The sequence below is a fragment of the Pseudomonas sp. E315 genome (assembly GCF_055406205.1).
In genome coordinates this window covers 341,600-396,451 of the sequence record NZ_JBUZPJ010000003.1, presented here as the reverse complement: position 1 = coordinate 396,451, position 54,852 = coordinate 341,600, and the positions used below count along the sequence as shown (strand labels likewise).

Below are 54,852 nucleotides of genomic sequence, written 5' to 3'. Positions count from 1 at the left end.
CTGGAATGCGAAGGGAGAAGATATCTTAAACAAGATACAGCGAGCCCGTGAGGCAATGGCCTCACGGGCTGGCGGGTAAGTTATTTTCAAAACAGCACACTAGATAATACTTAATGGAGATCAGCCTTTCGGGACACGTGGAAGCGCTCATTTCAGCGTGTTATGCTCCATCACTAATTTTTTGTTGGGCCATCAGATGAGTGACGCCAGAAACCTGGAAGGGGGCTTCAGGTATACCCCTCGGACTTACTCGCTCCGTTCAGTGATCGACGGCGTGAGGGAGAGCGAAATTATTATCGATCCCCATTTTAGGTATCACCGTGCGTGGCCAAAATCGTTACAAGTTAAGTTGGTAGAGAGTGTCCTGTTGGGCATACCGATACCCGAAGTTTGGTGCGAAGAGAATCACTATGGTGATATTTTCGTCTTGGAAGGTGCGCATTTACTTGAATGTTTGATTGATTTTTTAGACAACCAATTTCGCTTAACTGGTGCTAGGACTATTCCTGATTTAGAAGGCTGTTATTATAGGGATCTGCCATTTAAGTATTCAAGTGCATTTATAAACCGAACGGTTGTTGATATGCGTATTATTAGTTATGATACTACGCCGTTATTGAAGTACGAGTTTTTCAAGCTGCTGAATCTAGAAAAGCGCGATTTCATTCCTCAGGTCGCTAGAAACTATGCCTTTCCTGAGCTCGGAGTTTTCCTGCGTGACCTCATAGAAAGTTGCGCTTCACTGGTTACCTTCCAGACCCGCGATAACCCTTATACCCAAGCCTCATTCAAACGTCCCTTTGAAGTGGATCGCGTTTTTCTCCTAATTATTGCAATGGTGATGCTTAAGCGGGGGCTGTTGGAGCCTATCAGGGGCGATGTTGAGGCCTTACTCGACGAGACTATGTTCTTCCTTAGCGACAACCCTAATTCACGCCGCAGTCTGGGTTTTGCGGTTAAGCGCTGCCTTAATCGCATCGCCGAAGAGGGAGACTCCCCACTGTGGGTTTATTTCGGGGTCAGTAAACTACAACCCAGGCGCGTAGGGTCGTCGGATGGGCATATCAATGTCGATATGTTGTTATATGCCTGTGTAGAAGTGCTCAATGACAGACCAGTTAACGATATCCGTTACATGCCATATTCAATTGGATATTTGAAACAACCCTCCACCCGCAGGCTCTACGACGATTTGCTCTGAGGTTAGGATGCTGAAAACACTGTGCATTAAGAATGTCAAATGCTTCGCTGACACCCGCTTCCACTTCTCTCCTATGACGGTATTTGCCGGGGCCAATTCGGCGGGTAAATCGACTGCGTTGCAGTGCCTACTTTTACTAAGACAAAGTTTCAAGACCGATCAAACGATGGGTGAATCCTTGGCAATGATGGGGGAGTTCTTTTCGGTAGGGCATGCCAAGGATCTGATCAACCATAGCCCACAGGGGGAAGCGCTGGTTATCGACGTAGACGGCTCAGCATTTTCAGCTGATCTTAAGGGTGTCGACATGGAGGCTTACCATATTGCACTCGATGCGCCCGTGTCGTTGGATCATTCGCTGTTTAACGCCGATTTCAACTACTTGAGCGCATTGCGGCTCGCGCCGCAGATTAGCTACGACGTCAATTACGATGGAAACCGCTTCGATGTGGGCATCTACGGGCAATTCGCCGTGGCAGAGTTAATGCGTCGTGGCAACCGTGCTGCTCCTAACCAGCGCTTGGCCAGGAAAGTGTGTGCCGGATTGAAGCTGGACGAGCATCGCGACGTCAATCTTGAGATTGCTTTCAAAGAAGCCATGAAGATGATTAGTCCCGATTTCAACATCGTTCTCGCTTCACACGCTGGATTGGATAAAGTCTCCAACACTTTTGCATCACAGGGCACGGCACAGGGAGTAAGGCCGGTGAATACCGGTTTTGGTATCAGTTACGTCATGCCTATTATCGTGGCGGCGTTATGTACCAATGAGTCAGGTTACCTGCTGGTTGAGAATCCTGAAGTACACCTTCATCCTGCTGCCCAATCGGTGTTGGCCGGATTTCTAGCCCAAGCGGCCGCCTGTGGTGTTCAGGTAATAATAGAGACGCACAGTGACCACATCATTAGCGGTATGCGCGTATTTGTAAGAGAAAACGCGGTCCCAGAGGGCCTCGTGACAATCAACTCGGTGCGGGCAACCGCCGATGGCCGCGAGGTGACTGAAATCCATGTCGAATACGATGGCGCGCTGTCCGATATGGATGAAGGATTTCTTGATCAGGCTCCTAAGGATTTGCTGAGGCTGTTTTGATGAAGGTGTATATCAATGATGGTTCGATCGAAGGGCAGGCTGAAACAGAAGTTGAGGCGCTCAGTTTGCTCCGAACACTTGCCACTGCTGTAGCCGCATCAAGTAGCCAAGCCCAGGCCGGGAAGGCCTACCGCACCAGAGATTTTTCTCAAAGGGTAATCATGCCCAACGTTACGGTTCACAATTTGGTATCGCGCCACCTCACAAGCAAACAACACGCCGATGCAACCCAATTTATTCTGTCGACAGTATTAACTTTGCCTGTTGATAAGCTCTACCATGACGAACCTGAGCATACTGTCACTGGGGAGGACGGTCAGTGCTTAAAGAGAACCTGCTTCGACTCCGCCGTACAGGCAGCCTGTGGGGCGCTGGTTATTTCAGCCATTAAATCTCAAGCATCTGAGTGTCAGCATTTTATCGTCAGCAGTTCTTTATACGGACAGAAATGCATCGCCAACGCTTGCGAAGCGGAGATGATTAAGGCGCAAGCGTGGGTGTTCGAGCACAATCCTAAGCATAAAAAAGCACCTGGCAATGCCAAGGGTGGTGTCGCTAGCGTCATGGATCTGTCTGTAACGCAGGCGCAAGAGGTACTGAGCAATGGCGTCATGGTTGGCAACCGGGTGTTTGGAAACCTGAATGACGTGTGGTATCAGTTTCACTGCCATGAACAAGGGCGTTACCACGGTTTTCGAATCGAACTTCAAACTAGCAATGCTGACCACATGAAGGCGCTAAAGGCAATTGTGGCATTGGATTATGAGCGCTGTGGACAGGTTTACGCTGAGTAATGAGGTGAGGGGGACTCCGCGTCATGCGATAGTTTCTACTGATGAGTTATCAATTCGAGATCATGCTACATATGTGATAAACAGCCCGCGTGCGCGGGCTGTTTCGGGATTATGCTGCGAGTAAATCCGCCAGGGAAATATCGCGGGCGGCGGCTGCCATGTCGGAACGATCAAGTCTCGTATGGAAGGGGCCGAAGCGAGGCACTTCGAGTCCGGACAGGGCATCTCCCATCCCGCCCTTCTGATAGCTGACGGCAAGTATTCGTGCTCCTACAGCGACCAATTGCTTGGTAGCTGCATTCCACTCTTCATCTAACGCAAATCCTATCGCATTCAGGGCCGCTTTTTTGGCCTCATCCCCACGTTGCTGAGCATTTGAGATTTGAGTTTCAATGGTGTCGAGTTCGGCCTGTAAAGCGACGAGGATGAGTTCTTGCCTTCTCACTTGCTCATCCGTTATCGCAAGTTGCTTGGCGGCTTTCTGGATTTCGCTATTCGCAGTTTTTTCACCTTCGCTGTCGCCGCTGGCAAGGCTCCGGGCGTAGAGGCTGGCTGCGTCTCGCTCGGCTTGCTGTGCTTTTTCCAGAGCTTGTTCTGCCTCCGATTGAATCGCCCGAAGGCGCTCATTCAAGTGCGCTTGTGTCCGTTCCAATGCTTCGACCTCGGCGGCTGATTCGGACATCGATTGGATGGATTCTGTTTTGATCTGGCCGACCCGCTCTAGGCGGTCTAGGTGAGTGAGCTTTTGTTCAATTCGTTCCAGCTCGCTGGAGATGGCGCGTACACGGCTTTGGGCACTCGATAGTCTGTCCTCGGCGGCGCTGCCCTCTGGGCTTCCTATCATATTGCCGTTAGGGCTGTAGTTGCTGGGCGCATTGCGCCAAGCTGCCTCCAAGTGGGGGAGACTGTTTTCCAGCGTTTCGCGTTCGGAGATTAAAGCCGCTTGTTGCTGTTTCAATTCGTTCATGGTCATTCCTAAAGTCAGATTTTTGGTTGTGTGTGCCTGGCTGGCGAGGCCGGAATAAGCCGGCGCTACCTCGTGAATCAGATAGCGACCTAGGCGGCCTGCGCTTCGCGCTCACCTTGTTCAGGTATTGCCACAACCACGTAGCAACGCTGCAAACCAAGTCCAGGCAGGCGTACAGCGGTCGAAGCTTTGCCGTCTTTACCTGGCTCTAAAACACCTAGTTGTAAGAGCTCCTTGTTAACTGCACTCAGGTTCATTCCTCGGAAAATCTCGGAACGCCATGCCTCGGGTAAGACGTAGTAAGTGGTCGTGGTGTGCAACGAATCGCCTAGGCCGTGCTCCAGCAATTTGCGAAAGCCCAACCGATCAATCGTCCGCGGGCCATGCTCATCGATCTTCGCGGCCGCCGACTCCCAGCGGGTGAAGCGGCTTTCACCGAAGCGCTCGATGACTTGGCGCAGCCGCGCCAGAATCGCGTCCCCTTCGAAGTTACCGGCGCCGCCGCGCTCATTCATCCAGGCACTGAGACACACCCGGGCTGCGGTGGTGGCGGTTCCATCCGGCCAGCCGGTAATCCCCATCGCGGTGGCCAGTTCGCCCGCTGCGGCAGCCAGACCGAAGCGGGCGGCAGCGCGATGCGCCTGACCGCTGGCCGAAGCGGGTAGTGCCTTGGCAATAAAGCTCTCCAAGGTGTGGCGCAGGATCGCCGACCAGCCATGCCGCTTGCCGGGCTCACAAAGGGCCGACAGGAAGGCGGTAAGCGGTGTGCCGTAGTACTTGGCCACCCGCGTCTTAAGTGCATCGGAGAGGGCCGCTGCGTCATCAAAGCCGTTCAGCACATCGAACATGCCGAGACCTTTACCGGCGTCCGCTGGCACAGCGAGCATGCGTACTTCCATGCCTGCTTTGAGCTCTTTGTTGGCCTCGGCCATGTGTTGCGCCAAGGTTTTTTCGCCTGTGGATAGAAATAGCAGGCGCCACTCTTGTACCTGTCGGCCAGCTTGGCCGCGATCGTTAGCGCGGGCTTTCCCGGTGCCGTTGCCGAGCATGTAAACGGTTTCGCCAATGATGCGCGGGTCGCACATGCCGATTTCGTCGAGTACCAGGAGGCCGTCCGAGTGCGCGGCAGCGATGGACTCCAGTGCGTTATCGGTCGAGCGCCATGACCGCACCAAGCGCGGCCCGCCGTAGATAGAGGCAGCGACTTGCAGGTGGGTGGTTTTACCGCCCGAGCTATCGCCGTACAGGTGAAAGCCACCTGATTCATGACCAAGCATGTGCAGCAGTGGTCCAGCAAACGCCACGCTGGCCACAAATGCCAAGCGATGATTACCAACGCACAAGGCGCCGATTTGCTCTTGCCACTGCTCCAGGGTGCCAGCCTCGCTGATAGGCGGCAGTTGGGCGCCTGCTTCGTAGAAGTGCAGGTGCTCGGTGTGGGAGCCGACTTGCTGCTCGGGCAGTAGAAAGGCGCTGTCATGCCAGCCCAGTCGAGTGACCAGACGTGCGCGTTGGGCGCTGTCGAAACCTTGGAAGTAGCTCTGCAGATCGTTACGCGCATTTCGGCTGGAGCGCGTGCCAGCAAGTCGCAACCCCATATCTACCAGCGGACCTAGAACGTCTTTTCCGAAGTCGCCGGTCATGGTGCGCGCCGGAATGTTCCAGCGTTTTTTTGCGCCGTCAGGATCGTCAAACTCGACCAGCAAACCCCAGTTATGACCTTTGGCGTCACGGGTGCGAGCGAGGATTTCCAGTGGTGAGCACACAGGGCGCGACTCGCCATCTTCGCCTGAGTAAAACACCCCTTCGTGAGTCAGGCGAAAGCCGCTGGGTAGAGTGTCTGTCTTGGGCTTAGCTGCGCGCTTAGCCGGTGTTTTTGCCTTGGGCTCTGCAGCCAGGGCAGGCGCAGCCCTAAAGAGTTCGCCAGTGCGCTCCAGCTCGGCAATGTGGCTCGACGTCCAGCCTTTGGCGAGTGCATCCGCCGCATCGTCGCCTTGCTCCCACACGCCGCCCTTGGCGAAACCGGGCAGGTCATTTTTGAGGGACGGTTTGCGTTTGAAGTTTTCCAGCGCAATTACGCGAACTGAATCGGCTCCGATTTCTTCCAGTTTTTTAGCAACGGCCTCCATGCAGGTTGTGCCGCTCGGGTCGTTATCGGGCCACAACACGACCGTGCGATTTTTGAGCGGGGACAGGTCAACTTTGTGCCAGGCATTCGAGCCATTTGGCCAGCAGGTAGCCACACAGTCTGGAAAGAGTTCGGCGGCAGCATCTGCAGCCTTTTCACCTTCGCACAGGACTACTGTGGCTTCTGCTTGCAAGCTCAGTTCGTGCAATCGCAGCAATGGGCGTGGCTCGGGCAAGCCTTGCCACCGCCACTGGGTCGATTGGTTATCCGAGTTCTGGCACCACGTCAGGGGTGCGAAGACTTTTTTGGTTTTGCCGTCTTCGTCATGGCCGAGGTCAAAGCGATATAGCGCCATGAGTGGCTGGCCTTGAGTATCGCGATAGATCCACACTTTGGACGGGGCGCCATGTTGCCGATGTTTGGCTGGGCACTTATTCATGGCCTCGACCGGTATCGGCAGAATCGCTATCCATTCAGGTGCTGAGCTTTTAGTCGGGGCTGGTTTTGGTGGCGAATCCTCAGCGTTCAGCCGAAGCAGATCCGCAAGTTTGTTGCAGGCCTCTACGTCCGTGCCGCCATCCAGGTAGCGCACCAAATCAATCAGATCGCCGCCCTTATCGCCGGTTGCAAAATCAGCCCACGTGCCTTTGCTTAGGTTGATTTTGAGTGAGCCTGCGTGCTTGTCGGTGCGGGTTGGATTAGGTGCTGTGTACTCCTTGCCGCCGTCTACGCGCTTGCCGTTGGGCAGCCACTGATTCAGTACGGTATCAATGTTGCGCAGAGCTGCAGCTTTGACTTGGGCAAAAGTAGGGCGGCGTGATTTACCTTTTTGGGGGGTATTCATTTGTCACCCCCGGATGTATCACTTTGGATTGATACCGCATCAGCGTGCATGGCCAGCGTTCTGATCAAGCCCAGCGTGCCGCGGACATCCCAGAGTACGGACGCAATGATGTGGTTGGAGAGGCGAGGGGTGTCACCTTCAAAGTGATCCTCCAGGAGGGTCAGTACAGACGAGGCGCGATCAATGGCGCAGGTGATGGCGTCAATCGGGATACCGGCTTCGGCCTCTTTGCTGACACAAAGGAGATCTTCAGGCAGCGCGAAACTCAGAAGGCTTTTCATTGAACACCCCCTGCGGATTCGAGGGTGCGAGCTTTGGACATGTGAGCGTTGTAGCGGGCAAGACGTGTAGCGAGGCTGGAGTTTGCGTGTAAAGCGGCGAGAGCCATTGCTCGATGAGCAGCGGCGCGATTTTTGAACGGATTGAAGGCGTGCATTGGTGAAGCTCCTTTTGCTGGGGAGCTACCACCGTTCGCGACCAAACGAATTAAGGTGGCAGCTGTACGCGGGTTGGTCGACCGGGGCAAAAGGAACCCGGCAGGCCCGAGGGCCTCCCACGCACAGCCGCCATAAAACGGAAATGCGGACGCAAAAAAAGCGCCTGCAATCGTAATGGGGGCGCCTATGCGCCTTTTGCTTGTCGGGCGACCAAACCCGTTCGCTGAATTTGCAGCGACGGCGAGAGAGTACCGCCCCATTTTGGAAAGTGCAACAGTGTGTGGATCTTGCGCATTTTTTCGAAGCGGCATAAATTGAGCTGGCATGTAGATATACCTCAACGCCTCCGGATCGCTCCCGGGGGCGTTTTCGTTTCAGGCATGGATTTCGTGACGCAGATGCAGAATTGGAGCGATGCTTTCACTGACCATTTGGCGAGCTTCGTGATAGGCGTAAAGCTTCTCTGGCTCATCAAGGGCGACTGCGCCCAAGCGTTCTGTGTGCAGGATCAGCACGCACCAAACACCGTCGGTCCAGCTCACTACTATCAATGCACGGCCCAGTGCTTCATGGCGTCGACGCAACCGTTCAAAACGAGTGATACGGGATGCCGAAAAGCCGATTTTTCGCAGCACTCGGAATGGCCAGATGGTTACTTTTAGAGGATGGCCCATATCTATGCGGCCTCACCGTCACGAGCAGCGATACGGGCGCGAGTCCAGCTCTGAACTTCCCCTAGTACCCAAGCAACAGGTGCGCCGCGGGCATTGCTATTACTTAGTTTTACTGGAGTAGGGAAGCCGCTTTCGGGTTGCTGCATAAGCTTGTAGATGGTGGGGCGAGCAAGGCCTACGATGGCCATTACTTCGGTGATTCGGATCAAGGTTGTCCCTGGATCGCGGAGAGAAAGAGCTTTTGATTTTGGAGTGAGATAGTCAGTCATAGCTGTGCCTAGCAAGTGAGAGTCAGCACAGGGTACGAACGCAACGGAAAGCAAACATGGTTTGCTTTCCTGGCTATTCATTTTAATTTAGGAAAGAAATTACTCTCGTCGACGTACTTTCGAATAGTCGGTTTAGATGCAATGCCATCCGCATGAAGGGCTTTCACGAGTTCTGTTTTTGTGCTCTGGGCATTGGCTTGAAGGTGCCGCTTGGCTGACTTTATGATCCTGTCCTTTAAATCCTGAGATTCTTGCTGTTTCACAGAGTCAGGAGATTTATTGCCTTTGCCAGCTGCACTTGACCGTAACGAGGCTTTGGAAGAGAACGCAGTGCTTACGATGTCGTGCAGTACGCTTGAAACATTGAATCCCTTAACCGAAACATCGATGTTTTCAATTTGCTGATAAAGGCCAGCCAATTGAAGGGCGTTTTCAGCATCCCCTTTTCTGATGGCGAATTGTTCCCGGGCATAGATTTCCAGGCCGCTGTTGAGATCTCTTTGTCTCTCAACTAGGTCCAGGTATTCCCGCGAAGGCATCATTTTCAATTGTTCAATTAGCTCTGCGTCGATCCCCTCGACGATGATTTCGAGGTTGAAAAGCCAGTTGGCCAAGATCTCCACTGCTTCCACGCTGTAGACCAGTGCCACGGTTGCAGTGAGCTGTGAGTCAGTCGCAGGGTGATCAACGCCTATGACATTGCGAACAGCCCTTGGAAGGGAGGCTGCCTGCATAAAGCTGGCTTCTTGCACGATCACGTCGCGAAGATGAAATACTGATTGGATCGTGGACTCGGCATATTCTGTATAGCTTCCTTCGTCGAGCCAGAACGAGGTGGCCATGTTGATTACATCAAATGCCTCATAGAAGTGATCGTAGAATTGGGGGTAAAGCGCTAGCTTGTGCACAGCTGCTTCAGCTTCGTCCATACCCCAAAGTAAGTACTTCACGCTGTAGCCTGCAATCTCTAGATCATCAGTATCCACGCCAAACTCGAAATTCATTCAGATTGCCCCGAGCCCCATTTTTGAGCATGAAACCAGCGATAGAAGTGTCGGGGTGTGAGCACCTGCAGGTAGGTTTGTGAGTTGCTGCTGTTACACAGATTGGGCGCGTTACACGTTGCTGAGTTTGTGTGTGTAGAGAGTGTTACGAATAAAAAATCCTTTATTTTCATGTGCTTGGTTGTTTTCGTTACACGAGTTACACACGTAACACCGGATTTTATGGAAGGTAGGGATTGTATATTCATATCGCTTTCCCGAAGTCTGCGTGCACCACATTCCCAGCGCTCAGCTCTTCAAGGTGGTCGGCGTACCACTGCATCATTTTGATTCGGTTATCGAGATACTGGGCTTTGTTGTAAACCCCGGATATGCCTTGTTCTTTATGTGCCAGTTGAGCCTCCACATGCTCTTTTGGCCAGCCATGCTCCCTCAGGAGTGTGCTCGCGGTGTGTCGAGTGCCATGACCTACAAGACGACCTTTGTAACCAATAGTGGAGAACACTTTGTTAATAGTGTTTTCGCTGATGGTCGGGTTCTTCGCGCCGACTCCGGGGAATAGCCACCTACTAAGACCTGTTAATGCCTGTAGCTCCTTCAGTGCCTCTATAGCTTGCTTGGGTAGAGGGCTGACAAAATCCCTGCGCATCTTCATTTTCTCTGCCGGTGTGGTCCACAGGGCTTTCTCAAGGTCGATTTCTTTCCACTCAGCAAAGCGGACCATGCCCGGTCTTGAGGCTGTCCACAGGCAAAGCCATGCCGCTGTGCGAGCGGTGAGTCTGCTGGGGGTGTTTTTGAGTGCCTGAACAAACTCACCCAGCTCGTGCTCGAGGAGGTGAGGGTGTTGCTGAGTCTTGGGAGCTTGCGCGGCAATATCCCGCAAGCGGCTCCCCGGATCGTTCTCTGTCAGTCCCAAGCCGATGGCCCGGCCAAAGATCTGATTGACCCAGGTGCGGCATTTCTCGGCAACGTTGTGGGCGTCACGAGCCTCAATGCTGGCCTGCAGCTCGGCGCAATCGGTGCGGGTGATGTCGTCGAGAGGTTTGTCGCCAAGTGCCGGGAGTATGTCTTTGTCGAGGTAGGTGCGGATCTTGTTGAGGGTGGAGGGTGCCAGGCCTTTTTCTTCTTTGGCCTTGAGCCATGCGTCAGCGGCTGCGCGAAAAGTGCGGGCTTTGGCAATGTCGATGGCAGCCTTGGCAGAACGTTTCTGTTCCAGAGGGTCGGCACCGCTACTCACTACTTTGCGTAGTTCAGCAGCTTTCTCTCGTGCCACGGCACCACTGACCTCTGGATAACCCCCGAGCCCCATCCAGGCCCAATTGCCCGCCGGACGTTTGTAGCGCAGTTGCCAGGATTTGCCGCCGTCAGGCTTTGCCCGGAAGTAGAGACCGCTCCCATCAAGCTCTCGATATTCTTTTGACTCTGCCTCCAGCCCTGCCAGCGTGGTATCGGCCAGAGGGCGGCGCTTGATGTCTGCGCGCTTCATCCTTGTATCCCAAAGTTCGGTATTTTTCTAAGGATACAAGTGGGGATACAGGGATACAACGGATAGGGGGAGACAGGGGTAGATCGTCAGGCACAAAAAAACCGGCTCGGGGGCCGGTTTCTCTGTGCTGCAAGTCCTGGTAGAGACTTGCAGGTACTGCTATATGGTGCCCCGAGGGAGACTCGAACTCCCTCAAAAACATCGTAAGACCCTGCAATGCCGCTATTTTAAAGGGGTGCAGTGGTTTTGGGTAGAAAATTTGGATAGAATTTTGGGTAGAAATTATTAGCTAAGGCTGCTGCTATGAGCGATTTTTTAGTCCTGAAATCTGGCACCTACCACGTCCGTCTGGACGTTCCAGAAGACGCACGGGAAGCTTTTTCCGGGCGTAAGGTACTGACTAAAAGCCTCAAGACGAGAAACCGGTCAGAAGCTCACATATTAAAGCTTCGATGGTTGCAGCAATGGAAGACCGAAATTGAAAAAGCCCGCAGAGGTGAAATCGACAATTTTCGTGACGATGTTCTTCAGATAGTCGAAAAGCACCAGCGAGCAATAAACCAAGACAAAATCAAGGGGAAACCCACAAATAATGAAACTCAAATGAATTTTGAGGTGATTCAGTATGTAAGTGATAAAAAGTTGAGTGTCGATCTTGCTAAGGAGGCAGTTGATATTGCAACTGGACGTTCGGATTACTCCCCAAAAACGCCATTTTTCAAAAGTCGCCTTGATGCATTTTATAATTACGAGCTGAATCAGCGAAAAGTTGATTTGAATACAGTCGATAGACATATAAAGCGGATTAAAACGCTTGATGCCTTTTTGAAAGGTGAAGAGTTGCTGCTAGATTATGAGGCAGTTGGTGCATTTTTAATCTCGAAAAATCTTGAGCCGAAAACGAAGAAGCAATACCTATTCTCGTTTAATGCCTTTTACAACTTTTTGATAAAAAAAGAACCGTCTTTTAAAGAACGTTACCCCGTTAATCCGTTCAAGAATCATGAGTTGAATCAAGTCAGGCGTGGAACACTAAAGGAAGACGAGCGGCGTGCATTTACTGTTGATGAGGTTAGTGTTCTTCATAGTAAGGCAATTGAAAAGGGGAAGCGGCAGTTAGCCGATTTGATTGAAATAGCGGCTTACACAGGGGCACGTATTGAAGAGGTTTGTAGATTAAAAACATCCTCAGTTGTTAAAGAAGATGGTGTTGATTGCTTTCACATCACGGAAGGTAAAACGCAAGCATCTGTCCGATTTGTTCCTATTAATCCCGCTCTCATGAAAACAGTGAAGCGGCTTGTTAAGTCGTCAGATGATGGGTACTTACTGAAGACAAGCAAGGGCGGTAAGTACGAAACGAAGTCGAAAGGGCTTGGTAATCAGTTTTCAATCTTCAAGACAGAGTTGGGGTTTGATAAGAAGTGCGTTTTTCATAGCATACGGAAAACTGTAATCACAACGTTAGAGCGTGCTGACATTAAGAATCTCGTCATCATATCTTTAGTTGGTCACAAAGCTGATGGATTACTACGAATGACTTTTGATCGATATTCAGAAGGCCCGACCCCAGCTTCAAAGTTAAACGCAGTAAAATACTTGAAGTATAAGTTTGCTTCTTGATATCGGTTGTAAAAGGTTCGGCTAGTCGATGTCAAGACATTTTCTATGCAGGCTTTTTTATTTTGGCTTGAAATCGCCTTAATGTATGGTAGGTTGTAATTAAGTAAAACTGTGAAGTTTTATCAACCCGTGGATGAAATCCTCACACTTTTGCTTCGCAAAAGACGCTTCGCTTGAGAGTATTTCACGGGTTCCTGCCAGAAGGGCAGAAGCAACAAATCAAAATCAAAAAACCTATGAGGGCTAAATGAATGGACTAAAAAGCACTACAATGCTGTGGAAAAGAATGAACTACTCCGCCCAGCAAGGCAGAGTAAAAAATACACCGGGTATATCTCAATTGAAGAGTTCACTTGAACACAGTCTACGCACTGTGATGAAAAAGGAACTTGAATTCAACCAAGATCTGGCTCATCGTAATTTTATTATTCGCAATAACAAGATGATTAGGCTGGACAGTCTAACACTTGAGGACAGGCAGAGCCTTGTCAATGAAATATTATCATCTGTGCAGAGTGACGTAGGTACGCATGAGGGGCTATCAAAGCTCAAAGATGACCGCTCAAAATACGCTTATAAGCTCAAGAAACTTCTATCCAAGGCTGATGAGCCAGAATCTCTTAAAGCGCTCATACACGGCCTTCTAGAAGCTCAGGGCAGCGCTCTTTCCACTTCCCTTGTCGATCAAGTCGATTCGATGAACGTTAAGCGTGTAAATGACAAAAAGAAGGCCATAGGCACATATATAAAATTGCACAACGAGATTGTTGCGGCGGGCAATAACTCATTACACAAAAGTAAAACCGTACTTCAGGAGTGTTTTTTTAAATTTCCAGCAAGAAACAAAGTTAACGAAGTTAAGCCAGTAGATTATCTCCGTATTATTTATGATTTTCACAAGAAATATCTACCGGACTACGAAATCAAAACCTGTGTATTTCACGGGGATGAGGTGTTAAGTCAAGAGCAAATAAACAATGCTGTGCATCCTCACATATTTATCTCCGGGAAAAACACAAAGTCTGGTCAATATGATTTGGTGCAAGCCCAACTTGATTTGGTTAATAGGTATCTCAAAAGTAAGGGTGAACCAGTTATACAGAATAACTCATTCACTGCATCGCAAAAAATAGGCGAAACTTACCAGTGTCTTGTTTATGAGTATGTAAATAAACGATTGAAGGAGTTTGGATATAGTATAGAGGCGTCCATACATGAAAAAACAAAAGAGCACAAAGAAAAGCTTAAGGCAATAGCAAAAGACGCCCATAAAGCTAAAATCATGAGGGACTTTAATCTTTTGAGTATGTCGGAGAACGAGCTGAAAAAAGCAGAGCAAGAAAAAAATCATCTAGCAGATCAACAGCGTTCAATTAAATACAAGATACTCTCTATTGATAAGCTCAGGCTGAGGCTTGTGAAGAAGAACAATCAGCTTGCACGGCAAGTCGACCAGATTAAGGCGGTGTTTAGCGATACTAAAGCAGCCGTGGATATCTTAAAAGATCAGAAGCGCCTGCTAGAAGAGCAGAACAACTCTTTGCTAGATAATATTAAATCAAACGAAAAAGTTCTAGGAGCGCGTGTATATTCTGTAGAAAAAGCTATTGCACTGTTGGCTCATACAGTTCGGGAACAACAAGATATGAAGCGTGTTTTTGCAGAATTTAAAGAGTCTAACTTTAATATGCTTAAGTCTCTATCACCAAGCGACCGATTTTATTATATGTATAACATGCGTGAGCGCTTAGCTCGTGAGGGTGTTGATGTTTCTGGCGGGAAAATACTCAACCGAACTGATAGTTTTAAACTTAGTGTTTTTGATTCTTACAATAGCTTGAAGAAGTTTGTCTCAAAAAGAAAGCCAGCAGTCAAAGAGCCAAAGCCAAGAAATTGATATTCGTTATGCAGACGGTATTTGATAGATGCCAATTATATGAAAAGACCGCCTTGTAGGCGGTTAATTTGAATTCGAGGCTTATCCGAAAATAATAGCGAATGCTTTTGATTTTTCTGTTTCGTTAGAACTTTTTTCGGTGGTTGGTTTGTTTTCCTTTGTTAGCTCGTATTCTATATACTTCGGTATGTTGCTTGTTTTATGTATCGCCCAGCCTTTTTTTATCAATCCGCTTTCTTCTAATTTTGTGAACGCTCTGTATATCTGTTCATTTTGGTGTGTTTTTTTCGTATATGATTCTAAGCCTAGGCGTTCGACCATTGCATTGAAATACATGCGCGTGTAGCCGCTGTTCGCAAGCATTTGTATGTAAGCATTTGCTGCTACTGGGCCAAGTAAATTGAGTTTAGCCATAGCAACCATACCGACAAAGTTAAGCTCCTTACTTTCTTTTCTGACCGAGTAGACGAACTCAAAGCTTATCTTGAAATTGAAGGTTTTGAATTCAAAGTCAAAGCTTTCTTCTTCTTGCTGGTTATGTATAGTTAGTTCGTAAAATGGCTTCGTTCTCGTTATCGAGCCATTTTTTGTTTTCACGAACGTCATTTCTGATATTGTTTTGAGCGTGGATATTATTTCTTTTCTTTTCTCTGACTTTCTACAAAGGCCGGGTTTTAGTCCTATCAATTTATAAATTTCATCTACTGAAAACGTCTGTATGTAATCACCAAAGCTATCTATATTTACTTCTTCGTTGTTATCTATTAGCTTTAGTATTGCCAAGAAGACTTTGTAGTCAAAGTACGAAAATCTGAACATTTCTATGTGAAAATCTTTTAAGTCACCGAGGTGGATTTTCCTAGTTTTGGTTTTTTCTTCACCCCTTTTTTTCGCAAACAATGCAAGATTCATGAAGGTTTTGACGATAGGTATTACGTTGGTGGCGGTATAAATATGCGTTAGACCGTATTCTTTTTCTTTTGAAAATTCGTATCTGTCGATTGTGTCCATTGCTTACCTTTTTAGTGTTTGTACAAAAATTCTCCCATGGATTTAGAAAATGTCAAATTTACCGGCCTTTTATTTTTATGGCGTTATATACAAGACTAAAACGCGGCCTTTGATAAGACTAAAGCGCGGCCTTTCTAGGACTAAAACGCGGCCTTTCTATATATATAAATAAGTATTTTAAATAAATAAAATCTTAAGAAAGGTGAAATTGAAATTTCACATTATTCATAAGGGATTTTAAGTCTTGAGGCAAAGAGCAAAAGCACACACCATTCTGGTGCGCTTCGCGCTTGAAGGGCAGGAGGGTAGGGCAGAACGTCAGGTTTGACGTTCTAAAGGCCTTTTACGGCGCTTAAATCAGTTCTGACGTTAAATTGCATGAACGACAAAAATAACAGCCTAAAAAACCTATTTTTGTGTCAAGGCACAAACTACCCAAACGGCATTTATGCCGCCCAGAGCGAGTTGTTATGTTTTGGACTGGACGTTGAAAGTTAGCGTCTCTGGTAGCCGATATAGAAGAGATCTTTTGATTTCTCCCTCATACGCTGTTTCTTGACGTATTTTCTTTTCGATGATTTTGAACTCATCATATGGGATTCGGGGGTCGATCATAATCTGAGTAATAAGTTTGTGAGGTTCAATGTCATACTTAAATAGGTTGTCTTTGCCTGCGTTTTTCGCCCAGTCGCAAAATATTAGACGAACTTCGTTCTCGTGTCTGAATGCTCGACGTTTCAGCAAAAGAGAGCTAAACATTTTTCCAAATGTCATTTGTCCTTGTGGGGTGAAAGTTTCTTTTGCTTTTTTAATAAGCTTCGATTGAATGAGGTATTCAACTTTTCCAATACAGTGTTCACAGCCGCTTCTATCGTTGGTCGCTGTGCAAAGGCTATCGACTAGTTGCTCAATGGTTGTACGAATTCTGATACTATTTTTATCTGAAGAGTAAATTCTCCACATGGCATCCGATGACTTTTCTAAAGTCCAGCATTGCCCATACATTCGATTATGTATGTCGTATTCTATTTCTTGTCCGGTTTCATCTATCAACTTTGACTTTAAAATAAAATTTTCGAATGTGTCTTCCCATAGACTAGGCTTAACTAATGTGTTTTTTTTGGTTTTGAACAGCTCTACTAATCGATCATATGAAACTGTTCGGTATACGTATTTTTTTAATTCTGCCTCATCTAAATTAAGGTACATTTCAAGTCCTTTTGACAAATGTTAAACATTAAACGCTTGATGGCTGCCGCCAATCTACTTTTTTGATGGCTAGCTGTCCAGATTCAAAGTTTGGTTGTTATCTGCCATCACAGTCACAAAACGGACCTATCAAATCTCATGCGATGAGTCGTTAGGGCAGGTGTAGGCAGGCCGTCGAGGTGTGGGATCTATGAGGGTGCAAAGCACCACCAGAATGGCGAGCCAAGGGACGCCTGAGCGAAGCGTAAATGAGGGTAAAAAGGGGGAAAAAGGATAGATTTTTTGGATAGAAAAAGGGGTAGAAATTTCTTTCTACCCCTTCTCTAAGTCCTTGACTTACAAGGATTTGTATGGTGCCCCGAGGGAGACTCGAACTCCCACTTCTTTCGAAAACGGATTTTGAATCCGCCGCGTCTACCAATTCCGCCATCAGGGCTCAATGGCGGCGAAGTATAGAGATGAGTTTTAAGTCGGTCAACAACTTATTGGTCTATTTTTACTAAGTCCGTTAAACTCCCCGGCCCTGCTAGACGAAACCTATCATGCGCGTTGCTGACTTTACCTTCGAACTCCCAGATTCACTCATCGCACGCCATCCTTTGGCGGAGCGCCGTCACAGTCGCCTGCTGACCCTTGATGGGGAGAGCGGGGCGCTGGCACATCGTCAATTCACTGATTTGCTTGAGCATTTGCGCCCGGGCGATTTGATGGTGTTTAACAATACTCGGGTGATCCCGGCTCGTTTGTTCGGCCAAAAGGCGTCGGGCGGCAAGCTGGAAATCCTGGTTGAACGCGTGCTCGACAGCCATCGGGTGCTGGCGCATGTGCGTTCCAGTAAGTCGCCAAAGCCGGGGTCCACGATCCTGATTGATGGCGGTGGCGAAGCCCAGATGTTGGCGCGTCATGATGCGTTGTTCGAACTGGGCTTTACCGAAGAGGTATTGCCACTGCTAGACCGCGTCGGGCACATGCCTTTGCCGCCGTACATTGATCGCCCGGATGAAGGCTCGGATCGTGAGCGTTACCAGACGGTCTACGCTCAGCGGCTGGGTGCTGTGGCTGCGCCGACGGCAGGGCTGCATTTCGATGAGCCACTGATGCAGGCCATCGCGGCTAAAGGTATCGAGACTGCATTTGTGACCTTACACGTGGGGGCGGGTACGTTCCAGCCTGTGCGGGTTGAGCGGCTTGAGGATCACCACATGCACACTGAATGGCTGGAAGTTGGCCAGGATGTGGTTGACGCCGTGGCTGCATGCCGTGCGCGGGGTGGTCGAGTGATCGCTGTGGGCACGACCAGTGTGCGTTCGCTGGAGAGCGCCGCGCGCGATGGTGTGCTCAAACCGTTCAGTGGCGACACCGATATCTTTATCTTTCCGGGCCGACCGTTTCATGTGGTCGATGCTTTGGTCACCAATTTCCATCTGCCTGAATCCACGCTGTTGATGCTGGTTTCGGCATTCGCCGGTTATCCCGAGACTATGGCGGCCTACAAGGCTGCGGTTGAGCATGGATACCGCTTCTTTAGTTACGGTGATGCGATGTTCATCACCCGCAATCCTGCGCCGACGGCTCCTGCCCCGGCCCCAGAGGATCAAGCATGAGCAACTGTCGTATGTCCTTCGAGCTGCTGGCCACTGATGGCAAGGCTCGTCGCGGTCGCCTGACCTTCCCCCGTGGCGTGGTTGAGACCCCGGCGTTTATGCCGGTGGGCACGTATGGCACGGTCAAGGGCATGTTGCCGCGTGATATCGAAGCCATCGGCGCGCAGATGATTTTGGGTAACACCTTTCACCTGTGGTTGCGTCCGGGGACTGAGGTCATCAAGAAGCATGGCGACTTGCATGACTTCATGAAGTGGCAAGGCCCTATCCTGACCGACTCCGGTGGTTTTCAGGTGTTCAGCCTGGGTGCCATGCGCAAAATCAAAGAAGAGGGCGTGACCTTCGCGTCACCTGTCGACGGTGCCAAGGTGTTTATGGGGCCGGAAGAGTCGATGCAGGTTCAGCGTGACCTGGGCTCTGATGTGGTAATGATTTTTGACGAGTGCACGCCGTACCCAGCGGACGAAGACGTTGCGCGCGTGTCGATGGAGCTGTCGTTGCGCTGGGCTCAGCGTTCCAAAAATGCTCATGGTGACAACACGGCGGCCTTGTTCGGCATCGTTCAGGGCGGCATGCACCAGAACCTGCGTGAACGTTCGCTCGAAGGTTTGAATAAAATCGGCTTTGACGGCCTGGCTATCGGCGGTTTGTCGGTCGGCGAGCCCAAGCACGAAATGATCAAGGTGCTGGACTACCTGCCGGCCATGATGCCCGCTGACAAACCTCGTTACCTTATGGGGGTTGGCAAGCCAGAAGATCTGGTTGAGGGTGTGCGCCGCGGTGTGGACATGTTCGATTGCGTGATGCCAACCCGCAATGCCCGCAATGGGCATCTGTTTATCGATACCGGCGTAATCAAGATCCGCAACGCGTTCCATCGCCATGATGATTCGCCGCTGGATCCGACCTGCGATTGCTATACCTGCCAGAACTTCTCGCGTGCTTATCTGCATCATCTGGACAAGTGCGGCGAAATGCTGGGGAGCATGCTCAATACCATCCACAATTTGCGGCACTATCAGGTGCTCATGGCTGGTTTGCGCGAGGCTATTCAACAGGGTACATTGGCCGCCTTTGTCGATGCCTTCTATGCCAAGCGCGGGTTACCTGTACCGCCTTTGGACTGAGTTTCGGACCTTTAAGAAACAACTTTGCAACTGGAGTGCTTAATGAGCTTTTTCATCTCTTCCGCTTTCGCGGACGCTGCTGCACCTGCCGCTGCTGGCCCTATGGGCGGTGGTTTTGAATGGATTTTCCTGGTTGGCTTCCTGGTCATTTTCTACCTGATGATCTGGCGTCCACAGGCTAAGCGCGCCAAAGAACAGAAAGCCCTGCTGGGCAATCTGCAAAAAGGTGACGAAGTTGTAACGACTGGCGGTATCGCCGGCAAGATCACCAAAGTATCCGATGCTTTTGTTGTGATCGAAGTGTCTGACACTGTTGAGCTGAAAATTCAGAAGGGCTCGGTTGCAGCCACTTTGCCTAAGGGCACGCTGAAAGCGATCTAAAGTTTCAACTTTTAACAATCGACGGGGCGCGCAAGGCGCCCCGCGTTCTAAGCGGGCGGCGTGATTGATGCTGAACAAATACCCTCTGTGGAAATACGTACTGATCCTGGCTGTGCTGGCGATCGGTTTTATTTATTCCGCTCCCAATCTCTACCCTGACGACCCTGCTATTCAGGTGTCGGGTGCGAGCACGGCTCTACAGGTCACTCAGGCTGATCTGGATCGTGCAAGCAAGGCGCTGACTGATGCGGGCATCGCTGTTAAAGGTGCTTCTGTCGCTGCCAATGGCAAAGGTGGTTTGCTGCGTCTGGTCAACAAGGACGATCAACTGCCAGCCAAGGATGTTGTGCGCAAGGCGCTGGGTGACGACTATGTCGTAGCGCTCAACCTGGCTCAGACCACGCCGCAATGGTTGCGCAGTCTGGGTGCTCACCCGATGAAGTTGGGTCTGGACTTGTCCGGTGGTGTGCACTTCTTGCTGGAAGTGGACATGGACAAAGCCGTCGATGCCCGTATGAAGGTGTATGAAGGTGATGTCAAAAGTCTGCTGCGCAAAGAAAAAGTGCGTTATCGCAGCCTGCCCCAGCTTAACGGTGCCATCCAGTTGGGTTTCACTGATGAAGCTGTCCGCGAGCAAGCGCGTAGCCTGATCCGTAAAAACTTCAATGATTTTGACGTGACGGCAGCCGACCTTAATGGTCAGCCGGTTCTGCGTCTGGCGATGACCCCGGCCAAGCTGGCGGAAATCCGTGAATATTCCATCAAGCAAAACCTGACAACCGTCCGTAACCGGGTTAACGAGTTGGGTGTTGCTGAGCCTTTGGTTCAGCGTCAGGGTGCCAACCGCATCGTGGTTGAGCTGCCGGGCGTACAAGACACTGCCGAAGCCAAGCGTATTTTGGGTAAGACGGCCAACCTTGAGTTCCGACTGGCGGCAGAGCCGGGAGCGTCCAAGGCTACTTCCGAAACATTCGAGTTCCGTGAAGGTAATCGTCCTACTGCTCAAATTGAGCGTGGCCTGATTATTACGGGTGATCAGGTCACTGACGCTCAGGCAGGTTTTGACGAGCATGGTCGTCCGCAGGTGAACATCAAGCTTGATGGTCATGGCGGCGAACTGATGAGCCGTTCGACTCGCAGCAACGTTGGTCGCAGCATGGCGGTAATCTTCATCGAGCAGAAGCCGGTGACGACTTACACCAAGCAAGTGGTTGATGGCGTCGAGAAGGAAGTACCGTTTCAGGCGTTCAAAGAAGAGAAAAAAATCATCAGTCTGGCGACCATTCAGTCGCCACTGGGCAGCCAGTTCCGTATCACGGGTCTGAATGGTCAGGGTGAGGCTTCTGAGCTTGCATTGCTGTTGCGTGCGGGTGGCTTGGCTGCACCGATGTACTTCGCTGAAGAGCGCACCATTGGCCCAAGCCTGGGTGCTGACAACATCACCAAGGGTATTGATGCTTCGCTGTGGGGCATGCTGTTTGTGTCGCTGTTCATCATTGCCATTTATCGCTTCTTCGGCGTGATCGCCACCGTTGCACTGGCGGTCAACATGGTGCTGCTGCTGGCGCTGATGTCGTTGCTGGGCGCTACGCTGACCTTGCCGGGTATTGCCGGTATCGTTTTGACGATGGGTATGGCAGTCGATGCCAACGTTCTGATCTTCTCGCGGATTCGCGAAGAGCTTGCTGCAGGCATGACGGTGCAGCGGGCAATCAATGAAGGTTTCAGTCGTGCGTTTACGGCAATTGTCGACTCCAACCTGACAACACTGTTGGTCGGCGGGATTCTCTTCGCTATGGGGACCGGGCCGGTTAAAGGCTTTGCGGTCACCATGTCTCTGGGGATCTTTACCTCGATGTTCACGGCCATTATGGTGACCCGCGCAATGGTCAACCTGATCTATGGCGGTCGGGACTTCAAGAAGTTGTGGATTTAAGGGGCTGCCATGTTACGTACAATCAACTTCATGGGCGTTCGCAACGTTGCGTTCGGCGTCACTGTACTGCTTACCGTGCTGGCCTTGTTCAGCATGTTCCACAAGGGCATGAACTACGGCCTGGACTTCACGGGCGGCACGCTTATCGAGCTGACTTATGAAAAGCCGGCTGATCTGACCAAGGTTCGTAATGAGCTGGCGTCGGCGGGTTTTCATGATGCGGTCGTACAGAGCTTTGGTGCTACCACCGACCTGCTCGTGCGTATGCCGGGTGATGACCCGTTGCTGGGTAATAAAGTGGCTGCTGCCCTGGGGCAAGCAGACACCGTAAACCCTGCAGTGATCAAGCGCGTTGAGTTCGTTGGTCCGCAAGTGGGTGAAGAGCTGCGCGATCAGGGCGGCCTCGGCATGCTGATGGCGCTGGGCGGCATCATGATCTATCTGGCCTTCCGCTTTCAGTGGAAGTTCGCGGTGGGTGCGATCGCTTCGCTGGTCCATGACGTGATCGTGACTATGGGCGTGCTCTCGTGGTTTCAGATCACCTTCGACCTGACGGTGTTGGCGGCGGTATTGGCGATTATCGGTTACTCGCTTAACGACACCATCGTGGTATTTGACCGGGTCCGGGAAAACTTCCGGGTGCTACGCAAGGCCAGCTTGATCGAGAACATCAATATCTCGACCACGCAAACCCTGTTGCGGACCATGGCGACGTCTATCTCTACCTTGTTGGCGATTGTTGCGCTGCTGGTCTTTGGTGGCGATAACCTGTGGGGCTTCTCGATTGCCCTGTTTATCGGTGTATTGGCGGGTACTTACTCGTCCATCTACATCGCTAACGTGGTGTTGATCTGGCTGAACCTGAACAGTGAAGACCTGATCCCGCCTGCTGCAAGCGAGAAAGAGATCGACGACCGTCCATAACGGTTAGTTGTCCCTCGGGTGTTGCCTAAAAGGCGCGAGTATTGAACTCGCGCCTTTTTTTGTGCTCCAAGGCTGGGAGTAGCGTGGGACTGTTCCCACTTGTGATGGTCTGGAGGTTCAAGTGAATAAGTCTTTGCTGGTAGGCGCTGTATTGGGTGCTGTCGGTGTAACTGCCGGGGGTGCTTTTGCCACCTACAGCTTGGTCAAAGCGCCTGAGGCTGCACAGGTACTGGCGGTTGTGCCGGTCAAGCAACAGATCAAAACGCCGCGCGAGGTCTGTAAGGACGTCACTGTCACCCAGCGTGCCCCCGTAAAAGATCAGCATCAAATTGTGGGCAGTGTGATTGGTGCGGTTGCTGGCGGTTTGCTGGGCAATCAGGTGGGCGGTGGTAACGGCAAAAAAATTGCCACAGTCGCCGGTGCGGTGGGTGGTGGTTATGCCGGTAACAAGGTTCAAGAAGGTATGCAAAACCGTGATACCTACACTACGACGCAAACGCGCTGTAATACGGTTAATGACATCAGCGACAAAGTAGTCGGCTATGACGTGCGCTACGTGCTCGATGGCAAGGAAGGTAAGGTGCGGATGGATCGCGAGCCGGGCAATGAGATTGCGGTCGATAAACAGGGTAAGTTGATTTTGAATTGATTTAGAGAGAGTGGGTGCGGGTTGCGGTTTTTTGAGTTTTTAAAAGTCGCAGCCTTTCCCGCTTTTTAAAAAAGCGTTTTGGCCCAAATGTTGGTCATAAAAAAAGCATCCCTAGGGATGCTTTTTTCGTCTGCGGGTATCGCTTAGCGTTTCAGCGAAGTCGGCAGGTGTGGCTGGATTGCGGTCAGTACGGCTTTGAAGCACTTGGTGTTGCCAGCAACGATGTGGCCTTTTTCAAGGAAATCGTGACTGCCGGTGAAGTCGCTGACGAGGCCGCCCGCTTCTTGGATCAGCAGTGCGCCTGCAGCCATGTCCCACTCGGACAGGCCCGACTCCCAGAATGCATCGAAACGGCCGGCGGCAACGTAGGCCAGATCCAGGCTGGCGGCACCTGCGCGGCGGATGCCTGCAGTTTGGCCAACCAGGCTGCGGAACATGCCCAGGTAGTTGTCGAGGTTGTCCATTTGGTTGTCGCGGAACGGGAAGCCCGTGCCCAGTAGTGCGCCCTCAAGGCTGGTGCGACCGCTGACACGCAGACGGCGACCATTCAATTGAGCGCCACGGCCACGGCTGGCGGTGAACTCTTCTTGGCGAACTGGATCAAGTACCACAGCGTGCTCAAGGCGGCCGCGGTATTTGCAGGCGATGCTGACGGCGAAGTGTGGAACGCCGCGCAGGAAGTTAGTGGTGCCATCCAGTGGGTCGATGATCCACAGGTAGTCTTCACCTTCACCGCTGCCTGGGTGCATGCCGGTTTCTTCACCGAGAATGCCGTGTGTCGGGTAAGCCTTGCGCAAGGCGTCGATGATTTTCTGTTCAGCAGCACGATCGACTTCAGAGACGTAATCCTTGGCGTCTTTTTCGTCGACCTTGATGGTATCCAGGCGCTCGATGGAGCGGAAAATCAATTCACTGGCGCTGCGGGCGGCGCGCAGCGCGATATTCAGCATGGGCTGCATGGACGTTTCACCTAGGTCGTTAAAGAAAGCCGAACATTCTAGCAGAAAAGTTTGGCAGGTGAACGTTTGCGTTAGCTTTCGTAGCTTAAGCCGAATGGCTTAGGTAAGATTTGCTCCCTTTTTCCAGTCTGTGAGCGCTTCCTTTGTTGCCTAATATTCGTGTCGTTCTGGTCAACACCAGTCATCCCGGGAACATCGGTGGTGCTGCACGTGCCATGAAAAACATGGGATTGTCGCGGCTGGTGCTGGTCGAGCCCCGACTGTTCCCGCATCACGAGGCTGATGCTCGTGCGTCAGGTGCAGGGGATATTCTTGAAAATGCTCAGGTCGTTGCCACGCTGGAAGATGCTTTGGTGGGTTGTAATTTAGTGCTTGGCACCAGTGCGCGTGATCGGCGCATCCCTTGGCCGTTGCTAGATCCGCGTGAGTGCGGGCAAAAGGTCGTCGAAGAAGCATCGCAAGGCGCTGAAATTGCGCTGGTGTTTGGTCGTGAAGACTCCGGCCTGACGAATGATGAATTGCAGCGTTGTCACTTTCATGTGCATATCCCGTCTGACCCGCAATTCAGCTCGCTCAATCTAGGTGCGGCGGTTCAAGTGCTCAGCTACGAGATCCGCATGGCTTGGCTTGCAGCTCAGGGGCAGCCGAGCAAGATTGAAAAGGACGAAGTGGCGTCCATCAAAAGTGGTGAGTTGGCCACGATGGATGAGTTGGAGCGATTCTATGAGCATCTGGAGCAGACGCTGGTAGCGATTGAGTTCCTTGATCCAGAAAAGCCGCGGCATTTGATGGCACGCTTGCGCAGGCTTTATGGGCGTAGCGCGGTCAGTCGTGCAGAAATGAATATTTTGCGTGGCATTCTTACTGAAACCCAAAAAGCAGCCCGTGGCGAGCTGCTCAAGCGCAAGGATTAATGATGTTTGAGCGTCTGCGTGAAGATATCCAGAGTGTGTTTCATCGTGATCCTGCGGCGCGCAACGCTTTTGAGGTGCTGACCTGTTATCCGGGGATGCACGCTATCTGGATTCATCGCCTGTCAGCATTGCTGTGGCGTGGCGGGTGGAAATGGCTGGCGCGACTGGTGTCTAACTTCGGACGCTGGTTGACTGGCATCGAGATTCACCCGGGTGCCAAAGTGGGTCGTCGCTTTTTTATCGATCATGGTATGGGTATCGTGATCGGTGAGACGGCGCAGATCGGTGACGACGTGACGCTCTATCAGGGTGTGACGCTGGGTGGTACCAGTTGGAATAAGGGTAAGCGCCACCCGACGCTGGAAGATGGTGTTGTGGTGGGGGCGGGCGCCAAAGTGCTTGGGCCGTTCACTGTAGGTGCGGGTGCGAAGGTGGGGTCCAATGCAGTTGTCACCAAGCCAGTGCCTGCTGGTGCGACCGTGGTAGGTATTCCGGGTCGGATTATCGTCAAAGCTGACGATGAGGTTGAAGCCAAGCGCAAGGCGATGGCCGAGAAAATCGGGTTTGATGCCTATGGCGTTGGCGAGGATATGCCGGACCCGGTAGCGCGCGCGATTGCTCAGTTGCTTGATCACCTGCAGGCCGTCGATGGCAAGCTTGATGGTATGTGTGGCGCGCTCAAGGAGCTGGGCAGCACCTACTGCGCCCAAGACTTGCCGCAACTGCGCGAAGAAGACTTTGCCAGTGTTAAGGACGAGGACGAAAGCAAGGCGCTTTGATGTTCGGTGTGGTCGCTGCCGTAGGCTGCGAGCTTTATGGCGCTTCGGTCTTCGGCCTTTATCGCAGTCGGTGGTAGCGACTACAGGAGTAGCATTTGAGGATTGCCCGTGTGCCATTACGCCGCAGACCCTGCTACAATGCGCGCGCTCTTTTGCGGGTAATCCCGACTAAAGTACTAGGTCTAATAGTTGACTTAAATACTCGGGAATAGCATACTCGCCTCCATTCCGAATTCCGTGGTACCTGTCCATGAGACTGACTACAAAAGGCCGTTACGCCGTAACTGCAATGCTCGATTTGGCGTTGCACGCACAGCACGGGCCGGTGTCCCTGGCCGATATTTCCGAGCGCCAAGGCATTTCTCTTTCCTATCTTGAGCAATTGTTTGCCAAATTGCGCCGCAGCAGCCTGGTTTCCAGTGTGCGTGGCCCGGGTGGCGGCTATCAGCTGTCACGTGATATGCAAGGTATTCAAGTCGCTCAGGTCATTGATGCAGTAAACGAGTCTGTCGATGCGACCCGTTGCCAAGGCCTTGGCGATTGTCATGCAGGTGATACATGTCTGACCCACCATTTGTGGTGTGACCTCAGCCTGCAGATCCACGATTTTCTCAGCGGTATCAGCTTGGCTGATCTTGTCACTCGCCGTGAGGTACAAGAGGTAGCCCAGCGTCAGGATCAGCGCCGCTGTAATGGCAAGGCGCCGCACCTGGATAAGATCGAAGCGTCCGCCGTCGAGTGATTGCATAAATACGACGGTGCGCCAGCCAGCCTGATTTAGGAGATAGTCCATGAAATTGCCGATTTACCTTGATTACTCAGCCACCACCCCGGTTGATCCGCGTGTTGCTCAAAAAATGAGCGACTGCTTGCTGGTTGACGGGAACTTCGGTAACCCGGCTTCGCGCTCCCACGTATTTGGCTGGAAAGCCGAAGAGGCGGTTGAGAACGGTCGTCGTCAGGTTGCCGACCTGGTCAACGCTGATCCGCGTGAAATTGTTTGGACTTCCGGTGCGACCGAAGCTAACAACTTGGCCATCAAAGGTGCTGCGCATTTCTATGCGACCAAGGGTAAGCACCTGATCACTGACAAGATTGAGCACAAGGCCGTGCTCGACACCATGCGTCAGCTTGAGCGTGAAGGCTTTGAGGTCACCTACATCGAGCCAGGTGAAGACGGTCTAGTCACGCCAGCTATGGTTGAAGCAGCTATGCGTGACGACACCATTCTGGTTTCGATCATGCACGTGAACAACGAAATCGGCACCATCAACGACATCGCAGCCATTGGCGAGCTGACCCGCTCGCGCGGCGTGTTGTTCCATGTTGACGCCGCTCAGTCCACTGGCAAGGTTGAAATTGACCTGGCCAAGCTGAAAGTTGACCTGATGTCCTTCTCGGCTCACAAAACCTACGGCCCTAAAGGCATTGGTGCTCTGTACGTAAGCCGTAAGCCACGTGTGCGTATCGAAGCAACCATGCACGGCGGCGGTCATGAGCGTGGCATGCGTTCGGGCACCCTCGCTACTCACCAGATCGTGGGCATGGGCGAAGCATTCCAGATCGCCAAAGAAGAAATGGCCGCTGAAAATGTACGTATCAAAGCGTTGAGCGACCGTTTCTTCAAGCAGGTTGAGCATTTAGAAGAGCTGTACGTCAACGGCAGCATGACCGCACGTGTGCCGCACAACCTGAACCTGAGCTTCAACTACGTTGAAGGCGAGTCGCTGATCATGGCGCTCAAGGATTTGGCTGTGTCGTCCGGCTCGGCTTGCACCTCTGCTTCCCTTGAGCCGTCCTACGTATTGCGCGCCTTGGGTCGTAATGACGAGCTGGCACACAGCTCGATTCGCTTCACCTTCGGTCGTTTTACCACTGAAGAAGAAATTGATTACGCCGCGCAGAAGGTTTGCGAGGCCGTCACCAAGCTGCGTGCTCTTTCGCCGCTGTGGGACATGTACAAAGACGGTGTCGACATCTCGAAAATCGAGTGGGCGGCGCACTGATATTTTAAGTCGCCGTAGATAGCCGCTGTAGAACGCAGCCAATAGCAGCTTTCACAGCGGTTCAAGAGCGACTCTCTGATGAGTGAGGATTAGTACCATGGCTTACAGCGAAAAGGTCATTGACCACTACGAAAACCCGCGCAACGTCGGCAAGATGGACGCGGAAGATCCAGATGTCGGCACCGGCATGGTTGGCGCTCCAGCGTGCGGCGATGTAATGCGTCTGCAAATCAAGGTTAACGAGCAGGGCATCATTGAAGATGCCAAGTTCAAAACCTATGGTTGCGGTTCGGCAATCGCTTCCAGCTCTCTGGCTACCGAGTGGATGAAAGGCAAAACTCTGGACGAAGCAGAGACCATCAAAAATACTCAGTTGGCTGAAGAACTGGCTTTGCCGCCAGTGAAAATTCACTGCTCGGTACTCGCTGAAGACGCCATCAAGGCGGCTGTTCGCGATTACAAGCAGAAGAAAGGTTTGATCTGATCCAATGCGCCCCTATATGGCGCATATGTGGTGAAGAAACTGGCAATAGGTAAGGAGTCACGATGGCTATCAGCATGACAGAAGCGGCTGCCAAGCATATTCGCCGCTCCCTTGATGGGCGCGGCAAAGGTGAGGGGATTCGTCTGGGTGTTCGCACTACGGGCTGTTCCGGTCTTGCCTATGTGCTGGAGTTTGTCGACGAGGTCGGTGAAGACGATCAAGTTTTCGAAACCTACGGCGAGAAAGTGATCATTGATCCTAAGAGCCTGACCTACCTTGACGGCACCGAGCTGGATTTCGTCAAAGAAGGTTTGAACGAAGGCTTCAAGTTCAATAACCCTAACGTGCGCGGCGAATGTGGCTGCGGCGAGAGCTTCAACATCTGAGGCTAGTCGTGGGTACTCCTTGTCATTTTGCTTTGTTTGAGCTGCAACCGAGTTTCAATCTGGATCTCGATCAGTTAGCTGTGCGCTACCGAGAGTTGGCGCGCGGTGTTCACCCAGATCGCTTTGCTGATGCTTCCGAGCGTGAGCAGCGTCTAGCGCTGGAGCAGTCCGCCAGCCTCAATGAGGCCTACCAGACACTCAAAAGCCCGCCCAAGCGTGCGCGTTACTTGCTTGCGATGAATGGGCGTGAGATGCCGCTGGAAGTCACGGTGCATGATCCTGAGTTTCTGATGCAGCAGATGCAGTGGCGCGAAGAACTTGAAGATCTGCAAGACAGCGCCGACATGGCCGGTATTGCAGCATTCAAGCGCCGACTGAAAGTCGCTCAGGATCAATTGAACGACAGCTTCGCTGCTTGTTGGAACGATGATGCGCAGCGCGAACAGGCCGAACGTCTGATGCGCCGCATGCAGTTCCTCGACAAGCTCACTTACGAAGTGCGCCAGCTAGAAGAGCGCCTCGACGATTAACTCCGTGCTTTCCTGATTGCACGCCTGATTACAGATAAGTCCTGATAACGATGGCCCTACTGCAGATCGCCGAACCCGGCCAAAGTCCTCAACCGCACCAGCGTCGTCTGGCTGTGGGGATCGACTTGGGCACCACCAATTCGCTGGTCGCTGCATTGCGCAGCGGTCTTTCCGAGCCTTTGGCAGACGCGACTGGCAATGTCATTTTGCCGTCTGCTGTGCGCTATCACGCTGATCGCGTTGAAGTGGGTGAGTCAGCACGTCTGGCGGCCTCCGGCGACCCGTTTAACACGATCTTGTCGGTCAAGCGTTTGATGGGGCGTGGTCTGTCCGACGTCAAGCAATTGGGCGAGCAACTGCCTTACCGCTTTGTGGGGGGTGAGTCTCACATGCCGTTCATTGACACTGTGCAAGGCCCTAAAAGCCCTGTTGAAGTGTCTGCTGACATTTTGAAAGTGTTGCGTGAGCGTGCCGAGAAAACCTTGGGGGGTGAGTTAGTAGGGGCGGTGATTACTGTGCCGGCTTACTTTGATGACGCTCAACGCCAAGCGACTAAAGACGCTGCCAAACTGGCCGGCCTAAATGTGCTGCGTTTGCTCAATGAGCCTACCGCGGCCGCTGTGGCTTATGGTCTGGATCAGCATGCTGAAGGCGTTGTGGCTATCTATGACCTTGGTGGCGGCACGTTCGACATTTCCATCTTGCGTTTGACAGGTGGTGTGTTTGAAGTGCTGGCGACGGGGGGGGACAGCGCGCTGGGTGGTGATGACTTCGATCATGCTATTGCCAACTGGATAGTCGAGCAGGCTGGTATGTCTGCGGATCTCGATCCGGGCACTCAGCGTCAGTTGTTGCAAACCGCTTGTGCAGCCAAAGAAGCGCTGACCGATGCGTCCTCTGTGCGGGTCACCTTTGGTGGCTGGCAGTCAGAGCTGACCCGCGAAGCCTTTGATGCGCTGATTGAGCCAATGGTTGCGCGCAGCCTTAAAGTTTGTCGTCGTGCAGTGCGTGATTCCAATGTTGAGTTGGATGAAGTGCAAGCCGTAGTAATGGTGGGTGGTTCGACCCGTGTGCCGCGTGTTCGTGAAGCGGTTGCTGAAATGTTTGGGCGTCAGCCGTTGACTGATATCGACCCGGATCAAGTGGTAGCCATTGGTGCTGCGATTCAGGCTGATACATTGGCTGGCAACAAGCGTGAAGGTGGCGAACTGTTGCTGCTTGATGTTATTCCGCTGTCGTTGGGTCTTGAGACCATGGGCGGCTTGATGGAAAAAGTCATTGCGCGCAACACCACCATTCCAGTGGCGCGCGCCCAGGATTTCACTACGTACAAAGATGGCCAGACGGCCATGATGATTCATGTGCTGCAAGGTGAACGCGAACTGATCAGTGATTGCCGCTCCCTGGCGCGCTTTGAATTGCGCGGTATTCCTGCGATGGTTGCCGGTGCCGCTAAAATCCGCGTGACCTTCCAGGTGGATGCTGATGGTCTGCTGAGCGTGTCTGCCCGTGAATTAGGGTCCGGTGTTGAGGCGAGCATTCAGGTCAAGCCGTCCTACGGCCTGACGGATGGCGAGATTGCCAAAATGCTCAAAGATTCGTTCCAGTACGCCAGTGACGACAAAGTCGCTCGTGTATTACGCGAGCAGCAAGTCGATGCCCAGCGCCTGATTGAAGCTGTGCAAGCCGCCTTAGATGTTGATGGCGATCGTTTGCTCGATGCCGAAGAGCGCATGGTGATTGAACTGCAAATGCAGGAGCTGTCCGAATTGATGAAAGGCACCGATGGCTATGCCATCGAGCAACAGACCAAGCGCTTGTCGCAAGTGACCGATGCCTTTGCTGCCCGCCGTATGGACTTGACCGTCAAGGCCGCACTGGCAGGGCGCAATCTGAATGAAATCGAGGAATAACTGATGCCGCAGATCATTTTTCTGCCACACGCCGAGCATTGCCCGGACGGTATGGTTGTAGAGGCTGAGACCGGCAAGTCCATTCTCGAAGTCGCACACGAAAACCACATCGAAATCGAAAGCGCCTGCGGCGGCGTCTGCGCCTGTACGACTTGCCACTGCATCATCCGCGAAGGGTTTGATTCGCTGGAAGAAGCAGATGAGCTGGAAGAAGACTACCTTGATCGCGCCTGGGGGCTGGAAGCTCAGTCGCGACTGAGCTGTCAGGCCAAGGTCGGCACAGAAGACCTGACCGTCGAGATTCCAAAATACTCACTCAACCATGCTGCCGAAGCGCCGCACTGATTCAAGGAAGCGTCATGAGTCTGAAATGGGTTGATGTACAAGAAATCGCTATTCAGCTGGCTGAAACTCACCCGGATATCGATCCGCTTTCGGTGAATTTCGTTAAGCTGCGCAATCTGGTTATGGAGCTGCCTGAGTTCGATGACGTCCCTGACCGTGGTGGCGAGAAGGTTCTCGAAGCCATTCAGGGGTTGTGGATCGAAGAAGCAGACTAAACCTGCAACGCACGCAATTATGCAATACCCAAGAACCCGCGTATAATTCGCGGGTTTAATTGTTCGCTCAAATCACTGTTTCTGGAGTTACACCATGGCTGTTCAACGCACTTTCTCCATCATCAAGCCTGACGCTGTTGCAAAAAACGTTATCGGCGAGATCACCACTCGTTTTGAAAAAGCCGGCCTGAAGGTTGTAGCTTCCAAATTGAAGCAACTGTCCAAAGCTGAAGCTGAAGGCTTCTACGCTGAGCACAGCGAGCGCGGCTTCTTCGGCGACCTGGTTGCTTTCATGATCTCCGGCCCTGTTGTTGTTCAGGTTCTGGAAGGCGAAAACGCTATCGCTCTGAACCGTGAGCTGATGGGCGCTACCAACCCTAAAGAAGCAGCTCCTGGCACTATCCGTGCTGATTTCGCTGAGTCCATCGACGCTAACGCTGTTCACGGCTCTGACTCCGAAGCAGCTGCTGCTCGCGAAATCTCCTACTTTTTCGCAGCTACTGAAGTAACCACTCGCTAAGCATTGGCTTGTGAGTGAGGGTGAAGACATGATTGCAACGACTGGCAAAACTAACCTGTTGGGTCTGACTCAGCCGGAAATGGAGAAATTCTTCGACTCAATCGGGGAGAAGCGTTTCCGTGCCGGTCAGGTCATGAAGTGGATTCACCACTTTGGCGTCGATGATTTCGACGCCATGACTAACGTCAGCAAGGCCTTGCGCGACAAGCTCAAGGCCATTGCTGAGGTTCGTGGGCCTGAAGTCGTCAGCGAGGACATTTCCACCGATGGCACCCGTAAATGGGTTGTCCGTGTGGCGTCCGGCAGCTGCGTCGAGACCGTATACATTCCCCAGGGCAAACGTGGCACGTTGTGCGTTTCGTCCCAGGCTGGCTGTGCCCTGGATTGCAGTTTCTGCTCCACTGGCAAGCAAGGTTTCAATAGCAACCTCACCGCAGCCGAAGTGATCGGGCAGGTGTGGATTGCCAACAAATCCTTTGGCAGCGTCCCGGCGACCGCCGACCGTGCCATCACCAACGTGGTGATGATGGGCATGGGTGAGCCGCTGCTGAACTTCGACAATGTCATCGCTGCCATGCACCTGATGATGGATGACTTGGGTTACGGCATCTCCAAGCGCCGTGTCACCCTGTCTACTTCGGGTGTGGTGCCGATGATTGATGAGCTGGCCAAGCACATTGACGTCTCCTTGGCATTGTCACTGCACGCACCCAATGACGCGCTACGCAGTCAATTGGTGCCAATCAACAAAAAGTACCCGCTCAAAATGCTGCTTGAGTCCTGCCGTCGCTACATGGCGACTTTGGGCGAAAAGCGTGTGCTGACGGTTGAATACACCCTGCTCAAAGACATCAATGATCAGGTTGAACACGCAATTGAAATGATCGAGTTGCTCAAGGACACCCCTTGCAAAATCAACTTGATCCCGTTCAACCCGTTCCCGCACTCTGGCTATGAGCGTCCAAGCAATAATGCAATCCGTCGTTTTCAAGATCTGCTGCATCAAGCGGGTTACAACGTGACGGTACGCACCACCCGTGGTGAAGACATCGACGCGGCCTGTGGGCAGTTGGTGGGTCAGGTTAATGACCGGACTCGACGCAGCGAGCGTCTTATTGCCGCGCGTGAACTCAATGCAGAGACTGATCTGGCGCAAAACGCTTCGAATCAGTTCTAAGAAAGGAACTCTATGATCTTGCGCGCTGCGTTCTCTGTCGTATTGGTCGGCTTGTTGGCTGGCTGCGTCTCATCGGGTGATTCAAGTCCAATGATGACCGACAAAGGCCGTATAGAAGCGCGTAAGGCCTATGTTCAGTTAGGGCTTGGTTATCTTCAGCAGGGGATGACCGAACAGGCCAAAATCCCTTTAAGCAAAGCGCTTGAACTCGATAAAACAGACCCACAAACCAATGCGGCATTGGCATTGGTTTATCAGTCTGAAATGGAGTTTGAACTGGCCGAGAAGGCTTTTCAGACGGCATTGAGCAAACAGCCGGCTGATGCGCGCATCCTCAATAATTACGGCAGCTTTCTATACGAGCAGCAGCGCTATCAAGAAGCCTACACTCAGTTTCTAAAAGCCTCTGCAGACAGCCTTTACCCTGAACGTTCGCGCGTGTATGAAAACCTGGGTGTCACCTCGCTCAAGCTGGGGCAGCGTGAAACCGGTCTTCAGCAATTGGAGAAGGCACTGCGTTTGAACGCCAGACAGCCGCGAGCGTTGCTCGAAATGGCTGAGTTGTCTTATGAAGACAGTCAATATGTGCCCGCACGAGATTTTTACGATCGTTTTAGCCTGCTTAGTGGGCAAAATGCACGTAGTCTATTGCTCGGTGTGCGACTGGCGAATGTTTTCGATGATCGCGCTAAAACTGCCAATTATGGCCAGCAATTAAAACGACTCTATCCCGGCACGCCGGAATATCAGCAATACCTGTCGGAGCAATGATGAAAGCGGCGCAACCCGAAGTTCTAGCAGCGACTCGTGTCAATCCAGGCGAGACGTTGCGTCAAGCCCGAGAGAGCAACGGATGGTCATTGGCTGACGTTGCCTTGAAGCTCAACCTCACGGCCAGCTCATTGAGTAACCTTGAGACGGGGGCGTTCGACAAACTCCCAGGCCACACCTTTGCCCGTGGCTATATCCGAGCCTATGCCAAATTGCTCGACATGGATCAGGCCAGCTTGGTGCATGAATTCGACCTTTACACCGGCACTGACTCCAGCGGTAGCAGCGTCCACAGCCTTGGCCGCATCGAAGAGCCCGTTCGGGTTTCGCATACCATTTTGCGTATTGTCAGCTTGTTGCTGTTGGTTGCAGTGGTGGGCGGTGGCTTTATCTGGTGGCAGGATCAAACCTCCATGCGGGCAAAAGACCTGATTGGTCTTACACCAGAGCACGTTGAGGTTGAAGGGGCTGACGGCACAACTCAGATTCACCCGCTAGACGAGCCTGAAGATTTGGCGGTGGCTGACGCTCAAATTCAAAGCGAAGCCCCGGCTGTTACCGATACGGCTGCTGAGCAAACTGGATCGACCGCACTTGCGCTGCCAGCTCCCGTGGCCACCGCACCAGCGCCTGTTGAGAGTGCTCCCGTTGTAGCGCCGGTTGTTGTGCCGCCTAATACGACGCCTGCAGCGGCTGTGCCGGCAACGCCAGCGCCAGTTGTTGCACCAGTACCTGTTGCAGCCACTACGGCACCCGTGGCTGGCGCAGGCAAAGTTAACCTGCAATACAGCGCCGATTGCTGGACTCAAGTGACAGACAGCACGGGCAAAGTGCTGTTTGGTGGCTTGAAGCGCAAGGGCGAAAATCTTGAAGTGAGCGGCAAGCCTCCACTGACGCTGCGTCTGGGCTTTGCCCGTGGCGCGCAAGTGACCTATAACGGTCAACCGGTGGATGTGGCTCCTTTCACCACTGGCGAGACTGCTCGTCTGAAGTTAGGTCAATAAGTCATGCACGGCGAATCTCCAATCAAGCGTCGCGAATCGCGAAAAATTTGGGTCGGCTCGGTGCCGGTAGGTGGTGATGCCCCTATCGCGGTGCAGAGCATGACTAACAGCGACACCAATGATGTTGCCGCGACAGTTGCTCAAATCAATCGGCTCGAAGCTGCGGGTGTCGATATCGTGCGCGTTTCCGTGCCAGATATGGACGCCGCTGAAGCCTTTGGCCGAATCAAACAACTGGTCAAAGTGCCACTAGTTGCGGATATCCATTTTGATTACCGCATCGCTCTGCGTGTTGCGGAGTTAGGTGTGGACTGTCTGCGCATCAACCCAGGCAACATTGGGCGCGAAGACCGCGTGCGCGCGGTGGTTGATGCAGCACGTGATCGTGGTATTCCGATTCGCATTGGCGTTAATGCCGGCTCCCTGGAAAAAGACCTGCAAAAAAAGTATGGCGAACCCACGCCTGCGGCTTTGGTTGAGTCTGCCTTGCGTCACGTTGAGCACCTTGAGCGGCTGAACTTCAAAGACTTCAAGGTCAGCGTTAAGGCTTCCGACGTGTTTATGGCCGTCGAAGCTTATCGTTTGCTGGCCAAGGAAATCGTCCAGCCGCTGCACTTGGGCATCACTGAAGCGGGCGGTTTACGCTCGGGCACAGTGAAATCTGCCGTGGGCCTAGGTATGCTGCTCGCCGAAGGGATTGGCGATACTATTCGCATCTCCTTGGCGGCAGACCCGGTTGAGGAAGTGAAAGTCGGTTACGACATCCTCAAGTCCCTGCACTTGCGCTCGCGTGGCATCAACTTTATTGCGTGCCCTAGCTGTTCTCGGCAAAACTTCGACGTGGTGAAAACCATGAACGAACTCGAAGTGCGTCTTGAAGACCTGCTCGTGCCGTTGGATGTTGCTGTAATTGGCTGTGTAGTAAACGGCCCCGGTGAAGCGAAAGAAGCCCACGTTGGTCTTACGGGTGGCACGCCAAACTTGATTTATATCGACGGTAAGCCGTCGCAGAAGCTAACGAATGACAATCTGGTGGATCAGTTAGAAAGGTTGATCCGCCAGAAAGCGGCCGAAAAGGTCGAAGCTGACGCTGCTGTTATTGCGCGCGGCTAATCAAACGAATAAAGGATTTTTTGTGAGCAAGTCTTTGCAAGCCATTCGTGGCATGAACGACATCCTGCCCGAGCAAACCCCACTGTGGCGTTTTTTCGAAAGTAAGGTATCGCGTTTGCTGGATAACTACGGTTACAAGCAAATTCGCATGCCTATCGTTGAGTTCACCGAGCTGTTCAAACGCTCGATTGGCGAAGTCACCGATATTGTCGAAAAAGAGATGTACACCTTCGAAGACCGCAATGGCGACTCGCTGACGTTGCGCCCTGAAGGCACGGCTGCCTGTGTTCGTGCAGTGCTTGAGCACGGCATCACCGGCGGCGGTCAAGTGCAAAAGTTGTGGTACATCGGCCCGATGTTCCGCCACGAGCGTCCTCAAAAAGGCCGTTATCGTCAGTTTCATCAGATCGGTGTTGAGGTGTTCAACCTTGATGGGCCGGACATCGATGCTGAGCTGATCGTATTGACCTGGCGCCTATGGGGTGAACTGGGCATTCGTGATGCCGTCAAACTGGAACTCAACAGCCTTGGCACCAGTGAAGCCCGCGCTCGCTACCGTACAGCACTGGTTGAATACCTGACGTCACGCCTGAGCGAACTGGATGAAGACAGCCAGCGGCGCCTCAAGTCCAACCCTTTGCGCGTACTCGACACCAAAAATGCCGATACCCAAGCTGTTTTGGTTGATGCGCCGAAGTTGGTGGATTACCTGGACGAAGAATCCCGTGTGCACTTTGAGGGCCTAAAAGCTCGTCTGGATGCTGCCGGTATTCCATACACCATCAACCCCAAGCTGGTGCGCGGGCTCGATTACTACAGCAAAACCGTATTTGAGTGGGTCACCGACAAACTCGGCGCTCAAGGCACCGTGTGTGCCGGTGGTCGTTATGACGGCTTGGTTGAGCAAATGGGCGGCAAGCCGACCTCAGGTGTTGGTTTCGCGATGGGCATCGAGCGTCTGATTTTGATGCTTGAAACCCTTGAGAAAATCCCGGAAGAAATCTCGCGTCAGGTGGATGTTTACCTGTGCGCCTTCGGTGAAGCCGCTGAGTTGGCCGCTTTGGCCTTGAGCGAACGTGTTCGTGATCAGTTGCCTAACCTGCGCCTGCAGATCAATGCCGGTGCTGGCAGCTTCAAAAGCCAATTCAAAAAGGCCGACAAGAGCGGTGCGCTGTATGCGCTGATCCTGGGTGATGACGAATTGGCCCAGAAAGTGGTAGGTGTCAAACCCCTGCGTGGCCAGGGCGAACAACAAACTATTGCCTGGGATGCTCTTTCTGAGCACTTGGCCACCTGCGTCGTGCAGGGTTGAAGCTGTAAAAACAGCCGATTTATCGAATAAGGAGTGTTGGGGTGTCGAGTAACGATGATGATCAGCTGGGCGAGTTGAAAGACTGGTGGCAGCGCAACGGCAAACCCCTGGTCACTGGCGGCTTATTGGCGCTGGTGGTGGTGTTCGGCTGGCAGGCTTGGCACAAATATCAGAGTAATCAGTCGCAGGGTGCGTCGATTCTTTACCAACAACTGCTTGAAGCGACACTGACGCCTAATGGCCAGCCCGATATGGCTCAAGTGGCCGATTTGGCGAACAAGTTGAAAAGTGAGTACGGCGGCTCTGCCTACGCGCAATTTGGTGGCTTGTTTGTCGCTAAAGTAGCCGTAGACAGCGGCAAGTTGGATGACGCAGCCAACGAGCTGAAAATCATCGTCGACAAGCCAGCCAACGCCACCTTGGGTGAAGTTGCTCGTCAACGTCTAGCTCAGGTTCTGGCGGCTCAAAACAAGGCTGATGAAGCCTTGAAGTTGCTTGAAGGCGATGCAGACAAAGCATTCCTGGCCAGCCGTGAAGAGCTCAAAGGTGACTTGCTGGTGCAGCAAGGCCGCACTGACGACGCACGTGCAGCCTACGAAAAAGCGATGGCTGCATTGTCTGATGAAGCGGCGGTAGGTGGTTTGCAAATCAAGCTTGACGACTTGGCCAAAGGGGATGCGTGACGTGATTCGTTGGAAACATGCAGCATTGCTGGCTCTGGCCATTTTGGCCGCGGGTTGCAGCAGCAACAGCAAAAAAGAACTGCCTCCGGCCGAATTAACCTCTTTCAACGAAGAAGTGGTTCTGCAAAAGCAGTGGAGCCGCTCGATCGGTGACGGTCAGGGCAAAACCTACAACATGTTGGTGCCAGCGATTGAAGGTAACCACATCTACGCCGCTGATGTGAGCGGTGTGGTAATGGCTTTGGACCGCATGAACGGCGACGTTCAGTGGAAAAAAGACCTTGAGCTGCCAGTCTCCGGCGCCATTGGCGTTGGCTACGGCATGGTCATGCTCGGCACCTTGCAAGGTGAAGTGGTTGCACTCGACGCCAGCACTGGCGAAGAAAAATGGCGCTCTCGCGTCACCAGCGAAGTACTTGCGCCGCCTGCGACCAACGGTGACGTAGTGGTGGTTCAGACTCAGGATGATCGTCTGATTGGTCTGGATGCTTCGACAGGTGATCAGCGTTGGGTGTATGACAGCACTCCAGCGGTACTGAGCTTGCGCGGTACAGGCGCACCTCTGGTCACCAATCATCTGGCCATTGCGGGTCTTTCGACCGGTAAAATCGTTGCCCTTGATACGCAAAACGGTGTGCCAGTGTGGGAGCAACGTGTTGCTATTCCACAAGGCCGCTCGGAGCTTGAGCGTATTGTGGACATCGACGGTGGCTTGCTGTTGTCCGGCGGCAACCTCTATGTGACCAGCTACCAAGGCCGTATGGCTGCACTGGAACTCGAAACAGGTCGCGTACTTTGGCAGCGTGATGCTTCCAGCTACGCAGGTCTCGCTCAAGGTTTTGGCAACGTCTACGTGAGCTTGGCGTCTGGCACTGTTGAAGGCGTTGACGAACGTTCGACCACTGCGCTGTGGAGCAACGACTCTCTGGCTCGCCGTCAATTGTCGGCTCCAGAAGTGTTCTCCAGCTATGTGGCAGTCGGCGATATGGAAGGTTATCTGCACCTGTTAAGCCAGGTAGATGGCCGTTTCGTGGGCCGTACTCGCATTGACAGTGATGGCCTTCGGGCGCGTCCGCTGGTGGTCGGTGACATGATTTACGTGTTTGGTAACAGCGGCAAACTGGAAGCCCTGACCATTCGCTAAGGCGTCTATGCTTGAGGCTCTAGGGTCTCAGGCAGCCTTGCTCTGGCAAGGTTTGCGGCACATTTGTGCTGTTCCGAACTCTGGCCGCTGCCTTGCAGCGGCTTTTGTATTTTCTGAAATAACGAAGTGGAGAGCCGCATGGTTCCCGTAATCGCCCTGGTGGGCCGACCAAACGTCGGCAAGTCCACCTTGTTCAACCGCCTGACCAGGACTCGCGACGCTATCGTCGGCGACTTGTCCGGTCTGACCCGTGATCGCCAATACGGTGAGGCCAAGTGGCAAGGGCGTTCCTACATTCTGGTCGACACCGGTGGTATTTCCGGTGACGAGCACGGTATGGACGAAAAGATGGCCGAGCAGTCGCTGCTGGCCATCGAAGAAGCTGATGTCGTTCTGTTTCTGGTAGATGCCAAGGCGGGTTTCACCGCTGCTGACCAGATGATCGGCGAACATCTTCGCAAGCGTAACAAGCGTTCTTATGTGGTAGCCAACAAGGTCGACAACATCGACCCTGACATGGCACGTGCCGAGTTCGCACCACTGGGCATGGGCGATGCAATCCCAATCGCCGGTGCTCACGGTCGTGGCATCACTCAACTGCTGGAAATTGCCCTGAGCAACTTCCCGCGTGACGAGGAAGAGCCAGAAGACGGCGAAGAAGAAATCGTTCTCGAAGGCGAGGAAGCCAAGCGCATTCCTGGCCCAAGCGAAAAAGACGGTATCAAAATCGCCATCATTGGTCGCCCGAACGTTGGCAAGTCCACGTTGGTCAACCGCATGCTCGGTGAAGACCGAGTCATCGTGTACGACCAACCCGGCACTACGCGTGACAGCATTTACATCCCGTTCGAGCGCAACGACGAGAAGTACACGCTGATCGACACCGCGGGTGTGCGTAAGCGCGGCAAGATCCACGAGGAAGTCGAAAAGTTCTCGGTGGTCAAAACCCTGCAAGCCATCAAAGACGCCAACGTGGTGATCTTTGTGATGGACGCCCGCGAAGGCGTGGTTGACCACGACCTCAACCTGTTGGGCTTTGCGCTGGAGGCCGGTCGTGCTCTGGTTATCGCGATCAACAAGTGGGACGGCATGACCCCAAGCGAGCGCGAGTTCGTGAAAGTCGAATTGACGCGTCGTTTGTTCTTCGTCGACTTCGCCGACATTCACTTCATCTCGGCCTTGCACGGCACTGGCGTCGGTAACCTGTACCAGTCGGTACAGAACTCCTTCAAGTCAGCAGTGACTCGCTGGCCGACCAATCGCCTGACCCAGATCCTTGAAGATGCAGTGGGCGAGCACGCACCGCCGATGGTTAACAACCGTCGCATCAAGCTGCGTTATGCCCACTTGGGTGGTGCTAACCCGCCGATTATCGTGATCCACGGTAACCAGGTTGAGAAGGTTCCGAAGTCTTATGTTCGTTATCTCGAAAACACCTATCGTCGAGTCTTGAAGCTGGTCGGTACGCCGATCCGCATTGAGTTCAAAGGTGGCGAGAACCCGTACGAAGCGAATAAAAACTCGCTGACAGACCGTCAGGTCAACAAGAAACGCCGCATGATGTCGCACCACAAAAAAGCTGAGAAGAAGCGTAAAGACAAGCGCTAATAGCGCAACGTCTTGGCGTTACCAAAAAGGGTCGGAAACGGCCCTTTTTCGTGTCTGACGTTTGGGCTATTCTCGTTGTGTCCTGCGCCGCAGTCAGAGCCGGGAACTCAACAGGGATCGGCCATGATCATCAGCAAGTTGCCGAATGTCGGCACCACTATCTTCACGCGCATGTCGCAACTCGCCAACGAAACCGGGGCAATCAACCTGTCTCAGGGGTTTCCTGATTTTGATGGGCCACAGGCCTTACGTGATGCGGTCGGTCAGCATGTGGCCAGCGGGCACAATCAATATTCGCCAATGACCGGCTTGCCTGCTTTGCGGCAACAAGTGGCGGCGAAAATTGCCCGCAGTTACGGTGCGAACGTTGATGCCGATACTGAAGTCACCATTACGCCCGGCGCCACCCAAGCCATTTTCTGCGCCATTCAGGCGGTGATTCACCCTGGCGACGAAGTCATTGTGTTTGACCCTTGCTACGACAGTTACGAGCCTTCTGTCGAACTGGCCGGCGGCCGTTGCGTGCACGTGCAGTTGGGGCAGGATGATTTCGCCATCGATTGGCAAAAACTCGAAGACGCCCTAAGCCCGCGTACTCGCATGATCATCCTCAACAGCCCGCATAACCCAAGCGGTGCGCTGATTACTCGTGCTGAACTGGATCAATTGGCAGCGCTTATCGCCGATCGCGATATCTACATCATCAGCGATGAGGTGTATGAACACCTGGTGTTCGACGGCGTGCCCCACGTCAGTGTTTTGTCACATCCCCAGTTGTACCATCGCGCATTCGTTGTCAGCTCTTTCGGTAAGACCTACCACGTAACAGGCTGGAAAACCGGCTACGTCGTGGCACCGCCAGCCCTTAGCGCTGAGCTGCGTAAAGTTCACCAGTACGTCAGTTTTTGCGGAGTAACGCCCTTGCAGTATGCGCTGGCCGACTTTATGGCTGCGCACCCGGAACATGTTGAAGAGTTGCCTGCGTTTTATCAGGCAAAGCGAGACCTGTTTTGTGATTTGTTAAGCCCATCGCGCTTTACCTTTAAACCGGTGGCAGGGACTTATTTTCAACTAGTGGACTACTCCCTTATTCGTCCTGACCTGAATGATGTCGACATGGCCGAGTGGCTGACCCGCGAGCACGGCGTGGCGACGATTCCAGTGTCGGTGTTCTACCAGGCCCCGCCACCAGGGCAGCGTCTGGTTCGTCTATGTTTTGCCAAACGCGAGGAGACGCTGCGTGCAGCAGCAGAAAAACTATGCGTGATCTAAGCGCTTTACCTGATTTAACCGTAGCGTTGGTGCAGACCACGCTGGCTTGGCATGACCGCCAAGGTAATTTCGATCATTTTGACGACCTGCTTGAACAAGCAAAGGGCGCAGACGTGGTGGTCTTGCCTGAAATGTTCACCACAGGGTTCAGCATGGACTCTCACACCCTTGCCGAACCTGAAAACGGCCCAACCACCCAATGGCTTAGGGCGCAGGCTCAAAAGCTGAATGCGGTGGTCACAGGCACCCTTATTATTCGGGCTGCTGATGGCAGCCATCGCAACCGACTGCTGTGGGCGCGGCCTGACGGCGAAGTGCTGCATTACGACAAGCGTCACTTGTTTCGCATGGCGGGTGAGCATGAACACTTCACCCCCGGCGAGCGTCAGGTTCAGTTCGAGGTGAAAGGCTGGCGCATTCGTCCGTTGATCTGTTACGACCTGCGCTTTCCTGTATGGAGCTGTGACCCGCAAGACACTGATCTCTTGATCTATACCGCCAACTGGCCGGCTGCTCGTCGATTGCACTGGAATCGTCTGTTGCCAGCGCGAGCTATTGAAAACCTGTGTTATGTCGCGGCGGTAAACCGCGTCGGGATCGACGGCAAAGGCTTTGCTTACACCGGCGATAGCCATGTATTCGACTTTCAAGGTGAGTCGTTACTCAGCGCGGGCGAAGCGGACGGAGTGTTTCAGGTATGCCTGAATGCTGCGGAGCTGGGTGCTTACCGCGAGCGTTTTCCGGCCAACCTTGATGCGGACAGCTTCAAGCTTATCTGACCGCTACTTGGCTCACTCGAGGCTGCTTGAGTGAGCGACTTTATGTGTGAGCAGCCGAAGGTTGTGATTTTTAACGATCAACAGCTCGCAGCCTGCGGCAGCTCCTACGGGATGCACAAATGCCGAGGCGGTTGTGTGGGAGCTGCCGAAGGCTGCGATCTTTAACGATCAACAGTCCGCAGCCTGCGGCAGCTCCTACGGGATGCGCAAATGTCGAGGCGGTTGTGTGGGAACTGCCGAAGGTTGTGATTTTTAATGGTCAACAGCTCGCAGCCTGCGGCAGCTCCTGCTACATGCAAAAAAGGCCCCGATGGGGCCTCTTTTGTCGTTCAAGCCAGGCTTATGCCGCTTTAGCCTCTGCCTCGCTCAGTGAGCGATTGAGTGCGCTGAACAGAGCCTTGAAGCTGGCAGTGGTGATGTTTTCATCAATGCCCACGCCATGCACGGCACGTTCGCCGTTAACACGCAGTTCAATGTAAGCCGCTGCTTTGGCATTTGTGCCCGCACCGATGGCGTGTTCGTTGTAGTCCATGATCTCGGCCTTGACCGGCAAGCCTGCTACCAGCGCTTCCAGCGCGCCATTGCCTTTGCCGTTCCAGCGCAGGTTGGTTTCGCCAGCGCCTTTGGCAGACACTTCAACTTCTACCGCGCTGTGGCCGTTTTCTTCTTGCAGGCGGTGGCTGACCAATGCGTAAGGCGTGTTGGCCTGCAAGTATTCACTGTGCAACAGGCTGTGGATTTGCTGAGCTGTCATCTCAAGGCCAAGGCGATCTGTCTCACGCTGAACCACTTGGCTGAACTCGATCTGCATACGGCGCGGCAAGCTGATGCCGTATTCCTGCTCCAGCAGGTAAGCAATCCCACCTTTACCGGACTGACTGTTAACCCGAATCACGGCTTCGTAGCTGCGGCCAATGTCAGCTGGGTCGATTGGCAAGTACGGTACTTCCCACAGTGCATCCGGTTTTTGCTGGGCAAAACCTTTACGGATTGCATCCTGGTGCGAGCCGGAGAACGCGGTGTGTACCAAGTCGCCAACATACGGATGGCGCGGGTGAACCGGGATCTGGTTGCACTCTTCGACCACTTTGCGCACGCCGTCGATGTCGGAGAAGTCCAGTTGTGGATCAAGGCCTTGGGTGTACATGTTCAAGGCGACAGTCACAAGATCTACGTTGCCGGTACGCTCGCCGTTACCAAACAGGCAGCCTTCGACACGATCAGCGCCCGCCATCAGGCCCAGCTCAGTGGCCGCGACACCCGTGCCACGGTCGTTGTGGGTGTGCAGGCTGATAATGACGCTGTCGCGGCGGTTGATATTGCGACCGAACCATTCGATCTGGTCGGCATAGATGTTTGGCGTTGCGCACTCAACGGTTGCGGGCAAGTTGAGGATCATCTTGTGCTCAGGGGTTGGGTTCCACACCTCAATCACCGCATCGCACACTTCCTTGGCAAACTCCAGTTCAGTGGCACTGAAGGTTTCTGGCGAGTATTCAAACGTCCACTGGGTTTCTGGCTGCTCAGCGGCATATTTAACAAACAGCTTGGCCGCGCTGACTGCGATTTCCTTGATGCCGTCTTTGTCTTGATTGAACACGATGCGCCGGAAGGCCGGGCAGGTCGCGTTGTACAAGTGGACGATGGCTTTTTTAGCCCCGCGCAATGACTCAAAGGTGCGTGCGATCAAGTCTTCGCGGCCCTGGGTCAGCACCTGAATGGTGGTGTCATCCGGGATGTGGCCGTCTTCGATCAGGGAGCGCACAAAATCGAAGTCGGTTTGCGACGCAGCCGGGAAAGAGGCTTCGATTTCCTTTACGCCCACACTCACCAGCGTCTTCCAGAAACGCAGTTTCTTCACCGCATCCATCGGCTCGATCAGCGACTGGTTGCCGTCGCGCAGGTCAGAGCTGCACCAGATCGGCGCACGGGTGATGGTTTTTGAAGGCCAAGTACGGTCAGGCAAATCAATGACCGGGAATGGACGGTATTTAGAAGAAGGGTTTTTGAGCATGGTCATCAGGCAATCCTTATTGTGCGAGCCTAAACGCAATGGCTAGCTGAAGAAATACAAAGCAGGGGGCATATAAGGCACCGCAACTAGCTTTGCAGTCGTGCGCTAACGAGGCAAAGGCTGCGATGTTGTCGAAGCAGGATGAGGGTATGAGGTGTTTTCATGGCTTCAACCCTAACCACTGGGGTTGAAGATGGCAAGCAGCTAGAAAACATTGAGAGGAGTGCTCGTATAAAGGCATAAATCGATTTTTTATAGCGCGTATCAACCATATGGGGCGTGGTTATTGCGCGAGCTGGGCAGCAAGTGCGTGATGGCTGCTGCTCATACGGGGCTAGGTTAACTCTGACCTTGTCTGTTGATGCTCAAAGAGTGCTTGGGGGATGTCGGGCCAATATCCAGATGTATACGCATCCGGTTTTTTTCTCATGCTCAAGGGTAAACATCAGGTATGAACAGCTCTGAAAAACTGTGAAAAGCCCTGTTTCTGGGTGTTAAACCCTGATCAATGATGAGCGATCCGACACGCTTCTTAAAACGTTCGTAATACTTGCTTAGCTCTCATGGCAGGTCGTCGACAGACCTTGCAGACTGGAACAAGCCACCGAGTATGACGATGCGCATTTATGGCTACTTATCATTGTTGGTGATGGGCTGCGTTTGGGGGGTGACGGCGCAGGTCAATGCTTCGCCTTTGATCAATCCGGGGGCAATGTTTAGCTTTTTGGATGACGGAAAAAGCGCTGTGTTGAAGCGCATTTACAACTCTGGCACCAGCACCGCTTTCGTGAAGGTTGTGGTGCAGGAAATTACCTACGATATAAACGGAAAGCCGAGCGAGTTACCGCCCAAGACGTTGACCAATGCTCCGTTGATTGAGCAAGACATGCTGGTGGCCAGTCCAGCCCGAATGATTATTCCAGCGAAGGGTATGCAATCCACACGTTTACTGTTTATCGGGCCTCGGCCAAAAGAGCGTTATTACCGAGTGCGCTTTATACCGGTATTGCCTAACAAGGCTGATAGCTTTGATTTAGGTGCTGATGATCGCAAGGCCTACAAGAATGAACTGGCAGCAGAAGTCACACTGTTAACCGGTTTTGGCACCGTCTTGTTTGTGCGGCCAGATAAAGTCACCTTTGATACGCGCTTAAAAGATGAAGACGATACCTACAGCATCACCAATGCGGGTAACAGTATTGTGATGCTCGATTTTTTTAAAGACTGTGATGTAAATAAAAAATCTGACTGCTCTGTTATCGCGCAGCATTATATTTTGCCTGGCAATGCCTATCGGTTTAAGAAAGGTAAAAGCCGTGTTCACAGCTTTGTACTGATGGAAGGTAAAGCCCAGCGCAAAATAACAGTCAAAGGCATTTAGTACGTCGTAGAGATATTTCACCCTTAACCTGTAACCTAAAGAAGGATGTATATATGCAACGCACTCTTAAGGCAACTGGAAGCTCATTGATAATCGCAGTGTTAGCCGCTTTTGGATCCACCCCAATTTTTGCCGCAGACCCAATCGAACATCAAGTTCAATTGATTGCGAGTATTCCATCTACCTCGTTTTATGTCGCGCCTGCGGACTCCGGCTGGATTGGCCAAGCGCAGTTGATGGAGTGGACGGCTGATACATCAGCGACAGGCGGTAAGTTGACCGCTATTAATAAAGCGTTCGATGTCAAAAATAGTTCGGGTGCTATCAGTGCACGGCTGAGCGATGAAGACGCTTATCTATACAACGGTGCTGAAAAAATAGACTTGAACGTGACCTTTAATGACAAAAAGTTAACGACCAGTGCGGCGGAGGTTATCAGTGCCGACGATGCTAAGACGGGTAAGCGAGTGACGTTACTTATTGCTGCGGTAGCAGCAACAAAGCCTTATGCGCCTGGAAGTTACTCCGGTATCGTCAACATGACATTTGATGCCGTGCCACCTGTGGCGCGATAAGATTTTCAAATGGCTGAGCGGTGAATGACCGTTCGGTTGTCTGAGATTTAAGACACGGCTATTTAGAGTGTTGTGGTCGGTGTGTTGGAAGAATACTCAATTGAATTCTGTCATGGGGCGTGCTCTGGTTGTGTGTTGCTCGTTAATCGCCTCGGCAGGCGTTATTGCTGAGGTTGATACACGACCTAAACTTGGTGTGTTAAGTCAGGCTGAGTTCCTGCCTACTGGTTTTCAGGAGCACTTCTTTGATGTGCCCTTAGCCGTACGTGTCGATATAAACGGTACGTTAATGGGCGATGCAATGGTGGTACTGAGCCGCGATGAAAAAATTCGCCTGCTCAGTTTTACCGATATCCAAGAAAGCAGGCTGTCAGAGGTTGAGCGTGCCTTGTGGCTAGATATATTGTCCAAGCCCACCGCCTTGGGAAGTTGCACCAAAAAATGCGCCAATGGTTTGGTGGCTTTGCATTACAACTTGCAAGATTCGCAATTTTCGATTCTCACGCAACAGGCCGAACAAAACGCGGATACAGCTAAATATCAAGCCCTGCCGGAAGGCGGGAGTACTGGTTTGATTCTGCAAAATCAGTTGAATATCGCTCAGGGCGGTGGTTCAGACGTCAGCACGGCTGCTCGTTACAATCTTCAGGCCACCAGCAGCTTGGGCAATTGGACTCAAGTAGCATCCGGCCAATTAGCGCGTACCGGTGAGCCCAGTACTCCGATCTATCACTCAATGACGGAGTTATATGCCCAGCGCGAATTTAACGGTAATTTCTTTCGTTTAGGTTATTTCATGCCTGAAGCGTTAGGCGTTTATCGGCGCCCGCGTAACTTCGGCGGCAGCCCGGACACAACACTGGGTTTTATGTATGGAAGCAGTGACAGCTTGGCTGTTCAGAGTGCCACGCCTAGCGTTTACCCGGTATATGTCACGCCCAGTCGGCCGGGTGTTGTTGAGGTGTACCGCGACGGCATGTTGGTTTATAGCCAAGCGGTTGCAACGGGATTGCAAACTCTAGACACGCGCCGTCTGCCAACGGGCATTTACCCCGTGCAGGTACGTTTGATTGAGGATGGCCAAGTCACGTCCGTCACCGATGAAATTATCTATAAACCCAATAACTGGCGTAATGCTGATCAGCGTTGGCGCTATAGCTTTTTCGGCGGCAAGCGTAGCCATTTACTGAGCAATTGGGAGGTGGAAGGGCCGAGAGGTAACGAGTTGACTTACGGCACGATGGTCAACTACTTGTTGCATCCGCGTGTAATCCTTGGGCTAAGCGCTCAACGGGTGGTTGAAAAAATGCAGTACGGCGGCTCCATTGACTGGAGCCTGAGCGACCAAATGGGGCTCTATGCAAATGTCTACCAAACCGAAAACTACGGTTCTGGGCTAGATCTGCAAGCGCGCTATCAGTATGCCGGTGGCAGCTTGATGTTTTCTCACAACCGCTCTTGGCTCGACACCCGTAAAGACATCAACTACCTCGATACCGTAGCGGTTCGCCCGAAAAGGACCTACAACGGTCAAACACAAAGCACATCGTTGTCGGTTAGCCAGCGTTTTAGCCCCAGCAATAGCCTGACTGCGCGGGTCAGCCGAAACAGTGGTAACAGCAATGGTGTGGGCCTCAATCTGAGCTGGCTGCGCAGTGGCAAGCTGTTTGGCAGTGATGTGAACTGGCAGGTGTCTGTGTTCGACCGTCCGGCGACCATCAGCAGCGGTCGCCAGCGCAATCGAGGTTTTGATCTGAGTGTCAACGTGGCATTGGGTAAGCCGGGCAGCAGTTTGTCAGCCGGTTTCGGCACTCGTACTTCTCGGGATGGCGAGCGCGAATTGAATGGATCTTTGGGGTACAACCAGACGCTCAATGGAGATTATTTAAAAAGTTATTCAGCCACCCTTTCTGCAGACAGTTACGGACTGGGTTTGAGCGGTTTGACTCAATTTGAAACCCGCACGCTGAGTGGCGATGCCTACATCCAGCACTCGTCTTTTAACAATGATTTGAACGGGGGGCTAAATCTGACCAGTACCATCGCCTTTGGCGGTGGGAGTGTCGCAGCCAGCGGTAATTTCTACGACAGTGGTGGGGCGATGATTGTTGATCTGGATTCAGATATAGACAACTTGGTGCTGCGTGCAGATGACACCGAAGGCGGGCAAGGTGCAGAGCTTAAATCGGGGCGCAATGTGGTGCCTGTCACCGCTTATAAAATTGGCAGCGTGCAGTTTGACTTTAGGGGGCGCGACGCTCATGCGGCGGCGATCCAGCCGTCAGTGAGTCGTTATCACGTTAATAAGGGCGGGGTGATGTACCAAAAGTTGCGGGTGCTTAAAACCTTGTCGGTGTTGGGGCGTCTGGTGGATCCACAAGGCAGTCCGATGGGCGGGGCGTACCTGCTGAACAACGCCAGCAGTGGAGTGAGTGAGGCTGATGGTTTTTTTGTATTGGAAATGAGCGAGTTGTCTCCTGTTTTAGAGGTGAGTTATCGCGGCCAGCCAGTTTGTAACGTGACGCTTATACCTGAGCGGTATTCGCGTGAAAACGATGTGTTGTTAGCCGCCGATGTAGTTTGTCGACCAGGCTCGGCAAGTGTTGTGCGGGCCAACTGAGTACAAAAATAATGTGTTGTAATCAGTGAGAAAAGAGAGCCGCCAATGTCCCTCAAAAAAGTTAAATATTTTAAGTGTTATGCCTTATTAGGTTTTCTTTTACTTGTGGCTGGAGCGGGGTTGTATCCAATAGATGGGCGCGCGGCGGAAAAATTAATCACAGCCATTTTTTCACCTGATGCAAATAATCCAGCACATAACAAGTTTATTAACACAACGCGGAACGAGGGGTACTGCTTGCTTTACCCAAGAGAGTGCGAGATTAATCGCATGTTTAGTATTAACTTTCCTGTTCGTATCAATGCAGTTCAAGCGTTACTTCCAGGCGAGGCCGCTGTTGATGCCCGTAAAGGGGCTTATTTTATCGTGCCGTCTGCATATCGCACAGTGAACGTTACAAGTGATGAGACAGGCTCGGTTAATGAACTACAAGTGCGTATAGCAGGAATGGGGCAGAGATATGTATTAAGCAGCCCAGCGAGCGGGAATCATAGTTCTTTGTGGAGTGGTGGTGCTGCAGGGAATTGGGTAAATCCGCCTGCGCCTTGCCTCTATAGTGGGGTTGGGATTTATGGGCCCTATAATTATCTTTCTTTTTGGAAGTACCCTGTTAACGCCAGCGCAGCTTGTGTCAAGCGACCTCTTAAAGTGATAGGTACACCTTTCAGGTATGACAGCATGGTGATAGCTTACGAACTAATCACTCCTGACCCTTTGGGGATGGATATCGGTCATTATTCTGGCAGTATCACTTACAGTATTGGGCCTGGCGGTGATTTTGATTTTGGTGATGTGATGGTGCCCGATGACAATCAAATCACCTTTAAATTTCAGTTACAGGTTAACCATTATCTGGCGGTTGATTTTCCCGCGGGGGCTTATCGCGCTATTTTGCAGCCCCAAGATGGATGGCAAGCTTGGCTCAACTCCGGTCGATCAGCTCCGGCATTAAGCGCCAATCATCAGTTCAAGATTTCGAGTTCTGGACGGTTCAAGGTTTATCTTGACTGTGAATACACTGTGGCGGGCACTTGTGGTATTCAAACTCCGCTGGACGGCGGTACCGATACTGTTGCTGTTGATATCAGTGTCAGTCTACCCGCGGGTATTGTCGCTATGCCAGGCAGCCGCCCTGCAAACCGAATCAAGTTGGGCATAGGTGTAAGCAATGCCGCAGAGTTCAGAACGGCCGCCGTCCAGTTTTCGCGTGCCGCAACAATGCACTACGATATTCCGGCTGCGGTCACTGCTCAAATGGTCAGATATCCGGGTAAAACCTATCGAGGTAGTGCAACTATTATCTTTGATAGCAATATTCAATAGTCGTCTTTACAACGCCTGGGTTGTTTTTGTGACGTGTTATAGGTGCTGAGGTTTGACGTTGGTGTTGGGTGGCTGTTTTCTTTAAGGAAATAGCAGTGGTGCTGGTTTTATCAGCGTTGAGTCAGTGTTGCGTGTTTTTTGTAAGAGCGTAACTTTGCTGTTGTGTATTTATTTTTTAGGAGGAAGCGGTCTTGTTTTTAAGTTTGTTCTTATGTTTTTAGATGAAATTTCCTACAGCTCAATAGGTTCTGTTGAAGTCGGTGTTTTTTGCATAGAGGAGAGTATAAGGCTGCGTATTTTTTAGGGTTTTTATGTGTTTGATATTGCCATCTTTGATGGTGAAAATTCGAGGGGTTGGGAGTAACGGTTTGTATTGTCTTTGGCCGGTATCAGGAGGTCTACACTTTAGGGATTGGTTTTTTAAGGCCTCAATATGACCCGATATTTGATAGCCGATGCGATGCTATTTGATGATGAGTTATATGAAATCGCCGCGTTGGATAACACGCTTGAGCCGGTGGTGTTAGGCGCTGCGGCCAGCCGCTGTTTCTCGACATTACTTGAAGCGCAAGGCGCAATAGTCACTAAAAAAGAGCTGTTATATGAGGGGTGGGAACGTTACGGCCAGCAAGTGTCGGCCAATAGCGTGAATCAGTCCATCGCACAAATACGACGGTGTTTATCCCAACTTGGGCTCCCCAGTTATGTCGTGACGGTGCCCAGAATCGGTTACAAGATCGGCGATGCGCTATCAATCGAAAAACACTGTGATAACGCCGGGATTATCAAGCAGACGCCTGAGCCCGCGCAGACTGTCGCCCAAGCTATGTCTGTCGCGGTTATCGATGACATGCCGGCTATAAAACCTAAGGGTCGTGGCGTGACGTATCTGTATGTGAGCGTGACGGTTTTGTTGCTGCTCAACGCGCTGCTGGCGTTTGGCTGGAATGCCTTGCAGTTGAGTTCGCCACTGGGCACTGCGATTGACTTCAGCTACCTCCCGGTGCCGGGGCCATCGGGCTTGCACCTGTTTGCGACACCCGGCATCAGCGTTAGCCCTGAGCAAATAAGCGCTCATATGCTCAAACTTAAGCAAACACCCCCAGCGTTTACCTCGTTGGCGAGTTATGCGTACGTGTATTTGAATGGCACTTTGCGTGACAACGCATACAGCTATTTCTTATGCCAGCAAGCGATTGAAATCAGTGGTTCAGACTGCATTTCGTACTTGGTAGTGGATGAGTGGCAATGATGAAAACTGCCCAATGGGTCGCCCTTGCAGGCGCAGTGTTGGCGCTTTTGATGCTGCCGTGGTGGGCCGCGGCTCGGTTTTATCAGGCCGATAAAGTGGTTTGGGAGTGCCACATGGCGTTTGAGGTTACTCACATATCGCCCGAGCAAGCATTGGTACGCAGTATGGGTAATTACAGTCAGTTTTTTTATGGTGGCGGCAGCGGGATCGCCCGCCTCAGTGGGCGTAATGAACGCCCAAGTGATGGCGTGACAGCTGTGAGTAACGTGCACCGGTTTATTGAGTTCGACTACAAGCAAGCTGGCCCTTACTTGAAGAAAGACATCACTCATGTGAGTCGACGCAAAGGCGACACCCTTTCGAGCGATCAATACATGGCATTTTCGAGCGTTCAGGGTGATGAGGAGTATGTGCAAGTTTTCAAGTTAGGGCCCAGCACGTACGCCTTTGGCGGGCTAGGCATGCCGGGGCAGGTGTGTGAAGGTCGGCAGGGGTGGTTAACCCCCCGTGTTCGCTAAGGTGCAAACGCGCCGATAAAAATAGCCGGGTCAACACGGGCATCGTTCAGGCTGACGTTCCAGTGCATGTGCGGGCCGGTGGCGCGACCCGTTGAGCCGACTTTGCCCACCACATCGCCCCGAGCCAGTTGCTGACCGACGCGCGTATCGATTTTCGACATGTGACAGAACATGCTGATAAAGCCCTGACCGTGATCCACAAATACCGTATTGCCATTGAAAAAGTAGTTGCCGATAAGAATCACTTTGCCGGCCGCCGGGGTTTTGATCGGTGTGCCTGCGGGCACTGCAAAATCCAGCCCCGCGTGGGGGTTGCGCTCCTCTCCATTGAAGAAGCGACGCACACCGAACTTGCTCGACAGCGGGCCGTTCACGGGTTTGTCCAACAGCAAATTGCTGGGAGTGTTGGGGCTGAACGTGCGGTAAGCCTTGATCTGAATCGCCAGCTCGTTGTCGATGCGTTTGATGTCAGCCGGGTTGGGGTTGACCTGACGCTTGTTCTTTAAAGTGATGTGCTGCTCTGGGTATTTCTTGCTGCCAACGGTAAAACTCAGATCGCGCCCACCGGAGCTGATTTGCTGGTTGCCGGGTTTGACCGTTAAAGGGATGCCGACAATCGCCCGCCACGTGTCTTGCTCTTTGACCACCAGCACGGGTTTGCCTTGATAAGTGGCTTTAGGTGCTTGTGAGCCTGTGCCCAACTCAATGACTGCCACGCCCCCCGGCACCGGTTTGTTCAGCAATCGGGTGATGTAACTGTCGGCGGCGTGAGCATTAAAGGTGAGGCACAGCACTAACAAGGCAGAGAAAAAACGCAGCATCAGCTTTCCCAAAAAAGAGTCAATCCAGTAAAGAAAGGGTCACGGGCGTGAGGTGATTGTCCTCGACCCGAACCTGCAATTGGCCTTCCCCCAGCCGCGCTTTCAAGCGTTGGCCGTTATGGGTTTGTTCGGCGCTGCGAATGGCATTGCCGCGTTCGTCGAGCAAAATGCTGTAACCCCGACCCAAGGTGGCCAGCGGGCTAACCACATGCAGGGTTTGCATCTGGCTTTGCAGTTGCAGGCGGCGGGCCTTGAGCCCTTCGCGCATGGCGCGTGGCAAACGTTCGGCCAAGCTGTCCAGACGTTGGCGCAGTAAGGCCAGTTGGCGCCCGGGATGCTGCCCCGCCAAGCGGGTTTCGAGACGAATCAAACGTTCGCGTCGGGTAGTGAGGCTGCGCTCGAACGCCCGACGCATGCGCATGTCCAGATCATCGAGACGTTGTGCTTGTTGACGCAGACGCTCACCGGGGTGGCGCAAGCGGCGGGCCAAGCCATCCAAGCGCAGTCGATCACGCATCAGGCGGTCGCGAATACGCATCACCAATCGACGATGCAGGCTGTCGATGCGGCGTTGTAAATCACTTGAGTCCGGTGCCAGCAGTTCAGCGGCGGCTGAAGGCGTGGGCGCACGCACGTCGGCAACAAAGTCGCTGATCGAGACATCGGTTTCATGCCCCACAGCGCTGACGATGGGGGTCACGCAAGCATCGACTGCGCGGGCCACGGCCTCTTCGTTAAAGCACCACAGGTCTTCGAGGGAGCCGCCACCGCGGGCCAGAATCAACGCATCAAAGCCCCGAGCATCAGCCAGTTTCAGCGCCCGCACAATTTGCGCGGTGGCTTCACGGCCTTGCACGGCGGTGGGGATGAGCGTCAGTTCCACTTGCGGCGCTCGGCGGCGGAACACGCTGATGATGTCGCGGATCACCGCGCCCGTGGGCGAGCTGATAATGCCGATGCGCTGTGGGTGAGCGGGCAGGGCGACTTTTCGCTCTGCACTGAACAAACCTTCGGCGCTGAGTTTTTCTTTCAGGGCATCAAACGCCAGGCGCAACGCGCCATCGCCTGCGGGCTCTACGGTGTCGAGGATCAGTTGGTAATCGCCGCGACCTTCAAATAGCGAGACTTTGCCGCGCACCTTGACGGCCAACCCGTCCTTGAGTGCTTGGCGTACCC

Annotated in this window: 51 protein-coding genes and 1 tRNA gene (1 of these 52 running past the window's edge); 38 read left to right on the top strand and 14 right to left on the bottom strand. The window is 52.6% G+C overall.

Annotated elements, in window-relative coordinates:
* Positions 1-196: 196 nt before the first annotated feature.
* Genes ACZRJQ_RS07205 through ACZRJQ_RS07195 form a run of 3 tightly spaced genes read left to right on the top strand, consistent with a single transcriptional unit; the run spans position 197 to position 3,088 of the window.
* Entirely contained in the window at positions 197-1,201 is a 1,005-nt protein-coding gene (locus ACZRJQ_RS07205; RefSeq protein ID WP_463977673.1) for a hypothetical protein, read from the top strand.
* A gap of 7 nt (positions 1,202-1,208) precedes the next feature.
* Positions 1,209-2,294, top strand: a complete 1,086-nt coding sequence (locus tag ACZRJQ_RS07200; RefSeq protein ID WP_463977672.1) for an AAA family ATPase — start codon at positions 1,209-1,211, stop codon at positions 2,292-2,294.
* Entirely contained in the window at positions 2,294-3,088 is a 795-nt protein-coding gene (locus ACZRJQ_RS07195; protein WP_463977671.1) for a hypothetical protein, read from the top strand. Before ACZRJQ_RS07200 ends, ACZRJQ_RS07195 begins: the two co-directional genes overlap by 1 nt.
* A 109-nt stretch (positions 3,089-3,197) precedes the next feature.
* On the opposite strand, the gene ACZRJQ_RS07190 is transcribed toward ACZRJQ_RS07195, so the two are convergent.
* The 7 genes from ACZRJQ_RS07190 to ACZRJQ_RS07160 form a co-directional block, all read right to left on the bottom strand.
* Positions 3,198-4,055 (bottom strand): hypothetical protein, encoded by an 858-nt coding sequence (locus ACZRJQ_RS07190; protein ID WP_463977670.1) that lies wholly within the window; start codon positions 4,053-4,055, stop codon positions 3,198-3,200.
* Positions 4,056-4,144: 89 nt separating this feature from the next.
* Positions 4,145-7,027: a DUF927 domain-containing protein gene (locus tag ACZRJQ_RS07185; protein ID WP_463977669.1), complete on the bottom strand. Its 2,883-nt coding sequence runs from the start codon at positions 7,025-7,027 to the stop codon at positions 4,145-4,147.
* The gene (locus ACZRJQ_RS07180) at positions 7,024-7,308 is read right to left on the bottom strand and encodes a hypothetical protein (protein ID WP_463977668.1); all 285 of its coding nucleotides are present in this window, start codon (positions 7,306-7,308) and stop codon (positions 7,024-7,026) included. Before ACZRJQ_RS07180 ends, ACZRJQ_RS07185 begins: the two co-directional genes overlap by 4 nt.
* A gap of 530 nt (positions 7,309-7,838) precedes the next feature.
* Positions 7,839-8,138 (bottom strand): hypothetical protein, encoded by a 300-nt coding sequence (locus tag ACZRJQ_RS07175; protein WP_463977667.1) that lies wholly within the window; start codon positions 8,136-8,138, stop codon positions 7,839-7,841.
* A 2-nt stretch (positions 8,139-8,140) separates the two neighbouring features.
* Positions 8,141-8,407 carry a helix-turn-helix transcriptional regulator gene (locus ACZRJQ_RS07170; protein ID WP_048351130.1) on the bottom strand — a complete coding sequence of 89 codons (267 nt, stop codon included), beginning with the start codon at positions 8,405-8,407 and terminating at the stop codon, positions 8,141-8,143.
* A 77-nt stretch (positions 8,408-8,484) separates the two neighbouring features.
* Complete coding sequence (locus ACZRJQ_RS07165; RefSeq protein ID WP_463977666.1) at positions 8,485-9,411, bottom strand: hypothetical protein; 927 nt, start codon at positions 9,409-9,411, stop codon at positions 8,485-8,487.
* 244 nt (positions 9,412-9,655) lie between these two features.
* Positions 9,656-10,897, bottom strand: coding sequence for a tyrosine-type recombinase/integrase (locus tag ACZRJQ_RS07160; protein ID WP_463977665.1), 1,242 nt, complete (start codon positions 10,895-10,897; stop codon positions 9,656-9,658).
* A gap of 303 nt (positions 10,898-11,200) precedes the next feature.
* On the opposite strand from ACZRJQ_RS07160, the gene ACZRJQ_RS07155 reads away from it, so the two are divergent.
* Positions 11,201-12,520: a DUF6538 domain-containing protein gene (locus ACZRJQ_RS07155; protein WP_463977664.1), complete on the top strand. Its 1,320-nt coding sequence runs from the start codon at positions 11,201-11,203 to the stop codon at positions 12,518-12,520.
* A gap of 247 nt (positions 12,521-12,767) precedes the next feature.
* Complete coding sequence (locus ACZRJQ_RS07150; protein ID WP_463977663.1) at positions 12,768-14,417, top strand: hypothetical protein; 1,650 nt, start codon at positions 12,768-12,770, stop codon at positions 14,415-14,417.
* An 81-nt stretch (positions 14,418-14,498) separates the two neighbouring features.
* Here ACZRJQ_RS07150 and ACZRJQ_RS07145 read toward each other — a convergent pair whose 3' ends face one another.
* The 3 genes from ACZRJQ_RS07145 to ACZRJQ_RS07135 form a co-directional block, all read right to left on the bottom strand.
* Positions 14,499-15,428 (bottom strand): hypothetical protein, encoded by a 930-nt coding sequence (locus tag ACZRJQ_RS07145; RefSeq protein ID WP_463977662.1) that lies wholly within the window; start codon positions 15,426-15,428, stop codon positions 14,499-14,501.
* 468 nt (positions 15,429-15,896) lie between these two features.
* Positions 15,897-16,637, bottom strand: coding sequence for a DUF2971 domain-containing protein (locus tag ACZRJQ_RS07140; RefSeq protein ID WP_463977661.1), 741 nt, complete (start codon positions 16,635-16,637; stop codon positions 15,897-15,899).
* A gap of 351 nt (positions 16,638-16,988) precedes the next feature.
* Positions 16,989-17,073, bottom strand: a tRNA-Leu gene (locus ACZRJQ_RS07135).
* 106 nt (positions 17,074-17,179) lie between these two features.
* Here ACZRJQ_RS07135 and queA point away from each other — a divergent pair.
* From queA to ACZRJQ_RS07105, 6 genes are all read left to right on the top strand, one after another.
* Positions 17,180-18,241 carry a tRNA preQ1(34) S-adenosylmethionine ribosyltransferase-isomerase QueA gene (gene queA / locus ACZRJQ_RS07130; protein ID WP_463977660.1) on the top strand — a complete coding sequence of 354 codons (1,062 nt, stop codon included), beginning with the start codon at positions 17,180-17,182 and terminating at the stop codon, positions 18,239-18,241.
* 11 nt (positions 18,242-18,252) lie between these two features.
* On the top strand, positions 18,253-19,368 hold the full coding sequence (gene tgt, locus ACZRJQ_RS07125) for a tRNA guanosine(34) transglycosylase Tgt (protein ID WP_463977683.1): 1,116 nt from the start codon (positions 18,253-18,255) through the stop codon (positions 19,366-19,368).
* A gap of 42 nt (positions 19,369-19,410) precedes the next feature.
* A complete protein-coding gene (gene yajC, locus ACZRJQ_RS07120) occupies positions 19,411-19,749 on the top strand; it encodes a preprotein translocase subunit YajC (RefSeq protein WP_048378105.1) in 339 nt (112 codons plus the stop codon).
* A gap of 67 nt (positions 19,750-19,816) precedes the next feature.
* Positions 19,817-21,685: a protein translocase subunit SecD gene (gene secD, locus ACZRJQ_RS07115; RefSeq protein WP_463977659.1), complete on the top strand. Its 1,869-nt coding sequence runs from the start codon at positions 19,817-19,819 to the stop codon at positions 21,683-21,685.
* A gap of 9 nt (positions 21,686-21,694) precedes the next feature.
* Entirely contained in the window at positions 21,695-22,609 is a 915-nt protein-coding gene (gene secF, locus ACZRJQ_RS07110) for a protein translocase subunit SecF (RefSeq protein WP_463977658.1), read from the top strand.
* A gap of 121 nt (positions 22,610-22,730) precedes the next feature.
* Positions 22,731-23,258 carry a glycine zipper 2TM domain-containing protein gene (locus tag ACZRJQ_RS07105; RefSeq protein WP_463977657.1) on the top strand — a complete coding sequence of 176 codons (528 nt, stop codon included), beginning with the start codon at positions 22,731-22,733 and terminating at the stop codon, positions 23,256-23,258.
* Positions 23,259-23,401: 143 nt separating this feature from the next.
* Here ACZRJQ_RS07105 and suhB read toward each other — a convergent pair whose 3' ends face one another.
* Positions 23,402-24,217: a type III secretion system regulator SuhB gene (suhB, locus tag ACZRJQ_RS07100; RefSeq protein WP_016779599.1), complete on the bottom strand. Its 816-nt coding sequence runs from the start codon at positions 24,215-24,217 to the stop codon at positions 23,402-23,404.
* Between the two features lie 143 nt (positions 24,218-24,360).
* Between suhB and trmJ the strand changes: the two genes are divergently transcribed.
* From trmJ to ACZRJQ_RS06995, 21 genes are all read left to right on the top strand, one after another.
* Entirely contained in the window at positions 24,361-25,131 is a 771-nt protein-coding gene (trmJ, locus tag ACZRJQ_RS07095; protein ID WP_463977656.1) for a tRNA (cytosine(32)/uridine(32)-2'-O)-methyltransferase TrmJ, read from the top strand.
* Positions 25,132-25,133: 2 nt separating this feature from the next.
* Positions 25,134-25,910 carry a serine O-acetyltransferase gene (gene cysE / locus ACZRJQ_RS07090; protein WP_463977655.1) on the top strand — a complete coding sequence of 259 codons (777 nt, stop codon included), beginning with the start codon at positions 25,134-25,136 and terminating at the stop codon, positions 25,908-25,910.
* 250 nt (positions 25,911-26,160) lie between these two features.
* Entirely contained in the window at positions 26,161-26,652 is a 492-nt protein-coding gene (gene iscR / locus ACZRJQ_RS07085) for a Fe-S cluster assembly transcriptional regulator IscR (RefSeq protein ID WP_003443378.1), read from the top strand.
* 49 nt (positions 26,653-26,701) lie between these two features.
* Positions 26,702-27,916, top strand: coding sequence for an IscS subfamily cysteine desulfurase (locus ACZRJQ_RS07080; RefSeq protein ID WP_048362602.1), 1,215 nt, complete (start codon positions 26,702-26,704; stop codon positions 27,914-27,916).
* Positions 27,917-28,013: 97 nt separating this feature from the next.
* Positions 28,014-28,400: a Fe-S cluster assembly scaffold IscU gene (iscU, locus tag ACZRJQ_RS07075; RefSeq protein ID WP_003443374.1), complete on the top strand. Its 387-nt coding sequence runs from the start codon at positions 28,014-28,016 to the stop codon at positions 28,398-28,400.
* Between the two features lie 62 nt (positions 28,401-28,462).
* A complete protein-coding gene (gene iscA / locus ACZRJQ_RS07070; protein ID WP_463977654.1) occupies positions 28,463-28,786 on the top strand; it encodes an iron-sulfur cluster assembly protein IscA in 324 nt (107 codons plus the stop codon).
* Positions 28,787-28,794: 8 nt separating this feature from the next.
* Positions 28,795-29,316 (top strand): co-chaperone HscB, encoded by a 522-nt coding sequence (gene hscB / locus ACZRJQ_RS07065; protein WP_463977653.1) that lies wholly within the window; start codon positions 28,795-28,797, stop codon positions 29,314-29,316.
* 50 nt (positions 29,317-29,366) lie between these two features.
* A complete protein-coding gene (gene hscA / locus ACZRJQ_RS07060; protein WP_463977652.1) occupies positions 29,367-31,229 on the top strand; it encodes a Fe-S protein assembly chaperone HscA in 1,863 nt (620 codons plus the stop codon).
* 3 nt (positions 31,230-31,232) lie between these two features.
* On the top strand, positions 31,233-31,574 hold the full coding sequence (gene fdx / locus ACZRJQ_RS07055) for an ISC system 2Fe-2S type ferredoxin (RefSeq protein WP_094993093.1): 342 nt from the start codon (positions 31,233-31,235) through the stop codon (positions 31,572-31,574).
* 14 nt (positions 31,575-31,588) lie between these two features.
* A complete protein-coding gene (gene iscX / locus ACZRJQ_RS07050) occupies positions 31,589-31,789 on the top strand; it encodes a Fe-S cluster assembly protein IscX (protein ID WP_463977651.1) in 201 nt (66 codons plus the stop codon).
* A gap of 94 nt (positions 31,790-31,883) precedes the next feature.
* Positions 31,884-32,309, top strand: a complete 426-nt coding sequence (ndk, locus tag ACZRJQ_RS07045; protein ID WP_463977650.1) for a nucleoside-diphosphate kinase — start codon at positions 31,884-31,886, stop codon at positions 32,307-32,309.
* 28 nt (positions 32,310-32,337) lie between these two features.
* Positions 32,338-33,486 (top strand): dual-specificity RNA methyltransferase RlmN, encoded by a 1,149-nt coding sequence (gene rlmN / locus ACZRJQ_RS07040; RefSeq protein ID WP_463977649.1) that lies wholly within the window; start codon positions 32,338-32,340, stop codon positions 33,484-33,486.
* A 12-nt stretch (positions 33,487-33,498) separates the two neighbouring features.
* Complete coding sequence (pilW, locus tag ACZRJQ_RS07035; protein WP_463977648.1) at positions 33,499-34,257, top strand: type IV pilus biogenesis/stability protein PilW; 759 nt, start codon at positions 33,499-33,501, stop codon at positions 34,255-34,257.
* Positions 34,257-35,261, top strand: coding sequence for a RodZ domain-containing protein (locus ACZRJQ_RS07030; protein WP_463977647.1), 1,005 nt, complete (start codon positions 34,257-34,259; stop codon positions 35,259-35,261). Before pilW ends, ACZRJQ_RS07030 begins: the two co-directional genes overlap by 1 nt.
* A gap of 3 nt (positions 35,262-35,264) precedes the next feature.
* The gene (ispG, locus tag ACZRJQ_RS07025; RefSeq protein ID WP_463977646.1) at positions 35,265-36,374 is read left to right on the top strand and encodes a flavodoxin-dependent (E)-4-hydroxy-3-methylbut-2-enyl-diphosphate synthase; all 1,110 of its coding nucleotides are present in this window, start codon (positions 35,265-35,267) and stop codon (positions 36,372-36,374) included.
* 22 nt (positions 36,375-36,396) lie between these two features.
* A complete protein-coding gene (gene hisS / locus ACZRJQ_RS07020; protein WP_463977645.1) occupies positions 36,397-37,686 on the top strand; it encodes a histidine--tRNA ligase in 1,290 nt (429 codons plus the stop codon).
* Between the two features lie 41 nt (positions 37,687-37,727).
* On the top strand, positions 37,728-38,369 hold the full coding sequence (locus tag ACZRJQ_RS07015; protein WP_463977644.1) for a tetratricopeptide repeat protein: 642 nt from the start codon (positions 37,728-37,730) through the stop codon (positions 38,367-38,369).
* The gene (gene bamB / locus ACZRJQ_RS07010) at positions 38,362-39,513 is read left to right on the top strand and encodes an outer membrane protein assembly factor BamB (RefSeq protein WP_463977643.1); all 1,152 of its coding nucleotides are present in this window, start codon (positions 38,362-38,364) and stop codon (positions 39,511-39,513) included. Before ACZRJQ_RS07015 ends, bamB begins: the two co-directional genes overlap by 8 nt.
* A 138-nt stretch (positions 39,514-39,651) precedes the next feature.
* Complete coding sequence (der, locus tag ACZRJQ_RS07005; RefSeq protein ID WP_463977642.1) at positions 39,652-41,121, top strand: ribosome biogenesis GTPase Der; 1,470 nt, start codon at positions 39,652-39,654, stop codon at positions 41,119-41,121.
* 123 nt (positions 41,122-41,244) lie between these two features.
* Positions 41,245-42,393 carry a pyridoxal phosphate-dependent aminotransferase gene (locus ACZRJQ_RS07000; RefSeq protein WP_463977641.1) on the top strand — a complete coding sequence of 383 codons (1,149 nt, stop codon included), beginning with the start codon at positions 41,245-41,247 and terminating at the stop codon, positions 42,391-42,393.
* Positions 42,381-43,172 (top strand): amidohydrolase, encoded by a 792-nt coding sequence (locus ACZRJQ_RS06995; protein ID WP_463977640.1) that lies wholly within the window; start codon positions 42,381-42,383, stop codon positions 43,170-43,172. Before ACZRJQ_RS07000 ends, ACZRJQ_RS06995 begins: the two co-directional genes overlap by 13 nt.
* Before the next feature lie 340 nt (positions 43,173-43,512).
* Here the strand turns inward: ACZRJQ_RS06995 and leuA are convergent, their stop codons facing one another.
* Positions 43,513-45,192: a 2-isopropylmalate synthase gene (gene leuA, locus ACZRJQ_RS06990; protein WP_463977639.1), complete on the bottom strand. Its 1,680-nt coding sequence runs from the start codon at positions 45,190-45,192 to the stop codon at positions 43,513-43,515.
* A gap of 604 nt (positions 45,193-45,796) precedes the next feature.
* Between leuA and ACZRJQ_RS06985 the strand changes: the two genes are divergently transcribed.
* The 6 genes from ACZRJQ_RS06985 (at position 45,797) to ACZRJQ_RS06960 (ending at position 52,855) form a co-directional block, all read left to right on the top strand.
* Positions 45,797-46,567: a hypothetical protein gene (locus ACZRJQ_RS06985; protein ID WP_463977638.1), complete on the top strand. Its 771-nt coding sequence runs from the start codon at positions 45,797-45,799 to the stop codon at positions 46,565-46,567.
* A 53-nt stretch (positions 46,568-46,620) separates the two neighbouring features.
* Entirely contained in the window at positions 46,621-47,142 is a 522-nt protein-coding gene (locus ACZRJQ_RS06980; RefSeq protein WP_463977637.1) for a CS1 type fimbrial major subunit, read from the top strand.
* 112 nt (positions 47,143-47,254) lie between these two features.
* Positions 47,255-49,762 carry a TcfC E-set like domain-containing protein gene (locus ACZRJQ_RS06975; RefSeq protein ID WP_463977636.1) on the top strand — a complete coding sequence of 836 codons (2,508 nt, stop codon included), beginning with the start codon at positions 47,255-47,257 and terminating at the stop codon, positions 49,760-49,762.
* 45 nt (positions 49,763-49,807) lie between these two features.
* Positions 49,808-51,085: a hypothetical protein gene (locus ACZRJQ_RS06970; protein ID WP_463977635.1), complete on the top strand. Its 1,278-nt coding sequence runs from the start codon at positions 49,808-49,810 to the stop codon at positions 51,083-51,085.
* A 433-nt stretch (positions 51,086-51,518) separates the two neighbouring features.
* Complete coding sequence (locus ACZRJQ_RS06965; protein ID WP_463977634.1) at positions 51,519-52,337, top strand: winged helix-turn-helix domain-containing protein; 819 nt, start codon at positions 51,519-51,521, stop codon at positions 52,335-52,337.
* Positions 52,334-52,855 carry a hypothetical protein gene (locus ACZRJQ_RS06960; RefSeq protein WP_463977633.1) on the top strand — a complete coding sequence of 174 codons (522 nt, stop codon included), beginning with the start codon at positions 52,334-52,336 and terminating at the stop codon, positions 52,853-52,855. Before ACZRJQ_RS06965 ends, ACZRJQ_RS06960 begins: the two co-directional genes overlap by 4 nt.
* On the opposite strand, the gene ACZRJQ_RS06955 is transcribed toward ACZRJQ_RS06960, so the two are convergent.
* Both ACZRJQ_RS06955 and xseA read right to left on the bottom strand, forming a co-directional pair.
* Positions 52,852-53,676, bottom strand: a complete 825-nt coding sequence (locus ACZRJQ_RS06955) for a peptidoglycan DD-metalloendopeptidase family protein (protein ID WP_463977632.1) — start codon at positions 53,674-53,676, stop codon at positions 52,852-52,854. The genes ACZRJQ_RS06960 and ACZRJQ_RS06955 overlap by 4 nt on opposite strands.
* 19 nt (positions 53,677-53,695) lie before the next feature.
* Positions 53,696-54,852: the 3' portion of an exodeoxyribonuclease VII large subunit gene (xseA, locus tag ACZRJQ_RS06950; protein ID WP_463977631.1), read on the bottom strand. Its footprint extends 223 nt past the window's final position; only the last 1,157 of its 1,380 coding nucleotides appear in the window; its start codon lies beyond the right edge, outside the window; its stop codon occupies positions 53,696-53,698.

What these genes read in the sequence shown, in the direction of transcription:
- ACZRJQ_RS07205 (WP_463977673.1), top strand. Translation starts at nt 197, where the DNA reads ATGAGTGACGCCAGAAACCTGGAAGGGGGCTTCAGGTATACCCCTCGG.
- ACZRJQ_RS07200 (WP_463977672.1), top strand. Translation starts at nt 1,209, where the DNA reads ATGCTGAAAACACTGTGCATTAAGAATGTCAAATGCTTCGCTGACACC.
- ACZRJQ_RS07195 (WP_463977671.1), top strand. Translation starts at nt 2,294, where the DNA reads ATGAAGGTGTATATCAATGATGGTTCGATCGAAGGGCAGGCTGAAACA.
- ACZRJQ_RS07190 (WP_463977670.1), bottom strand. Translation starts at nt 4,055, where the DNA reads ATGAACGAATTGAAACAGCAACAAGCGGCTTTAATCTCCGAACGCGAA.
- ACZRJQ_RS07185 (WP_463977669.1), bottom strand. Translation starts at nt 7,027, where the DNA reads ATGAATACCCCCCAAAAAGGTAAATCACGCCGCCCTACTTTTGCCCAA.
- ACZRJQ_RS07180 (WP_463977668.1), bottom strand. Translation starts at nt 7,308, where the DNA reads ATGAAAAGCCTTCTGAGTTTCGCGCTGCCTGAAGATCTCCTTTGTGTC.
- ACZRJQ_RS07175 (WP_463977667.1), bottom strand. Translation starts at nt 8,138, where the DNA reads ATGGGCCATCCTCTAAAAGTAACCATCTGGCCATTCCGAGTGCTGCGA.
- ACZRJQ_RS07170 (WP_048351130.1), bottom strand. Translation starts at nt 8,407, where the DNA reads ATGACTGACTATCTCACTCCAAAATCAAAAGCTCTTTCTCTCCGCGAT.
- ACZRJQ_RS07165 (WP_463977666.1), bottom strand. Translation starts at nt 9,411, where the DNA reads ATGAATTTCGAGTTTGGCGTGGATACTGATGATCTAGAGATTGCAGGC.
- ACZRJQ_RS07160 (WP_463977665.1), bottom strand. Translation starts at nt 10,897, where the DNA reads ATGAAGCGCGCAGACATCAAGCGCCGCCCTCTGGCCGATACCACGCTG.
- ACZRJQ_RS07155 (WP_463977664.1), top strand. Translation starts at nt 11,201, where the DNA reads ATGAGCGATTTTTTAGTCCTGAAATCTGGCACCTACCACGTCCGTCTG.
- ACZRJQ_RS07150 (WP_463977663.1), top strand. Translation starts at nt 12,768, where the DNA reads ATGAATGGACTAAAAAGCACTACAATGCTGTGGAAAAGAATGAACTAC.
- ACZRJQ_RS07145 (WP_463977662.1), bottom strand. Translation starts at nt 15,428, where the DNA reads ATGGACACAATCGACAGATACGAATTTTCAAAAGAAAAAGAATACGGT.
- ACZRJQ_RS07140 (WP_463977661.1), bottom strand. Translation starts at nt 16,637, where the DNA reads ATGTACCTTAATTTAGATGAGGCAGAATTAAAAAAATACGTATACCGA.
- queA (WP_463977660.1), top strand. Translation starts at nt 17,180, where the DNA reads ATGCGCGTTGCTGACTTTACCTTCGAACTCCCAGATTCACTCATCGCA.
- tgt (WP_463977683.1), top strand. Translation starts at nt 18,253, where the DNA reads ATGTCCTTCGAGCTGCTGGCCACTGATGGCAAGGCTCGTCGCGGTCGC.
- yajC (WP_048378105.1), top strand. Translation starts at nt 19,411, where the DNA reads ATGAGCTTTTTCATCTCTTCCGCTTTCGCGGACGCTGCTGCACCTGCC.
- secD (WP_463977659.1), top strand. Translation starts at nt 19,817, where the DNA reads ATGCTGAACAAATACCCTCTGTGGAAATACGTACTGATCCTGGCTGTG.
- secF (WP_463977658.1), top strand. Translation starts at nt 21,695, where the DNA reads ATGTTACGTACAATCAACTTCATGGGCGTTCGCAACGTTGCGTTCGGC.
- suhB (WP_016779599.1), bottom strand. Translation starts at nt 24,217, where the DNA reads ATGCAGCCCATGCTGAATATCGCGCTGCGCGCCGCCCGCAGCGCCAGT.
- cysE (WP_463977655.1), top strand. Translation starts at nt 25,134, where the DNA reads ATGTTTGAGCGTCTGCGTGAAGATATCCAGAGTGTGTTTCATCGTGAT.
- iscR (WP_003443378.1), top strand. Translation starts at nt 26,161, where the DNA reads ATGAGACTGACTACAAAAGGCCGTTACGCCGTAACTGCAATGCTCGAT.
- ACZRJQ_RS07080 (WP_048362602.1), top strand. Translation starts at nt 26,702, where the DNA reads ATGAAATTGCCGATTTACCTTGATTACTCAGCCACCACCCCGGTTGAT.
- iscU (WP_003443374.1), top strand. Translation starts at nt 28,014, where the DNA reads ATGGCTTACAGCGAAAAGGTCATTGACCACTACGAAAACCCGCGCAAC.
- iscA (WP_463977654.1), top strand. Translation starts at nt 28,463, where the DNA reads ATGGCTATCAGCATGACAGAAGCGGCTGCCAAGCATATTCGCCGCTCC.
- hscA (WP_463977652.1), top strand. Translation starts at nt 29,367, where the DNA reads ATGGCCCTACTGCAGATCGCCGAACCCGGCCAAAGTCCTCAACCGCAC.
- fdx (WP_094993093.1), top strand. Translation starts at nt 31,233, where the DNA reads ATGCCGCAGATCATTTTTCTGCCACACGCCGAGCATTGCCCGGACGGT.
- iscX (WP_463977651.1), top strand. Translation starts at nt 31,589, where the DNA reads ATGAGTCTGAAATGGGTTGATGTACAAGAAATCGCTATTCAGCTGGCT.
- ndk (WP_463977650.1), top strand. Translation starts at nt 31,884, where the DNA reads ATGGCTGTTCAACGCACTTTCTCCATCATCAAGCCTGACGCTGTTGCA.
- rlmN (WP_463977649.1), top strand. Translation starts at nt 32,338, where the DNA reads ATGATTGCAACGACTGGCAAAACTAACCTGTTGGGTCTGACTCAGCCG.
- pilW (WP_463977648.1), top strand. Translation starts at nt 33,499, where the DNA reads ATGATCTTGCGCGCTGCGTTCTCTGTCGTATTGGTCGGCTTGTTGGCT.
- ACZRJQ_RS07030 (WP_463977647.1), top strand. Translation starts at nt 34,257, where the DNA reads ATGAAAGCGGCGCAACCCGAAGTTCTAGCAGCGACTCGTGTCAATCCA.
- ispG (WP_463977646.1), top strand. Translation starts at nt 35,265, where the DNA reads ATGCACGGCGAATCTCCAATCAAGCGTCGCGAATCGCGAAAAATTTGG.
- bamB (WP_463977643.1), top strand. Translation starts at nt 38,362, where the DNA reads ATGCGTGACGTGATTCGTTGGAAACATGCAGCATTGCTGGCTCTGGCC.
- der (WP_463977642.1), top strand. Translation starts at nt 39,652, where the DNA reads ATGGTTCCCGTAATCGCCCTGGTGGGCCGACCAAACGTCGGCAAGTCC.
- ACZRJQ_RS07000 (WP_463977641.1), top strand. Translation starts at nt 41,245, where the DNA reads ATGATCATCAGCAAGTTGCCGAATGTCGGCACCACTATCTTCACGCGC.
- ACZRJQ_RS06995 (WP_463977640.1), top strand. Translation starts at nt 42,381, where the DNA reads ATGCGTGATCTAAGCGCTTTACCTGATTTAACCGTAGCGTTGGTGCAG.
- leuA (WP_463977639.1), bottom strand. Translation starts at nt 45,192, where the DNA reads ATGACCATGCTCAAAAACCCTTCTTCTAAATACCGTCCATTCCCGGTC.
- ACZRJQ_RS06985 (WP_463977638.1), top strand. Translation starts at nt 45,797, where the DNA reads ATGACGATGCGCATTTATGGCTACTTATCATTGTTGGTGATGGGCTGC.
- ACZRJQ_RS06980 (WP_463977637.1), top strand. Translation starts at nt 46,621, where the DNA reads ATGCAACGCACTCTTAAGGCAACTGGAAGCTCATTGATAATCGCAGTG.
- ACZRJQ_RS06975 (WP_463977636.1), top strand. Translation starts at nt 47,255, where the DNA reads ATGGGGCGTGCTCTGGTTGTGTGTTGCTCGTTAATCGCCTCGGCAGGC.
- ACZRJQ_RS06970 (WP_463977635.1), top strand. Translation starts at nt 49,808, where the DNA reads ATGTCCCTCAAAAAAGTTAAATATTTTAAGTGTTATGCCTTATTAGGT.
- ACZRJQ_RS06965 (WP_463977634.1), top strand. Translation starts at nt 51,519, where the DNA reads ATGACCCGATATTTGATAGCCGATGCGATGCTATTTGATGATGAGTTA.
- ACZRJQ_RS06960 (WP_463977633.1), top strand. Translation starts at nt 52,334, where the DNA reads ATGATGAAAACTGCCCAATGGGTCGCCCTTGCAGGCGCAGTGTTGGCG.
- ACZRJQ_RS06955 (WP_463977632.1), bottom strand. Translation starts at nt 53,676, where the DNA reads ATGCTGCGTTTTTTCTCTGCCTTGTTAGTGCTGTGCCTCACCTTTAAT.